Genomic DNA, 54,702 nt, shown 5'->3' with positions numbered 1-54,702 from the left:
CAATATTCAGAGGAGACAGCCTTACTCCGGAAGATCCCGGATATTTCATTCAGGCCGCTAAAATCAGAGATGAATTTGGTGCTTTTATGCCTGATGAATGGATGGAGCGCTTGGCACAAGAATTTTACACCGTTACAAGATACGGCGCTCAGGAAGAGGCTAGTTATAAGGCCACTCAAACAGTACCTTCACTTGCATTGTTTAAAGTAATCCGGGAATATTCAATTGTAATATTTCCTTATTTCTATCTGGTTGATGCGGAGTTTGGTATTTTTTTAACAGAAGAGATAGAACGCCACCCTGTGATACAGCGTGTTCGATCCCTATGGTCTAGAATTATTGCCTGGCAGAATGATATCCAGGGATTGAAAAAAGAACTAAGCAAGGATACGGAAGTTATGAATATCGTTATCGTCTTACAAAGAAACTATAACTTGTCATTAGAAGATGCTTTGTCTGAAGCCATGAAAATTCATGACGATGATCTTGCAGAACTTATTGCTTTACAGGAAGACCTTCCTGATTTTGGGAAGTATCAGGAAGAGATAAAACAATTGTTCCTAGGCTGGGGCAGCCTGATACAAGGTCTGAATACTTTTTACCTGGTAGATACAAATCGTTATGATCCCAAATGCTTTGCATGGCCAGATAGGGAAACTCAAGATACATCACTTTAGATTATAATTGATCCATCACAAAAATTATAAACAACGATATCTTATCCTTGGCCGGATAAGATATTTTATATACTGATATTATGAAGAAGGATGCCCAAGATTGGTATGATATGCTTATGCTTTTTTGTCTGTGTAAGCAAGAGAAAAAATACAAATGTCAAACTCTCTAAGTTTCATTTATAATAACAAAACAACTGAAATATGGAATCTGAAATTAAATATTTTGAACAACCCTATCCACTCATTTTCAAATATCCCTGGCCGGATTTGGTAAATCCTCATTTTGACCAACTGAAGGAGGATCTGGAAGGATGGCTGGACACTGATTTTACCTTCTTATCCCCTGAAACCCGGGAAACCTATAAACAGATGGGGCTGCATGGAGCTACTGCAAGGATGCTTGCCATAGCGCCGACTTATGAGCACGCGAGAGCATGTAACCGCTTCATGATCTGGATCACCACCTTTGATGATTACTGTGGCCTTTGTACCGTTGATGAGCTGGATCAGGCACATAAACGCATTATTGGTATCCTCAAGGGTAATATGCCTGATATTAATGCACACCCACATGACAAAATAATGGCCATAATAAGGGATGAATATCTGGCCGTTACTTCACCTGAATGGCTCGAAGTATTTACCTATTTTATGGATCGATATATGGTGTATGGAATGCGGGCAGAAGCGCCTTATAAAACAACAGGAGTTTTTCCTCCACGTGCCTATTTCATGATATTTCGTGAATATTCAATAGCTATGTATGCTTATGAGCCCTGGGCTGAGCTGGGACTAGGTTTTGTTTTGCCAAAACACATTTCAGCCCACCCGGTTATACAGCGTATTCAGGCATTAACAGCCAGAATAATGTCCTGGCAAAATGATGTGTATTCCGTAAAAAAAGAAATCATGAGAAAAGGCGAGGTAATTAATCTTGTGCTTATAATACAGCATGAGCAAAATATTTCACTGGATGAGGCAATTCAGGAAGTAGTTCGCATTCATGATGCAGATGTGGCGGAATTTGTTGCTTTGCATGCCAGCCTGCCGGATTTCGGAGATTGGCATGAATCAGTTGACAAATATGTGCTTTATCAGGGAATGATGATACAGGGCTTAAATAGCTGGTATCTCAAAGATACACTGCGTTACCACAGCAATGATCAATATGCTGAGAAGGAATATGTGAGGCCAAGAGGCGACTCGTAACTTTGTATTGATAAAATCGGTAGAAAATAGAAATGCATGAATTAATTGATCCGCTCACTGATCTGGAAGGCAGAAAAATTGTAAAAGAATAAAAATTTAATAATAAAAAACAACTATGAAAACAGTATATGTCCCTATTCCCAGTTATCCATGGCCGAGAGTTTTAAGCCCTTTCGTAGAGTTCCCCGAAGAGGAAAAATGGCTTAGTGAAGATTATAATTTTTTGGATGAAGAAACAATAAACAGATATAGAAAGCAGCGGTTATATGATTTTGTTTTTAACATGTGGCCCGTTACAAATAATCCTAAAATGATGCGTCCCATATTGCGGTGTGGTTACTATCATACCATAATGGATGATTACGTAGGCATTATGCCGTTGGATGAGCTGAAAGCCTTCACGGATCGTACTTATGAGGTTATGATGGAGCAGGATCCCCAGCCTAATGAAATTGGCATTTTCCATCAGATGGCAGCTGCCCGCAAAGAGTGGATCGCAAATGGGATGCCGTTATTCTGGATAGAACGTATGGCAAGGGAGTTCCGAGAATATTTTACCTACGGTGTGATGGAAGAAACGCCATTTAAATTAAGCAATACCTACCCCTCGGTGGGCCGTTATTTACTGATCCGAATGTACTCTATCGGTCAGAAGGTTTTTGTAAACTTAACAGAGGCAGCAATGGGTCAAGCCCTACCCGTGCACATTCACGAGCATCCTGTCATGAACCGGCTAAGAGAACTTCAATCAATGATCATTGCTATTCAGAATGATTTTGCATCAATAAGAAAAGAATTGGCAACTGATAATGAAACACTGAATATTATTCTGGTTGTAATGCATGAGTATAAAACTTCATTGCAAGAAGCCATCGTAGAATCGCTCAGAATACATGATGAGATGGTTAGGGAAATAGATTCTATCACGAGCTGCTTACCAGATTTTGGATTTTATCAGAAAATGGTAGAAGACTATATATATCATGTAAAGATAATGATCCATGGCCTCAATGCCTTTTATTATGAATCGGGAACTAAACGGTATACTCAAGAAGGTTTTGCCATCCCAAAATATGGTACGGCAAATGAACAGTCTCTTGATTTAGAGATAAAACATATTGAACATGAATATTGGCTTAAGAATTTGAAAAACAACAATAAGGTTACTGAAGTTAATAAACATCTTAAATAAATAAGTAAGAAAAAACAAAACCATGAAAGAAGAATTAATAGTGCCAAAGTGTTATTACCCCTGGCCAACTATCGACAGTCCTATTGCTAATGCTTTTGATGATGAAGAAAAGGATTGGTATGATAATGATTATACGTTTATTTCTCAAGAAGGAATAAAAAGATGTAAATCTCAATTCCTATCGCGGGTCGCCACCTATATGAATCCAACATGTGACAGTATAGAGCGCATGCGCCCTTGCGCCAGACTGATGATTTATATTACCCTTTTTGATGATTATTTTGGTATGACACCCGCAAAAGAGTTGAAAGCCATAGCAGATAGGGTATATGAGGTAATGATGGGTGAAGATCCGCGTCCCGATGAGATTGGCATTCTGCGACAGATGGCGCAGGCAAGAAAAGAATGGGTAGAAAATGGAATGCCCCGTTTTTGGATAGAGCGTGTTTCCATCAACTTTTATGAATTCATACTATATGGTATGATGGAGGAAATACCTTTTAAACAGGCTGAAACTACAATCTACCCAACACTTGCTCATTATCTTAGTTTCCGAAAATATTCAATTGGGATGTGGCCTTATGGTGATCTTATAGATCCATGTACTAATTTTGCTTTGCCTGTACATATTTACAATCATCCTATTGTACAGCGATGTAGAGAACTATTGTCACTGATTATTGTAATTCAGAATGACTTTGCTTCTCTGAAAAAAGAAATTGAAATAGAAGGTGAAAGCCTTAATATCATCTTTATTTTAAGAAATCAATATAATCTTTCTTATCAGGAAGCCTGTTTAGAAGCAATGAGATTACATGATGCCTATGGACAGGAATTGAATGATCTGCATGAATCTCTCCGTTTTCTGGATTTAGGAGCTTTTCAGGAAGATACCTATAATCATATTTATCACATTAAATTGCAGATAAGCGGCTGCGCAAATTGGTACTATAGCTCCGGAACCAATCGGTATGAGCCCAAAGGATTTATTGTTCCCAAATATGGAAGAGAGGGAGATGACATCGTTATTCCACACAGTATCTTTGTAAAAAAATAGCTGAAATTTATATGTAAAAATCCTTCAACGTTTCCAGCGTGACAAAATAATGTCAAATTGAATCGTTGAAGGATTATTTTATTTCCAACAAGCTTAGTTTAGTCTTGTTTTCCTTCAAGTTTATGCACTTTCTTCGTTCCCTCATACATCTCATACTGCAAAAATCTCGTCTCCAGCTTACCATTGAAAAGCTTAATTTTTCTTGACGGGCGCAATCCGATTTTCTTCACCGCTTCCAAATCAGAAGAGATTAACCAAGCCAGAGTATTCGGGTAGCTTGTTTTGAAAGTATCCCCTATTTTCTTGTAAAAATCATCATCGTTGATCGAAATTCTCTCATCATAAGGTGGATTGAGGACCATTAACAATGGGAAAAGCTCTTTCTTAGATTCAAAGAAATCCTGTTTTTTCACCTCGATAACATCTTCCATTTCAGCTGCTTCAATATTCGTTCTTGCGGCGTTCAGCATTCTCGCATCGATATCGTAACCAACTATTTTTCCGGTAAATTCCTTTATTCTTCCGATTCTGACTTCTTTAATTTTTGAAAATAAATCAGCATCGTAATTTTTCCAGTTCTGAAAAGCAAATCTTTTTCTGAAAATCTGTGCCGGAAGATCCAGAGCGATCATCGCTGCTTCAATTAAAAGAGTTCCGGAACCACACATCGGATCAAGGAAATTCCCTTTTCCGTCCCAGCCTGCCAATTGAAGCATTCCGCTTGCCAGAACTTCGTTGATCGGCGCTTCACCCTGCTCTTTTCTGTATCCTCTTTTAAATAAAGGATCACCTGAAGAATCCAAAGAAATGGTGACCAATTCCCTGTCGATATGAAGATGAAACTTGATATCCGGGCTTTTAGGTTCTACGTTTGGACGTCTCTTGAATTTCTCCTGAAAATAATCCACAATAGCATCTTTCATCTTCAAAGTCACGAATTGCGAATGCTTGAAAGTTTCAGAATTCACGGTAGAATCAATCGCAAAAGACTGGTCAACATCCATAAATTCTTCCCAGTTGAATTTGAAAAGCCTGTCATAAAACTGATGTTGATTGAAAGCCTTAAACTCATGAATCGGAACTAAAATTTTTAAAGCCGTTCTGGAAGAATAGTTAATTTTATACAAAAAACCTAAATCGCCCTCACAATTGACTGCGCGATTTTTAACCTCAACCTCTCTTCCCCCTAATTTTTTGATTTCCTCTGCTAAAATTTGTTCTAATCCAAAGAAAGTTTTTATTTGAATTTTTATATTTTCTGTGTTCATAAATAATAAATAAAAGATTTAATGATTTAAAAACTAAAAGATTGTGAGCTCAATTATCAAATTAATTGATCTTTTCAATGCTTTAATCTTAAAATACTTTTCCTTTTACCTCGCAAATTTAGTTATTTTTTACGTAACTCTTTAAGTAATTAATTTAAAGGTGTTTACGAATTAAATATAAAACTTATAGTAAAAAGTAGTAAATTTATTAAAATATTTAAATCATGAAAAAAATAGAAGTTAGAATATTTTCATCACAAAATTTAAATGAAAAATGGTATGTCTATCTCTACTTAAATGGTAAAATTATAAAAAAAATATATAAAGGCCTTAATTCTGAAAAAACATTTGAAGATAGAATGTTCAAAGCTGAGGTACTTAAGGCGTCCATTGAGAGAGATATACTAAAAGGCTGGGATCCGAAAGCAAAGAAAACGGAAAGATATTCTTTTTCTGAGGCGCTTGATTTTGGACTTGAAAAGAAAAGAAATTCTCTTAGTGATGGTTCATACAAGGAATATACAATTGCCGTTAATATAATAAAAGAATACAATAAGAAAGCAGGATATGAAAAGTTAAGCGTTCTTGAATATGACCGTCAACACATTAAAACAATTCTGGATTTAGCCAAGAATGACAGGTCATGGTCTGGCAGGAACTACAATAAAATATTACGTAATTTAAATTCAATATTCTCGGAGCTGGTGGAGTGGGAAATAATAAGAACCTCGCCTACTAAAGAAATTAAGGCAGTAAAGGAAGTTAATATTGGCGGATATGAAATTATGAGTGATAAAGAACAGCAAATAGTATTTTCTAAGTTGAAAGGCCTTCATATAAATTACTATATATTTTGTTCAATCGTCTATTATATGGGAATAAGACCCGGTGAATTACTTAAGGTAAAATGCAAGGATGTTCTTTTTGATCAGGGCGTTATTATTATTAGTTCAGAAAACTCTAAAACCAATAAAACAAGATTTGTTCCGTTGATTGGAACTATTAAGGAACATCTTTTAAAATTTGATTTTTCTAATTCTGATTATTACCTATTTGGAGCGAACACGCCAAACAGAACACCTGGATTAGTAGAAAATTATTACTGTCCTAATCCTTACCAGATAAAAAGAAAATATCCTACTGATTTATGGAGGAAAATAGTTATTCAGGGTTTAAAAATAAATAAGAAATTGTACTCTCTTAAACATAAGGGAGGGAATGATAAATTAAAAGCCGGAATTGATTTAAAAACAGTAAGTACAATATTTGGTCACTCAAAGGAAAAAATGACAGAGATTTATGCAAATTATATTAATAACATCAGATTTGAAGAAGCGAAGAAAATAAAACTTGATGAATATTAATAATCCGGCGTAGCTAATCCCCACGCCTTTTTTACGTCAAGTTTTGTCGCATTAAAATAATTGATTTGCATCATAAACTTAATTTTACCTTTATTTTAATTTTGTAAATTTAATTATGGAACTTTCGGGAACAGTTTTAAAAGTATTCGATGAAACACAAGTAGGGAAATTCAAGGAGAGAATTATTCGGATTGTCTCTGTTGATCGGTTCCAGATTTTGGATGTTTATACTTACAAAAATTTAGCTTTCCGATGTGGGTTTTTAAAGAAACATGAAGATGTTACTTTTTCAATTCTTTTAACAGGAACGCCGGAAGGAGAAAAACAAGAGACTAAAATCATTGCAAGAAAAATATTAAAGCCAACATTAGAGCTTACAAAAGAATCATCCTTTTATTGATGAAGACTGGATTAGAAAAGATTCACACACGCCAAAGTAAAACCACTTCTACGACAGAACTTGACGTATTAAAAAGTTTTCCACAAAATTTATATATTAGCGAAAAAAACTTCCATGGAAACACCTACTAAATTTATGATAAGACTGGCAAAAAAATACGCTGATCAATCTGAGTCTTTTATTAATATGTTACAAGATTTTAAATACGAATTTGTAACGTCTGAAAAAGAGTTTATTAAGAATATTTATATAGATGCTTTAAAAGATGTCGATTTACCACAAGAAGAAAAAGACCGTAAAGCTGAAGAATACTATGTAAACAACTTTAAAAATATAGATTAATAAAATTCCCCACCTAAAAGTGGGGATTGTTTATTATGATTGGTTTTCTGTTGGATTGCTACTTGTATGCGAGGATTGAAAATGTCCCCTTAAAACGATAAATGATAAACCTAATACATTTATCGTTGTGGTTCCCAGAAGTGTAACCAGAACAGTATCAGATAAGCCAATGTTTAATATTTTATTTAATATAAGAATAGCAATTACCAATAGTAGCCACAATGAAACTATTGCCGCGGTCCATATCGCAAGCCATTTTCTATCAATAGTGTCAGAAGCATATCGTTGTTGTTCAAGCTGCTTGAGCTTTATCTGAACCTTAAGATCATCTGAATCAATATCTAAATCATTGTTTACCAGACTTGATGTATCTTGTCCTGCACTTTGAACAATGTCCTCTAATCTCATTATACTTCTAAATTAGAAAAATAATCTTTAATATATTCGCTAGGAATATAGTCACCCCATTTAAATTGGGGTTGTTTTGTGGTTTTATCCCACGGGCCAGCTTCCATGTGTGACCAATTTGACAAATGAGATGCAGAAAATCGTGCATACTTATCAATCACACTATTAAACTTTTCAACAATATCCTTTTCTTTTATGATATTTTCTAGTTCAGTGTCTGATGTTTTATAAACCTTGCTATAATCTACATTTTTTCTTGTTCTTGGAAATACTGGACCGTAAGGCCAAGCTTTAGGAGTTTCAGTAAATATTTCATAGCCATGTTTTGCTAAAAAATATGAATATATAATATAAAGCATCTTCTGCACTTTAGTAGTGTTCAGTACAATACCCTTTTGATGGGCTAAAGCCAGTAAGAGCTTAGCTCCTACTATGCTATCATATTGATTTTTAGTTTTAAAGGCAGTATTCATAAAACAAATATATGTAATTATTGAATAATAATTCAATAAAAGTTTGCAAAAATATGGTGGTAAAAATTAAAATCCAAATCTTATACCAACTTATTATCCACAAATATAATACCTAACAGCGACAAAACTTGACGTGTTATTTAGAAAGCAAAAGTATTTTTTCAAATTGCACAGCATATTTAGCGATCAGATCCATTCTATCGGTTCCGTTAATACATCGGCGGGCGTTTCGATAATCTTTCTTTTTTTCGTTGATGTAATCCGAAATCTTTTTTCCGGTGAATACACCATTTTTAAAGCCATCGATAAGGATAAACCATGCATATTCAGGTTTCATAGCTAAATCCGGATTTCCTACAAGATCAACACCTATTTTTTTAGAATAAAGCGAATAATTTCTTTCCCAGGTGATCTGAACATATCCACGGCCGTAATACGGGAAATACCGGAAGTTTCTTTTTCTCCATTCTTCAGATAATCTTGGCGCTTCTCTCAGCGGTAAAAATGTTGCTCCGGTTTCATGCAAAACTGTTGCAAATACATAAGCCCATTGTGGCAAAGTAAAGGTTAACTTATCCCTTTCATAGAAATTAAGAAATAAATCAATTGCCTCTACTTCTTTTTGATCAAGCTTATGATCTGGATCTAAATTCTTTCTATATTCGTCAAAGAAAATCTTTCTGTTCATTTTATAAGATATTTAATTTTTAATTTTTTTTAGCGAAATAACTTTCATCTTATTTTTTTCTTAAAAACATCAAATTCGATGTGATTAAATAGCTATAATATCATTTTTCATTTTTCAAGATAATTATCAATTAAAATTTTTAAACATATCCCGGAACCAACGCCGAGCAAGTAGTATGTAAAAGCCAATAAGACCTTTAGCATTGTTTCTGTCATTTTCGTTTAAAATAAAAGTAAATTCCTATTGCGACAATCGCAACAACACCAAGCAAAGCCCAGACAATCCAAGCTCCCGCTTGAAAACCCCTTGATGTAATCTCATTTGTTTTCGTTGTAACTACCTCCGCGACTTCTTTTATGGTTTCCTTCGATACCAGATCCCGCGCTGTCTGTTGAATAACATTCAAACTTTCTTCTTTTCCGGATTCTGTTTTATTCTGCTCTGATTTTTGGAAATGGTTATTTATAATATAATCAGCATTGCCTTTAATCGAAATACTTTGAAGCGTGTCACCGTTGACGATGTTATGAAATTGTAATGGGTTTAATGAATCGCTTTTACCTTTGATAATTATATCACCCGAAAAATAATCTTTTTTTTGTTGAACCGAATTATCAATTATTTTTTTGGTTTCATGCTTTACATTTTCCTCTTTAACAGAATCAAATTTAACACGTTCAATTTCGGTTTTTCCCTGCTTTGTAAACGAGACAGCCTTTTGCTTCGTCCGACAGCCTAAAATTAGACTACTCAGGATTATTAGAATCAATATCTTTTTCATCTTTATTATTTTTTAGGTTAAGATCTTCTATATTTAAAGTTTTATTGAATTTTTCAATTCTGGAAAGCAGTGCTAAAGGTGGTATTTTTCCGTTCGATATAATTCCCATATTTACCAAAGCGTTTCCGGCTAAATAAAAGAACATAATTAATTTGAGAGGTACTTTGACATATACGCTATCAAGATCTGCATCTGCTATTATTTGAATTAAGGCTTCACTGATGAAGTAGAAAAGTATTAAAAGGCCCACTTTTTCCATGAATCCTTTTATCATTCGCTTAAAAGAAAATGTGTGTAATTTCCAATGTTTCCAGACTCCAAGAATTAAATCTACAAACAACATCCCCACCAAAATGATTATGAATATCTGGCTGTCAATATACCAACCAATAAGCTTTTCCGTAATAGTCACACCCACCGCCGGAATTGCCGCAAGCTGGATAGAACTCCAAATCTTACCTCCCAATCCACCAGAGTGAATGGAAATAAGATTTTTAATTATAAATTGTTTAATCATCTTGTTATTAATTTAATTGGTTTATCCAACCAGAGTTTTCAAGAATCCAGCGAACCTTTGTGCGAAAATTGCGTTTCCTTCTTTTGTTGGGTGTACACCATCTGTAATTAATGGATTATACATGTCGGTATAGCCCGTTTCCGTCCCTTGCAGTGTTCTAAATTCTTCTGGAGTTAAGCCACTTAAATTGTAAGCGTCAAAACATGGAACCGCATAATATGCACAAACCTCTTTCATAGCCGCAACATAATCTGTCATTTTAAGGGTGTTATGGGTTGAATTTGGGTAAATTTTAATTGGGGTAACACCAACAATTAAAATATCCTTTGAAAGCGTTAAATTTTGTGAGTAAACATATTTATTTAATAGTCCCTGAATTAAAAGATGTAATGCTCCGTAAAATGTAGTCTTATCTCTACTGGTCATTGTTCCTAAATTAGAGATATTCCTAAGGTCATTAGTACCACCCATAAAAGTAATAACCTTCGCATCAGACGCCATTGAAGAAAATCTATCTACCATTGGATCCCGTGTAACCGTATCACCAGCAGTTACTTCCCCTACTGTACTTCCAGAGATACCCATATTCTCCCATTTCATACCTAACAAAGTCGCAGCTTGTTTTGCGTAACTATCTAATTGCCCGGGATAACCTGTATAGTTGCGGGGAATGAAACCATAAGTAATAGAATCACCAATACTTGACATTTTTTTGTTTGTAAACCATGAAGTAACTTTAGAAGCATTCTTTTTTATGATATTTTGCTGTTGCTCAAACTTACTTACAGTTTTATTTTGAAGCGTAAATTTAAAAGCGTCTACTTCAGCCTGTGTAATAACTGTTGAAGCATTGGTTTTCGACCAAACAAGGCGAATTTGGTTAACTGTCGATGTATTAATTGTGAAATCAGGCAATGTCCCGTATGATCCTGTATAAACACCATCTTTGTAATAAACTACTCTCGAAATAACATAACCGGAATCTTGAGTTAAAGAATAAATTCCATCTAAAACATTAATTTTCTCTGTTCGGATTCTAATATTATTACTTGCGTCACTACCGTTAGTTACGTCAATTCCTCCTAATTCTTTATAAACACCATCGCCTAAGTTAATTATGAAAGCTCCATAATCCGTAGATACCTTGACGGAGTTAGTTGAATTTTCAACTACTGTTTTCATTGTTGTATCTTGTGCTGAATAGCAATTTATAATTAACGCATTTAATTCAGATTGAGTAACAGTCTGAGTATTGGTTGTGTGATATAAAGAAAATTTAAACTTTACTGCATTTCCCGGAATTGTTGGAGTGAAAGTTTTACCATTAATTACTTGAGTAGAAATAAAAGCATTGTTTAAATCATAATAGAAAATATTTTGAAACAACATGTTTCCTATCAATTCCAATTGAGAGGCATAAGAAATATCTAAAAATGAAACCGTTCTACCTCTTGTGGTTGAACCTGTTACAGCTCCATTATTAAGAGCCAGAGCGCCGACTTCTAAAGTAGGGTTTAAATAGTTCTTGAAAGTACTATTTAGGGTTAATCCTAAAGAAATCCATTTACTGTTTACGTCCGTAGATGGGACATCGGAGATAGTTACCGTTTGACCCGATTTTACTTCCCATATTGAATCCCCATAAGTCGCTTGCGTTCCTTCGGTTACGGGGAATGGCAAATCTTCAAAAGGAGGGATACTTGTTACATTTTCTGGCTTTTCTGATAAAACTTTTTGAGAAACTCCATTTGTAACCCATATCTGAACAAAGTTTTCTTTTAGATCATCAGTAGTTACTACAACGGGGTTTCCTGGAGATATTAAAAAGTTCGTATAAGTTCCTGCTGTTTTAATATCCCACTTCTCGAACAAATCAGGGTCTCCAGAATTCCAAGGGGTTGGCGAACTAGATGGTGTCGCTTCACCTGCAATTCCTGTCATAATTTGTGTTCTGAAGGAGTCGATAGGTGTAAATGTTATTTTCCCCTCGTTGTTGTAATTAACAATATGTCCCATTAGAGGGTTTTGTGTGATTGGAATTTCAGTTGTGGGAACCGCCTTTACAAATGGCGCAAATATTATTTTATCCGGCATTGTCTGTTGGTATTATATAGTTTTCATTATACACGTAAATAGCTGTCTTTTCCCCGTTGCCTAAAACTGATTTAAAGGCATCAGAGAATATCGTATCTTCATCTAAAGTTATATTGAGTCCGTTTTCATCTTTGACGTTTACAAACTTGAATGTTCCCAGTGCTGCGAATTCGTCAACATCCGGTTTTTCTTTGATTGTTCGTTTAGTTCCGTCAATGTAAAAAGTGTCGTTAAGGACATGTGTTATTAGGAAAGAGAAAATGTTTGAATCTCCATTTCCTATGAATTGGTAAGAAACGACTTCATCAGCGAAAGAATCGGCTATTTCAAGACCGTTATTATTTCCTGTTCGCTGCGTTTCAAACTCTGAATCTATTGTAAATTGTCCTAAGCAATGAGCTGGAAGATTAGTTACCACCCAATCAAATTGGCTGTTCTGAAAGGCAAAAAGGCTTTTATTATAATAGTGCCTTGTAGCAACACGAATGAATTTCCTCCCATCTGGTTCGGTGCTATCTCTAAATTCAACACAGTTTGAATAGAAAAGGGTTTCACCTTCTGAATTCCGGATCTCAAAGTTTCCCTGTTTCCATTGATCGAAAATAAATGTAACTCGGTAAAGTTTCCCACCATTTATACCAAACTCACATGGTATTCGATACTCATTATCACCAACCAACCATAATTCCAATTCTTCCGTCTCAATTTCGTTTTGGTAATCAGGAATTAAGAAACGATGATATTCGTTGATTTCTAACGGATAAGGATTTTTGTTCCCAAAGAACTGTGTATTTTGGGGATTTGTCATATCTGACAATTCCACCTTTGTTTTATAAAAACGTACGGGACTATGGTACCAAAACTTCTGCATAATTCTTCTTTCATAACAAAATCAGCCTTGCAAGATTGGTCTTGTCGCCAAACAAGGCTAAATTATTGTTACTCACAAATTTATATCCATATATTTATGGTGTAAGAGGGTGAACTATGGAATACTATTTCCTCGGTATCTTTTTTCGGTTTCCGCGCTCAAAACCCAATAATTAATATCCCCAGTCGCTAAATCAGTAATTTCAAAATTCAAAGTGGCATCAACGGGATATATAACATTTCCAAACGTACAACTCAGTGTAATTCCACCCGCTGTCTTGTTTGAGTTTTTAACCATTACTGAAAACTGCTTTGTCTCATTAGTCATTGAAAGCGTGGTTGTCTGATCTCCAGGATAAGGCGGAGCAAAAGAAACTACCGTTGAATTATCGGAAAGGTCAGTTACATAAGATTCTCCACCTGATACGGAAGTAAAGAAACTCCAAAATATTTCAAAATTACCCGTTCCTTTTATCTCGAAAGTCAAATAACTGTACCCGCAATTCACATTTTCAGTTCTTGAAATCTCTTTTATCGCCCAATCATTGAACTGCCAGATCGCCCATAATGAATTTGAAACTTTGTTATAAAAATCTGCCGTTGTTACGCACACTCTAAAATAAACGGTTTCCCCGGTCATTATACCATTGAAAATATTATTAGAAAAAGTAGCAGTCTTAACATTGGAAACCGTGTGGATAGTTTCCCAATTAGAACCGTCCAATGAATATTGTATCTTAATAACCGGATTTACGTAATCAATAACATAATCCCAATTTAATGTAACCGTATTTCGATCAACCTGAATAACGCTTAATAGGATCGGGTTTTCAACCGATCGTCCTTTTACTTTGCCTTTTATGTTTAAGGTGTTTTTCGCCTTGCTATGGGAAAATGCTCCAGGCCCGAAAGGATAAATATCGTAAATACCATAAGGTGTATTACAAGAAATAAATCCCCTGCTCATGGCTCGATTGTTGTTTTCTCCAAACTTCCAATTATTATAAATGTCAAAGAATTCCTCGAAAGTGATTTTATCATAACTGATCTCAATTTTTTCACCCGTAAAGAACGTTGCCTTATAGTCCCTCATTCTGGATAGTGTTTCATCTTCTCCCACTACAACAGGTCCCTGAAGTTCGTTTGACATATCGGAAGTAACAATTTCCATTTTAGCCTCAGAATTGTTTTTGTAATTAGTTACTTTTAATAACTCAGAATTTAATTTTTTCCTTAATCCACTTCCAAATAATGGCCACCATCTGGCTAATTGATATTTCGGGTTGTGCCGAATATTCGTCGCTGTTTCAGGGCTGAAAATTGTAGGTTGATCATTTAAAGAGTATATGTTGAAACCTTCATTTGTCCTGTTTTTAACTAATGCAGTGATTTTATACTTGATAGGGGTATCTACAATCCCCGATTGGATTCCCGAAGTCTTGTCAAGTTTCATTTTAGCTCCTGAAATTTCTAGTACAGTCCATGTGCCTTTGTTATAACCGTCTACTATTTCTATCAAATTTCCCACTTCTATTAGTGTTGTATCAAACGGAGGACTAACACAGTTAAGAAGTAAATTACCTCCATCCTCTGTATGGGAACAGTTTTGAAATACACCCTGATCCCATACATCATTGACTTGAACCATATCGATCAAAACTTTGTCATCATCATTATCGTTTGTTGCAGAACTTTTATCTTCAATTAATTCCTGAATTTTAAAAGAATCAATAATTAATTCAGTCTGTTTATCAAACTTATTTTTGTTGGTTTTAATTGGTGTACTGAGTTCTGCTGAAGTGTTAAAATTTTTAATGTCAAACTTTACCTCTGTTGAGTACTTTTTAGAGCCAAAAAGTAAATTATTGTAAGATATGTCGTTGTCGTGTTCAAGCTTAAACCCTTCCCTTACATATTGTTTTTCTGATAAATCATAACATTTTAAGTCTTTGAAAAAATATCCAATATCTTCCACGATTAGTTTATTATCCATAACATCATATCCTAATGCCAAAAGCTTAGCGGCTCCTTCATGTAGAATACTTTTTAGTGATGTTTTCATTTTTTGGGATAAATAAATTTCAGGCAATCCACGTAAATACATGCCTGTTGAAATGCTAGTATTGTAAAATGATCCCCCTGATCCCAAAATAAAACTATCAGCTGTAATTTCGCCTGATGTGTAGTTTTTAGCAATTTGATTCAAAGCTTCAAGAAGTCGAATTCCCTTTGTTCTCACTAAGGGGCTTTCAATATTTGTCGTTAATTCAATTGAAGTATTATCTCCCAGTGGAAATCCTTTTAAATTTTCCGAAACATTACTAATAATCTCAAAAGTTAAATTTTCACCCGGATTTAAATTGCCTAGTTCATATATGGCATTATCAATTTTTATTTCACCATATGTACCTCCTGCTGGAATTGGTACAGAAACTGTTTGCTTTAAAAAAACTCTCCTCACCTCTGTGTCTCCGACGCGAATTATAGCAAAAAGAGAAGCGTCCGCAAAGTTTTCACCCGCAATGTCTTTTTCAACCAAAATATTCATATTGCTTATTTCGGCTTTTAAATTTGGCAAGTTTATATTGGTTTCAACAAACGGTCCCTGGTAATTTCTTGCACCAAGCCGTGTATCGCTGTTTCGCCAACTGGAATATTTATTTGTATTTATTCCAAATCCGGAATCATCAGCTCTTACAAAGGAATAAAAGAAACTTTTTACACCTCCATTTACTCCAAAATAAAATTGAGAAATATCAAACGTGTAAAAGTTAGATAGAACTTTATCTCCTTTTTTATATCCTATAGGAAAAGTTGCAACTGGATTAATGTCATTCTCATCCAGATCTTTCGTATCGAATAAATCTACTGTTATATCTTCCCGAGTGTAAATTTTATTTTGCGACTCACTTTTAATCAACTCAATTTCCGTGGCCATCATTGTTTTTTCAAATGATTCCATTTTTTTATTGAAATTAATTTCAAAGTTTTCTGAAAGCAAATCGTATTCAATGCCGTCCTTTACTGCAATCCATTTAAAAATTATTCTTCCATCACCTCCTTTTTCATTATAAACATTGCGTATCAAATTAAAAGATTCGGGATCTGAGAATTGAGTGAATTTTATTTTTGTCGAACTTCCGATGATAAAATCTTCGATATTGAAGAATTCTTCATTAATATTTACAATAGAGTCTATATCATTCCACCCATCAGGTTTTTTGATGCTATATTCGCCTTCATAGTTTCCATCTGGAACAACTAATTTAAACCGTTCCGAAACGCCTGATTCATTTAAAATATGTTTTATTGGTACCATACTTCTTCACCTGTTTTTGGATCATATTTCCCGCGGATAACTGGATTATTCGACCCGTGATATTGAATAATTTTTCCATTGATATATTGAATTTCCGGATTAGAATTTCTTTTAATTATGGATTCAAACTTCTGAGCTAAACCGTCAATTATTTTTTTAGAATAGTCTTCTTGTTTGTTCTGAATTATAACCGGAGCCTGAATATTCTGCAAAGCAGCTTTTCGGTAAACGTTTTGCCCTAATTTTGGTAAAGAACCCATATCTTTTAAGATAGTTGCCGTTTCTTTTGCAGTATAAACTTTGTCACCTTTATTAAGCCATGTTTTCTTAGCACCTCTTGAACTACCTAAACTTAAAACATTATCGTTTTTATCGGTGATTAGCTCTCGTCCTCGTTCTTGGGTTAAAGCCCATTCTGCTGGCCCGTCTTTTCTTCCTACAAAGTATTGAGGAACCGGATTCTTTGAGCTGATTGCAATAGATTGGGCAATACCAAAGGCTAAAGCTAAAGCTGCTGGAATTGCGCCAGCAACGAATCCCATTTGAGCCAATGTCATAGTTGCCGCTAATGCTCCGTTGATTAATGCCTGCTGTGCTGCGGCTTTTTGTTCAGCCTTGGCTTTTTGGGTCTCAATTAACTTTTCTCTCTGTAACTGTTGTTCTTTATAAGTTCTGGCTTCATCTTCCAAGCGATTACGTTCGGTCATTTGCTCTTTCGATAATTCGTCTAAGCCATTTAGATATTCAAGGCGCTGATTGATAAACCCAATTTCCTGCTCTGTAGTTTCTTGGGAATGTTTAAGTTGTTCGTTTAATGCTGAGATAGAATTCTCTTTTTGCTTATTGATAAACATTTGGGAGAAATCTGAAATAACTGCCGTTGCAGCTTGGAAGATCTCTTTGTTTGATAATGAAAATTCTTTCCCTTCTGCAAGTACTTTATCATACATTACTGAAAATTGATCGGCAATTTGATTCAATCCCAAATCTTTTAAACTATTACCAACAAGATCAACCAAAGGTCTCAACCCTTGAGCAATTTTATCAAAGGTCAGTAAATTTAAATCCTTATTGTTTTGGTCGTTCTCAGTCGTTAATCTCTCCTTAGCCGCTTCAAGTTCTTTTAATTTTTGCTCATCTTCCGGGCTTAATATTGGTGGTAATCCGTTTAATTGGTTAATCGCTCTTTTTAAAACTAATTGCCCCTTCAAGGTATCTAACCTTTCAATTTCCTGATTATTTATATTAATCTGATTTTGCTTATCAAGGACTGATAATTGAAACGATTTATCTTCTGTACTTAATCGTTTGTTTGATAAAATTGCTCTTTTTTGCTGTTCATAAGTTATTTCACCTTGTAATTTTAAAGCTTCTGCATCTGCGTTGACTTGATTAACCATAGCTTCAGGAAGAGATCTCATTTTTTTCATTCTATCATCCTGAATTTTACCTATTTCTTCATCGCGTTTGTTTTCCCATTCTAAGACTGATTTTCCGGCTTTTTTTGCTAAATCAATTTGATCATCGTAGAATGTAGTTAATTCATTTATAATTTCAGTATCAATAGCAATTTGCTTGTTAAGTCGATCATAGTCAGTCAAATAATCTGATTCTGCAATTTGTGATGCACTTCTTTCAAGCTCATTTACCTTCATTTTATTAGTTTCTTCTAAATTTTTCTTCTCATAATCGTAAATTTCCTCATTAGCTTTTTCTAATTCGTCAATTGCTCTTTTTCTTGCAGAAGCTTCAACCTGTCTTTCTTTAGAATTTGATCCTCTAAGATATGCAGCAACCCTATCACGATAATCCTTAACAATCTTAATATAGTTTTCCCAATAAGTTTTCTCGTCAATCTCCATATTCATCCATTTTTCTTTCTGGATTGCAAGGGCATTGTCTTTTTCAGCTTGAAGGTTGTTTAAATAATCTTTTTGAGCTGCCGTTAATTGTGCGCTGGAAGGTTTTTTGGGTCTTTCATCTTTTCCATTTTTATCACCTTCATAATTAAGAACATCCTTTTTGTTTTCAAGTTTGTATTGTTCATCCATAAGGAACTTATTCTCCTCATAGTACTTTTTATTAAGTTTTCTTTTTTTATCTAAGGTGATATTTATATCATTCAACGTTCTCTTGTAAACAATACTATTGTCAATATCTTTCTTGATTAAGCCGCCTTGTCCGTCTCTAACAAATTCAGATGTAGAGCCATTGATGTCTTTTCTGAGCTTTAGGGCCTCTTGAACTTGTTCATTTTGAAGTTTATTTAGTTTTTCTTCATCTTCAAGCTTTTTCTGTTGCCTTTGTTCTAATATATTCCCAATAGCCTTCGCTCTCGCACTATCTAAAATAGCCCCTCTTAGTCTTAAATAGGCATCTTTCGCCTTTCCAACCATAATTGTTTCGTCAGAAAGATTCTTAAAAAAAGAAGGATATAATGATTGAAGCTTATTAACCGCTCGTATTCTCGATTCTCTTGATGCGTTTTCGCTTGTGGAAACCCTGTAAAGTTTTTCAAGCGTATTAACTTCGCTTGCTGCTGATTTTATAGCTTCTTTTCTAGCCTGATTTAATGCTTTTGTACTTCGTTCGAGAATTCCAACCGCACCATTTGCTTGAAATAAACTTTTAACCCACTCACCGATTTCTTTACCATAAACAGTCATTAAAGTAATGGCTATGGAAAGAATAGTATTAAAACCAAGAACCGCCAATCCCACCTGTTTCCATACTGGAACAGTGGTTTTCCCTTCATTTCTTAAAGCTTTATTCTGGGCAATCGCAGCCCTTACAGAATCCATGAATATTGGAATATTATTCGAAAGAGCCATAAATCCCGTCTGAACTGAATATGTGAAAGCGGGCATTTCTCTTGCCAACTGAGCAACAGACATATTTAATCCATTATAACCACTCGCATAATTACCAACATTTCTTTGATGTCTTCCCATAGACGCATCAACAGCTTTAAGGGCCTGATCATAACGCTTTATTCTTGCTTCCAAATATTCCATTCTTTGGATTTCTTTATCCGTCAGAGTGATACCTAATTGTTTAGCTATTGCCAGGTTTTTATATTCAAATTGTAGTTTATTTAACTTTTGTTGAACGGCGCCATACAACATCACTGTATTACCTAATCTTTGACGTTCTCTATCTGAAAGAGCTTCAATTCGCAGTTGTTCCCTCGCGTATTCCCGATTAGCTGCCGTTAATTGACGGACGCGTTCTGATTGTTGAGCAATAGTCCCAGAGAGTGCCGAGCTTTGAACAGTCATGTTTCTGTTTATTGTAACAAGGCGCCTTTGGGCTTCAGAAAGCTCATTGGTTATACGAATATTACCACTCATAACTTCACCACCTACACGGAATGCTGCCGTTACTTCTCTGGGTGTTGCACGGGAAAAACCCTGTGATGCTCTTTCAGTCATGTTTACTAACTCCATAAACTTTCGAATAGAAACATCAACCTCTTTGTTTACATCTTGAAGGTCTTTTACCGTTTTTTCCTTGTCATATATGGCTAATTTCTCACTCATTTTCGATTAATTTTATCGATTTGTTCAATCTTTCTTACTAAAGCCTTTATGTATATTTGGTATTGATATAATGATGTTTTTCTTTCATCAAAATCAACCTCCAAACCTATTTTCACATTTATTATTTGTTCGTCTATATCGAACTCTTCTGGGTTTTCTTTAGGTTTTTTAACCTTACTTAATACCTCTTCCAAGTCGTTTTCATATTTGGTGATTTTTTGTTTAACGATTTCCGACTGCTCTGAAAGATTTTCTTTTTTAGGGATTTTAAATTTTGACAACATTTCTTCGATGATTGTCCTGTCAAAGTCAATTTCAAGCTTATCACAAAGATTCTTTTCCTGGATTTTTAACTTTATCACTTCATCCAAGACCAAAAACATTGATAATTCTAACTTCAATCTTTCAAGTTTGCCATATAAAGCGAAATCTGCATTCTTCTCATTAAGGGAAATAATAGATTCTTGTTCTATTTCATGAAATTTTACCTTTAATTCATCAATATTCAATTCGACAGAATCCCCTGATTCATATCCTTTTACCATATAAAAAAAATCCTCAGTCTGTACTATTCTTTTATAATTCCAGAGCGGGATTTCTTTACTGTCTTGATATATTTTGTAGTTATTCATTTAAACATGGGTGTTCTGATACGTGATACCATTCTGGATTTCCATTTTCATCTAAAAAACCGCGTTCAATTGCCATTTGATTAGGATTTTTATCAGGCGGAACAAATGCCACCTTTAGTCCTTTATCATCAAAAATGTGATAGATAAATGTTCTGTTTAGTGGGTCATTTACATATTTCCGCAGCCTTTGGCATTCACTTTCCGTTATTTGTTTACTGCAATTACACATTTAAGCTGATGTAATAATTCTTTCTATTTTCTTTTTTATTTCCGGTGCTTTTTCGATGAGAATTTCATCCATTTCTGTCTGAGGAATACCGAGTGAAATCCTATTTGCTCTTTCCATTGCCCTTGCTATCCACATTGCCTTTGCATTTCGAACTCTTTGCTTGAAAAGAACCTGATTCCTTTTTATTTCCGTGTAAATTCCACGATGATACTCTCCGGTATTTCTTAAATCCCATCTCCCTCTATTTTTGGGATTACGTCTCATTTTTTCAAAGCCGTATTCCGAATTAGGAGAATAGAAGGGCATATCATTGCCCTCGCTATCCTTACCTTGTAATAAGTTATCTCGGTTAATATCTTCGAGATTACTTTCTTTTATCGTTTCATCAATCAGCTTTGGGACTTGCTGAATTGCCTTCTGAATCCCTCTTTTTAGTGCTATTGGGTTCATCCTTCTGCTTTTTGATTAATGGCTTTACGTATGGCTTAACCTCATCTTTAGTCAGGTCCGGAAAAGACTTTATAACAAAGTCAATGGCTTCTTTTTCGGTATTGAAACCCTCCAAAACTGAAACTGTGTATTTTCCAATCTTTGCCTCCATTATACTACTTCTACTACATTAGACTTTCCGGCATAATAGTTTGTATCTAAAACATAAACCGGATAACCTGTAACGTTGATTTCAAATGAGATTTCGTCACCCGCCACTAAGGCTGCGTGTGTAAATGTGTAATTTTCATTTCCAGAATTAACAACCGCTGTTACCGCTTCCAGCACATCATTTCTTCTCATTTTCCAATTCGCTACTGTCGTAAGTCCTGCGACTGGCGCGCCTGAGCATAATGTTTTAATCGAAACGGCTGTAGTAGTTGCTGCAGCCGTTAAAATAGGCACCGTAATGGTTAATCCAGTAGTTGGAGTTAGTTCATTGAATCTGAAATCAGACCCGATGTAATTATAAGCAGCACCTTGCCAGTAAGACATTGCACTTGGTGTGATGTAAACTCTCAATGTAGAACCAGCCACATCCGCAGATGTTTGGTATTTTTTAACTCCGGTAAATAGGTTAGCATCGAATCCTTTGATTCTTCCATCCGCCGTTTCCGCCCAAAGAGCTGAACCATCATCAAATACCGGGATAAATTCATAGCTTTTACTTCCGTGAAGTAATTGAATTTGATTCTGGAAACAACTACCATTATTGAAAATGAAGTTATAGCCTTTTGTTCCTGGCATCGTTTCAATCATTTCGTTTCTGCTTGATGTTGCAGTTCCGGCATCCTGATCGTTGTCTTCAACTGTAAAGAATTCGATCATTCCAATAATCTTATCCTCCTTATATAGAAGGTCTAAGGCTTCCTTATCAAAAGTTGCAGGATCAATTGTAAATCCTCTTTTCTTAAGAATGAAACCTACTATTTGTTTTTCTCCGCAGAAAAGATCACCTAATCGTGGTGTCATTTCGGCCGTATTACAATTTAATTTTGTAAGCATATTTTTGTTTTTTATTTAACTGTAAATTCAGGGAAACATCCCCCGTTAATTGTAATTCCTATATTTAAATACACCGCATCCCAGATGTCGGATATAGTGGTTTTCTGAGGCAACCGTTTTGAATTAGATTCTTTTGCGCTTAATTCAGAAATATCATTGAAAGGAAAGGTTATGTAATCATATTCATTTGAGAGCGAAATTCCTTTTGTTTCGGAAATCCCTTTCTTAAACTTTTCTAACAATGGATATAAAATAAATTTATATGTGTCAGAGTATCGTTTTGAATTGAAATCGTGAGCATCACCTTTTGTAATTAGGTAGAAACTACAATTAAGCATTTCTTTGGTCTTATTACCAGGCAATATACTTTCCCTAACTCTATAACCGCTTTGAAGCCATATTAAAGGATATTTAGTTTGTTTTTTATTCAAAACCTCCCACACTTGAAAAATATCCCCTTCAATAAAATTATTGGTGAATGTTTTACCATTATAAACAACGGTAAACTTCTTATCTAAGACGCTTTCAAGTATTTCGTTATGATTAACCATTACAATCCAAATTCATTTTTAATAGGCATTCCAAACTTTTTTATTTCCGTGTCAAGCAATGGATATGAATCTTTATTATCCAATAAAAACCTCATAAGCGAAACATCACCATAAGTGTCCCAAACTCCATAATAATCAACCCCTCCATTAATAAACCAATATAGGTTTCCTTCCATCGTATATCCATTAGGAAACGACTTCACGCCACCATTGAATTTTTTAACGAATTGATTATAAGCCTTTGTTACTTTTGGAGTTATACTCGCTTTATTTCCCACTTTACCATCAACTGCCGCCTCGCCAAATTCGGTGGTCATAGTCGCGTTATGTACTTTATATGTGTAGTAGACAAAATCAGCTAATAGTGACGATTTAGGCGATGTTTCCAGCAAACCTTTCCAATAACAATCTTTAGATTCCCCATTGATTACTTTTTGATAGGTTTTCCCATCAACTATATCTTTATAGTTTTGGGGAGCTGAATTACTCAATCCTCCTTCGGCATTAATAAACTGTTTGAAATCTTCCCACATTTTCCACCCAAAAGCATAAGACAAAACATCCTTTTCAACCTGCTCAATAGTAGAGTCCAGATCCTCCGAAGTTCGGTTGTTAGGATCTGGTTCATTTACATTTGGAATCAAATTCCATTGTTCAAAATATGTTTTGTCTATCAGGCTCATGGTTTTTTATTTTTCTTCTTTTGTTGGCTTTCCTTTAGCGATTACTCCTAAATTTTCCCAAGCCTCAATCACTGTCTTATCTTTAATTTCAAGCTCAGTGTCTTTCGGATAGCCTCCAACTTGTTTTAATAATTTAACTTTCATTATACAACAGGTTTAGTAATTGCAGTTTTAATAGTGGCAATATCATCATACAAGAAGGCCGCTTTATCTAATTCTTTCACAAATAAGTGGAATCTTGATTCTCCTAGCAATACAAATTGGTTTTTGATAAAGTCATCATTTACCCATCCAATTTTCACAGTGTAAGGCATATAATTTGAAAGCATTACCTTTTTAAGGTCGGCGATCAAAATTTTTCCAACTGGAATTTCAAATCTTTGTTTTACAATAGTATTTCCGATAACCACTACTCCTAATTGAGCTGTCGGATATAACGGTCGACCTTCTTTGTCTTTAGCAGCGGTAAACTCTTTGAAGAAATCAATTGGGTTTACATAAGCTACATTAGGATTAAATCTAGGAGCACCTGGATAATTAGTTCTGGTTCTCACTGAAAGAATTCCGGCAGAAATAATATCTGTGAAATTTGGATCAGTTACTGAAGCAGCTAATGATCCTGCAACAAACGGAGTAGCAGTTCCGACAATTCCGTCAATATCAAAAGTCGCATCTCCAAAAACAATTGCTAAAGCCTTATCATAATCGTGTCGATCCTTTAAATAGCCTCTAGCGACTGAAAGCAACCCTTTTACGTCTTGTACTGCCTGTTCGGTTAATTTTTCCCACGCAGCAAAGGTTTTAACATTGGAACTTCCATTTTTCCACGTGAAATCAATTTGTTCCTTAACTTCTCCTTCTGCCTGAAATTCAAACTTTCCATCTTTTGGCAGGGCGTATGTATAGGTATAAATAGGATCTGATGTGGCAAATGTTGTAACTTCGCTTTCAATATCCATTACATCCAATTCAATTCTTTGTAAAGGATTTAATTGAGTAGCCAACAACGCATCCATTCCTGTGATTGTCCCGCTTGTTGTTGTTAATGTCCCAACTGCTTTATTTACATCTGGAACGACCATGATTTCAATTGTTCCGGTCCCTGCTTTATAGATGCTTTTTATTTCTTCCTGCTTTGCTGCAATTGTTTCAAGTAGCTTTTCTTCATCTACTACAATTCCCCCAAATCCAGACTTCATACTTTCTTGGATTGAAGCAATATCATCTGCAATTTCTTTGATCTGACCATCTGAAAGCTTCTTTAGCTCATCTTTAATAGCCTGGTTCATTTCTTCTTTGGTTGCCGCTTTTCCTACCTGAGACTCAATTTCCCCCAAATATTCATTCTGCAACTCCATTTGTTTTTCAGCTTCTAACTCATTGAACTTGTCAACCGTATAGCCTTTTTTCTCTAAAAACTTTTTAAACATTTGTTAGATTTTAATAAATACATTTAATTTTTTTGGTACACTTGTAGGAGTGGCCTCGGCCGGGTCCTCTTTTGTTGAAGTGTCTACGACGGGTTCAACGGATGTTGTTGGTGTTGCAGGATTACTTCCTCGGGGTACTGCTGAAACTTCAATAATTTTCTGTTCCAGAATTGCCCAGAAATAACCGCGTTCATCAACATCATCTTTATTTACAATTGATGGATAATATTTATCCCAATTTTCTTTTTCTTCTTTCGCCCAATCTGCGTTATTGTTTACACATAGTTCCATTTTAACATATCGCAATCCTGCTGAATGCTGTTTTACTTTACCCTGAATGTATTTTTTAAACATATATGGGTTATCTTCCTTATCTGCTATTGAGTATTGCACCAGGCATTCTGTAGATCCTTCATATTCATAACCTATCTCTTTCCATGCTTTTATTTCAACGGCATACTTAACATCTGGTCCCTCAGCTATTATATGGTCAAACTGACATTTGTGTTCTTGGAGATGTAAGCCCTCCTTTGTATTTTTGGAAGTTCTATTCCATGAGCCATTTATTGATACATCGCCATGAGAATCATAATAATTACAGGTATTACCAATAGCCACTATTTTTATTTGATTTACTGAAGAAATATCAATAGATGAATCCGCCTTAAACGTTTCTCCTTTTTCATTACTAAGATTTCCATAAAAAGAAATCCCATCACACCTTTTTGTTACACTGCTTTTATTAGCAATGACAATTTTTTTATTTTCAATCAGAAACTTTAAAGCCTCGTCGTTTGATGAAAATGTTTTATTTGATATTTCTTTTAGTGTAATCATTTCTTCACTGTTTTATCTTTTGACAAAATTTCTTTTTTCTTTTCCAATTGTACTTTTAAATTCCCCGGAATCTCCTTTTCCTTCAAAAGCTTATCTATTTTATTGGCTATATTTTTCATGACTGTATCATTAAGTGTTCGTTAAACTGATTTACTCTTACAAATTCATCCCACGTTAATTCAGGCTTTACTACAACCATGCGATCATAAACATCCATAAGCTTTAATAAAGCTGTTGCTTTAGCTAAAAAGCCCTCATTTTCGAGCTTAGTTTTAGTTTCGGCAATACTTGGAATATGATTATAAGACCCTACTAGCTTTGTTTGTCTGGATTGGAAATAAAGTGGTGTTTTAGCCATTAACTCATTCAGCCAATTATCTGTTATCGTTTTAACTTGCCCCAGGATAAACCGGGCTTCCGACATCTGTTTATTTTCATAGGTAGATTCACCAAAGAAGTCTTTCGGGATTAAAAAACAGTTACGAACGTTTTCCTTTGCGTTTTCCTGCTGTTCGATAAGCTGCATTTTACGATGGTCTCTTGTCAGATCTAACAAGTCAAGGCTTTCATTAGTTGCTATTGCATCGCCAACCTTTCCGGATCTAGCTCCATACTTTCCCCTTCCGTTTATCTTTCTCTCAATATCATCTTTCTGATCACCGGATAATGGAGCAACAGCCCCAGATGCTAATGGCTTTTTACTAAGTACTTTATTTACATTATTCCCGGAAGTATATGCCATTGAACTCTGGCTATTCGTTAAAGTGTCAATGGATGATAAGATTGAAAATAAACGAGACATTGGTTTAAAGAATCCCTCAGCATCGTATCTGTCCTTTCCATATCCGTTATTTGGAATAGTATCGTAGAAATAAGCTAATTCATACATTTTAAGATCCCTTACCTTAGAATCCGCTAAATGTTCTTTAATTTCCAGTTCGCTTATATCTTTACGACTTAATGCGTATCGGTTTTTAACTGTAGGAAAAGAAAGGTTATTGAAATCAAGATTGAATAATTGTGAAGACATTCTCAAATTGCCATTCTTGAAGAAGTTGCCATATTGGAATACGGCCCCATAAGTAAGGTTATTAACCACCATTTCCTTAATAAAGTCGGTTTTATTCTGGAAAGCATTTGGTTGTTGTAATAGCTTTAGATATTCCGATTCTTCGATTTCATTACCTTTTGAATCTACTTCAATGATTCTCACTTGTGAAGCAAAATCAGCGTATAAATTGATGCAATCTTGAAGAAATAATGTGTGTTTGTAGTAGTATTTTAGATTATCAACCGCTCTGTTGAATTCAGATCCAAAACCTAAAAGCCCTAATAACCCGAATCGAGTGGTTTCAAAATTGTAAGAATGTGTGCCATCTTCAAGCCTTGCATAATACGGTGGAACCTCAGCACTGTTAAAAGCTGATTTAAACGCATCCACTCCATTTCCTAACTTAGTAAAAATGTTCACACTAACTATTTGAAAACAAATGTAGTGCAGTTGTTTTATGGTGTAAGAGGGTGAAAATAAATTATTAAAACGCCAATCCTAAATACTCTTTAATTCCCCAAATACAATATTCCATTGCGTTCATGTAGTGGTCATTTTTCTTTATCGGCCGCTCGGTTGGAATATGATTGATGTATTCATATTCGTACTCATCATACTCCATTTCAAAATTATTATCCTGAACATAAAAGATATTTGCCCTTGTAATAAATTCAAATCTGGACTTGTAGGTCGGTTTGTTTGTCGGAACAGCATTCAGATTATAGTTAGTCCGCAAATCATTTGTTATCGAAATATCACTACCAGGTTCTTTATCTGATGAGTCAGCCCAAATAAAGGTGACGTTACCCGATGGCACACCTGCAGATGTTAGAACTTCACCAAGTGGCGTCTCTCCCATACTATTCATAGGTTTGTATAATAACGGCCTGATATAAAACGAACGATCACCATCGTATTTAACCTCAACACACGCAGTAGGATTAACAAAGCCATAATCCAACCCAAAATATCCCCTAAGATCTTTTTTCTTATATTCTTCAAGGGTAATCGGAACCCAATTTTTATAAATTTTATTCGGTTTTTCCGACTTTTTACCAAGACCGTAAACGAGCCAGTGATATTCTGATTCTGATTTGGTTTTCTCGTTATAGATACACCGTTTTAATTCTTTAAGCTGCCTTACAGTTAATCCTTTCGGGTTTACTTCGAGATCATAATTTAAAGCCTCCGTCTCACTTAATAGCTTCGATTCAACAGCGTCACAAAATTTAATAGGTTGATATGATAGAATTTGATTTTTGCTTTCTGGGTTTATAAATGGGTTATCTCTAAATGTTGAGTAGTTGATAAAAGTACTTTCTTTTAACTTCTCTTTCTCAATCCAATGGTTTTGTTTCGGGTTCCAGTCAAATATTATTAATTTCGATCTTTGGGCTAACTGCTTATAAACTTCATGACTAAAGTTGTAAGGCTCATTAATCCAACAAATGGTTTGAGTCATACCCATAGCATCATCTTCATCGTCAAGACCAGTAAACCTCAGCATATTTCCATTATGTTTAAAAGTCCAAGTATGGTTGGTTTTATTCTCGATGAAGTATTGAGCAAGGTTTTCCTTTTTCAGATAAGAGTCTAGCTCTTCAACAGTAATTTCACCTTTGTCAAATTGCTTTTTCCGAACCATCGGATCTTTTAACCATTCTTTCCAGTCTTTCTCTACAATATCCCGGCAAGACTTTTGAGTGTCTCGTAAAACGGTAGCTGATGAAATAGGATTTTCATACAAATACAAAAATAAAACCTGAAAATTACTCCAGGTCTTTGTACTTCTTGAACTTCCCTCTTCAAGTATTAATTTGTAAATATGTTCAAACTGACCTAATTCGTTAACCTTTCTAAGGTTTACAGCTTCCCATATCTTATGAAAGACTATTGAGGCTTTAAAATTAATATTATTCATCTGTAGGGGCTATAATATCTACTGTTATTTTTGACGGTCCTGATTCTATCTTTTCGCCTTTAGAGGTAACATCCTTGCTGTCTGTCAATCCTAAATCTCTTGCAATTATATTTGGATTTAAGAACCCAGATGCTGCTCCAGTGAACTTTTGTGTATAAATAGTTTCCTCTATACGCGTAATGACCGTGTTAAAATCTTCATAGTTTTCATCATTTTTATTTAATTGAGCCTTAAAAGTTTTCAAATATTGGACGTTACAATCTAAATATAAACAGAGACCAGTGATAGTATAAGGTCTCATCTTTGGTATTTCCACCCTGTCAGCATCTTTCCCTTTATAATCAATTTCAATTAGTGGATTTTCATCACACCATTCAAAATATTCAGTTGATGCTTCCCATAGGAGCTGTGAAGACTCAAATAATTTATCTCTACCGTGTTTACTTCTTAGTTTCCAAAATTGATTTCCTTTAGGTGCTGCCATCTTTCTTTATTAAAAATATTCCATTATTGCTCATTTCTTGTAATTGTTCGCAAATAGCTTTTGCAGATAATTCATTTAGTTTAAACCATTCCCTTCTGATTAACCCTCCCTTTAAATTATCATGAATCATTTCTTCCATTTCGTATACATTTTTAAAATAGAATCTTCCAATCTCTTTAACTGGAATTGGCGAACACGCATCAATATCTTTTATCCTTCGGTCTGGACTAGAACTAACTCCAAATTTGAAAATATTATTTCTCCCATATTGTAAAACATAAATATATCCATCTGGTTTTTTACTCTTATTCACCAAAGTTGCATTATCAGCCATCTTCTTTGAATGTTGTAAACTTTTATACTTTAAACCGTTTTCCATTTTTTCCTTGTGATGATATTGTGAATACAACCTATGGAGACTTTATATTCATCTTTCAATTGATTGTAAGTATTTCCATTGTTTCTTTTCTTCCGGATTTCTATAACCTGATTAGTGGTTAATATTGCCATTCCGTTTCTTTCTCCACTTATAGACATTCTATTCCTTCGTGGTGATGCTCTAAGGCATTCAGATCTTGTACTGAAATAGATGTTTGAGAGAATGTCATTTAAAACGTTTTCGTCTCTATATCTTACTACCTCATCTGAATTTGGTTCTCTAATGAATGTTTTAGCAACTAATCTACCACATCCAATGCTTGTTATTCTTCCTCTTTTATTAACTAAAGTCACTTTGTATTTTCCGGATGAAATACTTTTCTTAATGATTCTCGGATTCCTGTTTATGATGCTTTTTACCCTTGCATAGTTTGAAACCATATAACGATCTTCATAACCTGGTATCTCTTCCCAAACCTCATTCGGAAAACTTTCTAAACTTAAACTTAACAACTTCATTAATCCCTCTGCCATGTTTGAATTATTTAGACTTTAGCAATTACTTTAGTTTTCGCCGCTTCCAAAGATTTAAATTTAATCTCTGGGGTTTTATAGATGAGCTCATCTGTTTTGGTCCAATTGGCTTTTATTTGTTCGAGGGTCATAATTATTCTATATTTATTTTCTTGTTTTTCTGACGATCTCTATCTCTGTATTTTTCAGATCTACAGATTCCGCAGCTACAAGGCGAACCATGAGATTTTAAAGCAGTCCATTCACCATTCTTTAAACCGTAAATCTTCAAACGCTTTTTATATTTCAAATTGGTTATTTCAGTTCTTCTGCCTTTGTTCATGTCCTTTATTGTTTAAGCCACTCAATTACTTACTTGCTATGTCTAATAATCCCTCGTAAACCACATTTGGATATTTCTTTATATCTTCAAGGGCTTTCTTTGCTTCCTCAAGCGTTAAATACCAAGCCTCACATAGTTCAATCGGTACAACACCAATTAAAAGCCCTGAATAAGGTCGTTTCCCTTTCTTATCTACCTGTTTCCAAATCTTAATTGGAACTCTTATCGTCCATATAGCAATTCCAAGAAATCGGATTACTTTATATTCGTAGGAATCATATTCTTTCTCGATTATGAACCTGTTTTCTGATTCCTGAACTATTCTAAAATTTCCTTCCATAATTGTTTATTCAAAAAATCCACCCCAGTCCAAGAGTAAAAAAGTTATTACTGCCGAAGTAAGGGTATGCCAGAAATTATGGTTACCTTCTTTTGGTTTTCCATGATCATGGGCTTGTAGTAATAAAGATGCTCCGTAAAGCACTAATAAAATAATTTGCGGTGTTCCCATTGTTTTCTTGTTTTAAATTAAAAATCCCACTACCTAAGCAGCGGGACTCCAAATCACAAAATATTAATATGAAAAAAAATACCCCTGCATTAAATCAATCTTGTGGACAACTTAGGACTCGAACCTAAACCATGAGGCTTATTACCACGCTCTAACCAATTAAGCTAATTGCCCGTTTGCTTTTTTAACCTGACCACGTGGAAAGCTAACCACTATTTAAATAGAACTTCTAGTCTTATAAAACCAAGCACCCGACCTCATCGTCCATCTCACAACCCCCTTCTTCTACTTCATGTGTGCTTAGTAAATTTAAATACCATCAAATCATATCTATAACTTTGAAAACATTAATTCATTTTCAAAATCAATCTCTTCTTTAGTTCTGCTTCTTTTATAAGCCCCACACCTAATGGGTGTGTCAATTGCTTTCTGAGGCTCCCAACCACGTTTAATTCTTCTTAAAATTGCCTCGTAGTGTTGTCTCATCTTTTTCTCAGTAACAATAAGCTTTAATGCTTTTAACTCTCCATAATAAGCAACCATAATTGTATTGTCTTTATTTGAAGAATTTACTAGTTGACTTATCCATCTACAGTTATCAGGGTCATATCCTTTGGAATTATTTTTTCTATCAATTACTAACCCTTCAGCATATCCATTTTTGATAGACCATTCCTCAAAGCTTTTATAGCTACTTCTCCAAATTTCACTCACTCGTATTCCTTTATCGTAGTATAAGTGTTTTTGAAAATAATCAGGCCTGCACCTGCTGTTCATTTGCCTCCAAACTTTAAGCAATTTATTAGTTCCTTTGCCTCCTCTTGTTTTCTTCAGACATCCACAACTTCTAATTCTGTTATTTGAAAGATGAACTTTTCTAACAATCTTTTCTTCCCCACAGTCACATCTACATAAGAATGCTCTGTTAGCTTGTCCAGACGGCAGAATCAACTTATCAACCTCTTTAACTACAATTAACCTACCTACCCTTTGACCTATCATTATTTACTATTTTAATCTAGTCTTGTAATATTGAATTAATAATTTCAATTCATTAACACTTAACTTGTTTGGAATATTTTTCTTTGATAATAATGTATTAAAAGCATCGACTCCAATTCTGTGAGGTAGTCTTGTGGAATATTCAGCAAGATTTCCATGTTTATGCAGATTACATTCAATGCAACTTACATGAACATTATCTTCATTGAACCTTAAGTTTGGATGAGATCCCACTGAAAAAAAATGTGAAGCATGGCCACTACCTTCTACTTTACACCCACAACTCACACATGGCTTTCCTTTGTCTCTTGTTCTGATATAGGCATTAAAAACCTTTTGGAGATCTTGTAACCAATCTTTATGAGTCTTAAGCTTCTCCTTTATAATCTTCTTCTCTTTCTGCCAAGCTTTAGCGTTTTGTTTTTGAATATTTGACTTACCGAATGAAATTGCGCAGGCCATGCCGCATACCCTTTGAGTTGTTTTATTTGGACTAAATTCCTCACCACATACCGCGCAATTTTTCGGCTTTATCTCCTTCATTCTCAACCGCTTTATAGTAAAGTTACGGTGGTGTTTTTTAAAAAGCAAATGTTTTTTCAACTATTTTTAGAAAAATCTAACTTTTTTATTCACTCAATCTAATAATAATTGTTAGATAAAATATTTTACGGAAATCCGTAACAAAAAAGTCTCTGTTTTACGGTTTCCCGTAAGGAATTGCAGAACATCGTTTGTATCTTTACTATGTCAAAATAACAAGACAGTTTAATAATTAAAACCGAACCCCGATGTTGATAATGGTGGGAAAATTAAAATGAAAAATTTCATTAAACTTCAAAATGAAAGACCTGAATTAGCGAAAATGCTAACTGAAATGTCTAAAGAAGAACTTTTAAATCACTATGCTATAGAAGTATTTGAAAAGGATGAGCTTGAAGATTTCAAAAATGCTTATGATGATTATCAGAAAAACTTAGAATGTATAGTTAATTCAGCAAAATGGTGGCTTGAAGAAAATAAAAAAACCAAACACCATTTGTACATTAGTACTGAAGAAATTAAATTAATTTATTCAAATGTAGAAACTGAATGGATATAATTAAAAAGCCCTCTTACCGGAGGGCTAATTTTTGTCAAAATATTTCAGCTGTAATAACTAAAACGTTTCAAAGTTACAAAATTAACCCAGGATTTCGTTTTTGTTGTTTTGTGTTGTGGGTTTCCGTAATTAAAATGGAAAAGTTTTTGGTTTATACTTTTCAACTCTACTTCTAAACTCTTCATCTCCGTAAATTCTTGATCTAGGATTGTAAAAAATATCGAAAGTCTGGTTTCTTCCAAGAAAGTAAGCAAGATCATTATGAACCTCTTTTTTCCTCATATCAAAACGTTTTGGAATTCTATATTGTTCATTAGCAGAAATTGATTTAAAACTAATTACATTGTCTTCTAGTTGATCATAATTAAAGGCTATAATATCTTCAAGAAGTCTTCCAAACCCATAAGTATTACAATTACCGTCAACATGCTTGAATAACTTTAATTTTCCATCCACATACTTGAAAATACCTACATAGCTACCGTTTCTAATAATAAAATAATCTGAAAATTCTTTCTTTTTCATTTCCCTTCGTTTATTTTATTCATTCTTACTAACTCACAAAATATGAAGTTTAAAAACAATATAATTGCATTTATTCCCATGTATATTTTTTCTATCCCTATTGCTTCTAAAAATACTAGCCATAGAATAATACAGATTGTGTTAATATAATATCTATTCATTGTCTTCGTTTATAGTTAGTTCTTCACCTGTTAGGGCGAAATATAAGTTTTGTAATTGATGAACAAAACTTATTTTATTTAACACTGCAGAGTGACTACTAATTGAAAGGTCACAAATATCATGATATGGGTCAAAATAAATACGAGTCCAATCATTTATTATTTCCAAAAAATAAAAGTTGGTAACTTCATGTTGTTTAAACTTAAACTTATAAAGCCACTCTTCGGTTATATCTAAGGGCTTTAGTCCTGCAGCGTTTATTGGAACCAAATCTGACTTACTTAATCTAATCCAATCGGAATCGATTACGGACTCTACTTGTTCTATTTTACTAAGAAATTTCAAATAATTTCCTATTCTTAATTCTTTTGCTTCCATGCTGAGTATATTTTTAATAATTCTTCTTTAGTCATTGTTTTTCTTTTTTAGGGTTAAAAGAGGGCCGAAGCCCTCAATGTTTAATTAGCAATTACATCTTGGTTGTAAAGTTGTATGCCAATTATAAATATAATTCCCATAATCATCATAGTTGATTATTGATTGTCCTCCACCTGGAGAATAGGTATGAGCATCCCATGAAACATTGAATGTGTAGCCCATATTTGAAACACATGCGTGCCCCATAACTGTATTCCATGGCGTATGGCATAAGATGATCGCTCTTCCGGTGGTTTCACCTCTAACCATGGCTTCTTTTACCGCATCCAATGCTTCCACCATAGCAATCTGTTCTTCTTTGGTCATTTCTTCCCCTTCTCTAGCCATTGTTTTATCCGCAACCTTCTGAGTTCCAACAGGAGTTGTTACGAATTCATCATTTGAGTTTTGACATGCTGTCAGTGAGGCAAGCATTACAATGCTCGCAATTAATAGTTTTTTCATTGTAAAAAAAATTGTTTTGATTTGCCGACAAAGAAACGGTGCCGACTTCCGTGTTTTATAGTTTACCTAGGATTTAGTAATCTGACTTTCGTAAAATCTAGCTTTTTTAATTTCTCCTTCCCAAAAATATTCTACATCGATAAAATTATCAGGTAAAGAAGTTGGATTGCTAACAGATTGTTCTTTTTTAGTAATTACCTCGCTTACGGTCATATCGCAACTTCCAGATTTTAATTTAACAGTATCACCTCTTTTTAATGTTGTTTCAGCCATTGTTATTGTTTGTTAAGTAGTCGTTTTATTTCTAATAGTTGTTTACTAAGTGGAGAATAGGTTTTCATATCAACTATACTTTTTGCTAAATCATTATGAAATTCATTTAACAGTAGTTCAACACGCTCTAACACTTTCTTCATTTCATCCTCTCTGTCGGGGATTTCTTCAAGCCAATATTCGACTCTGTGAATTGTATCTTTTGGTAAATGCCAATTTCCATTAAAAAGACTTGTTATACTTTCGCCAAAATCATCACGAAATGTAAAATAATAACCTTCCTTATATGGCAGTCTTTCCGCCGTTGGTACTTTAATGTATTTTGTTTTCATGATTATTCAATTTTAACACAAGGACTATAAGACCTCCCATTTTCGTCCAATTTATATTGGGTTTCTTTTAAAAATATTTTTAGCTCTTCAATAGAATTTCCACCGTCCAAGCTTTCGTTATCCCAAAATTCCTTAACAGAATATGAACCATCGTTATACATTGTGAAAGCAATACTCATATTATTTCGCTTTTCAAATTCATTCATAAGTTTCAATATTTCTTCCATTATTCAAGTATTTCAAAAATTAAGTTTACTTTTACACATTTCCAACCTAGCTTTTTTGCATTTTCCCAAGTGATGATTTCTCCAAAATGTTTTGATATACAATTTTTTCGTGTGCCATGCATTGACGTAGGAAATATCTCGCCATTAGGATGCTGTATTACATAATAGTTTTTAAATGTAGTTTTCATAAAAGTTCAAAAATTAAAGTGTTTTCTAAATTGAAGGTGCGGAATTCAGCTTCTTGGAATGTAGTCATATCTTTTTTGTATTGGTATTTATTAAGATCATCGAAACCATTATTATCGTAACTCCCATCCATAAAATCAGGATTATCAATTGGATTATCTCCCCAGTAATAATTTTGTTTTTCGATCGATGAAACAAATGATTCTAAAGCTGATTTTGCCCAGTAATTATCTTTAATACTATGGTAATAGCCAACATCAGGATTATTGTCAGTTCCAAAATTCTCACTATGCGCCAATCCTCTCGCTATATCCTCATTAAACTCTGAGCCTTTGCAGATTAATTTACAAATACCATTTATGTTATTGAATTTTTGGGGATGAACTTTACAATATTCAAATATTTCATCAATTTGCTCTACTTCGTATTCCACAATAAGAAGTCTTTTCTGTAAACGTAGTTCTAGCTGCTTCATGATTACCACATTATTTCGTTAACAATAAACTCTTTTTCACATTTTGGGCATTTAACCTCAATTCCGGCATCTTTACAACCCCATTCATCCTGAAAGGCTGCAATCATAATGTCACTTCTTTCAACTTCAAGATCTAATCTATCATCCAATAGGTCAAAGAAATTTCCACAATGAGGGCAATCAACATAAATTTCGACGCATATTCCGGCACTTGATTCTAATTTTTTATCCATGATATTTGATTTTTATAATTTCGTAGTTGACACTAATTAATTGTCTCACTTTTCCCCAATGACTTTCGGGCTTGTTGTCTGAATTTTTAAATTCATCAACTTGCGTTTGCAATTCTGCAGATTTTCTTTTTAATTCTTCCATGGTATTTAATTTTAATTATTAAGCATAACTATTATCTTCTTGAATAGCTTGTTTTGGGGAAAGTCCTTCCATAAAATAACCAAGCCATGCATCTGTATCTAATTGTTTGTATGCTGTATTAATATCTTTGTCTTTTAAATCTAATTCTAGACATATTTTCCAAAGCCAATCTCTGTATCCATGAGGATATTGTTTTCCGTTTAAATAATTTCTATTTTCCATGATACTTTAGTTTTCACTGTAATTCAATCAATTTGCGTAATTCGAGCCAGTAACTTTCAGGCTTTTCTTTCTCACTCTTATAGCGGTCTACATGAGACTGGGCTATGGTAATTAGTCTTTCTAGTGAATTCATGATTCTAGTTGCTTTAAATCAGTGATTCCAGCAGATATTTTTTTATACTGATCTTTATTAACACAGAAAAGCACAGGAATGTATTTTTCATTCATTAAGCCTAATAAAGTAGATTGATCAGCTCCCATTGTTAAGTGAGATCCAATTTTTACTTTTTCCCCCGAAACAAACGTATCAAATCTTCTTATATCAAGATTGTTGTCTGCCATAAATTGCATAATTTCAAATAATTTCATAATATTTTGCTTTTAATTGTTTAGTGAGAAAGACAGGACTCGAACCTGCACAGGTTATAGCAAATGTTAGTTCACACCATCAAATGGGATAAGTCTTAATATTTTCATTTACCTTAAAGGCTTGTATCATTGTCGGGCTATTTACTGAACTTCTATTAAAAATGATGTTATTGCACAAGCCTACCTTTATCGACTATTTAGCGTCTACCAATTCCGCCACTTTCTCTTTTAAAAACCCCGACCCGTAAGCCGGGGGAAACTAATAACCATGTGACAGTAAGATGTCAGCTTAATTCTGTTGCGGATTTGATAAGTTGATCTATTTCATAAGGTGTTTGAAAATCAACTTCTTCTCCGTGTTCAGAAAGCTTTTTAATACAAAATGTTAATTCATTTTTTGTGGCTTCTAACATCTCAAGCATTTCAGGAGCTTTGGAGATTAAAAGAGTATTAGCCTTAACCTCAATTTCTTCTGTGTCATTGTGATAATCTAAATAAACTTCAGCTAAACACTGATCTCCATTGTCGTGAGTAATCCTATACGAATTTTGAGTTGAAAGCCTGTTTTCATAACCCCATTTTCCCTTTAGTTCCTTTAAATTCCATATTCCTAATTTTTAATTGATTTTAGTATAAGATTACTCAGCTAATTTTTTTTATTAGGATTTTCGTGAATGCTTTTTAAAATCCTAATTTCTCGCTCAACCATTTTATTATATAAGTCCGATTTATCATCAATGTTTTTATAAATCCTATACAAACTCCAGTTTCTTTCTTTGATTTTATTTTCCCATTTTAAAAAACATAAAATAAAATCAACACTATCAAATATATTATGCCTTAAATGATACATATATGAACTGTGAGGATGCTCGTTTACATCAGGTAAAACATATTTATTCAACAATTCTAACAATTCATTTTCTAGTGTATTTTCCATATTATCTTTTTCTGTTTTTAATCTATATAGTGCCAACTTTGAACATTATAATAGCCATATTTATCATTAACCATTTGTTCTATATCCATACATAACATCCCCCAACACTTATGATATTTTACTTCGCCTGATTTAAGAATAACTTTTATTTTTTCCATATTAAAAAGCCTTTTAATGACTTGCTTAGGTCGCTTTAACTATTAACCGTTACTTAAAGAAAATTGAAGCCTTTCTTTTATTATTTTTGAATCTTTTACGGAATTGAAAATTTTTGTTGCTGTTTCAATATCTCCACAAACTATGTTAAAAGGAATGTCGAAACAATGCCATTTTCCGGATTGTACATCACTTGCATTTGGTTGGTGAGAGTTTTTCATAAACTCACGTATTTCTTCAGGGAAATTTACCCCTATTCTTTGCTCTATTTGACTTACGGATAAGTCACCTAACATGATACTCATAATTTATTTTGTTTTTAAATATTAAATGATTAAAATATCCTTGCGAGAATCCAAATTGTTATACTTACCAAGGCCGCCACGCTAAACGCTAAAAATAATTTGTCTTTTACTGTAATTCTGTTGTTTTAAATTTTTCATGATGTTAAGTTTAAATTTTAATTTTATTTTGGTTCCTTAAAAACCGTCCAGTGAGTAACAGTTTCGCCTTCGTAGCTCATAAACCAATCCCATTCTTTTTCACCAACCATCATTTTCAACCGCTTATTATCTGAAACCGTTCCCTTATCTGTCAAAACAATCAATTTTTTTGTCATTACTGGGATTAAGTTGTTTTTTGGGTCTAAAACTAATTCTGAACATTCTTCAGGAGGTTTTTCTTTCACACTTGTCCAGTTCATGTTTTCTATTTTTTGTGATTTACCTTTCAAAAACAATTCTGCATCTGATTTCTCCATAAACCCCGCTATTATAGTCCCATTCTTTTTTACGAAGTAATTACCGTTTGCATTTGAATGACTAATAACAAGGTTGTTTTTTAATCCAGCCATTTGTCAATTTGCTTTTTAGCTAACTCTAGCGTTTTAAAATGCTTAGTTAGATTAGATGAATAATTTGAATAGAAAGCTTGAAATGTACCGTTGGTAGTTTCGATGATTTGTCTGTTTCTGTATGTGAATTCGTTTTTCATGACTTTAATATTTATCGTTTCGTTTTTGATAGTTCAAATATAAGCACTTATTTTGGAACAAACAAATATTATTTCTATTTTAAGTACTTATTTCGTACATTTGTTTTATGAACGATAGAATTTCAAAACTTTTTTCCTGTTGCTTAAATAATCGAGTGGTTATTATAGATACCAATTTTAAAGGGTTTCATGCTACTTTAAAAAAGATGGAACCTACTTGTAATTCAGATAGATGGTACATTGAAAAATTTAAAGAAGGACCTGAATTTTCTCAAATTATTAATGGAAAAGAATATTATTTTCAAAGATTAGTTTAATCACTTCTTTAATATCGACTAAATAGACCTCAATCTTTTTGCGATTTCTTCAACTACTTTAACCGTTACAGCGTTTCCGAGCATCTTATATCGTTGGGTTTTCGGAATTTCTTGAACATCCTGAATGATTTTGAAAGTGCCTTCTTTTTTGTTTGTCCAAACCTGTTTTTCGTAAACTCCGTACTTTGTAAAATTATCCGGAAATCCCTGCAACCTTTCACATTCTATTTCAGTAAGACGGCGAATGTTTTTTTCAAATAAAAACTTTGGCACTAAATTCCCACCGGTTCCCATTGAAGATCCTAAACACGGCGCTACCCCTTTAGTATGATAAACTCTTTCCCTATCAGGTGTTGATCCTTTCCATTTTTTGCTGTTGTTTATTTGAATTACTACATTATCTTTTTGAACTGATGTTAAAGAATTTGAAATACTTTCTTTATTAATTTCAAGGTTCTGTTCAATTTTTCCCTGTTGGTTATCCCTTCCACGAATTGCAGCCATTTGAACCAATGTCTTTGAAGAATGTAAACCTCCAGAATTCCCCCCGGCTGTTAATGTTCGAATACTTCGGGTTTCGATTGACCCTTCATTAATCCCGCAATTGTCTTCTGAGATAGGAAATACGTTTCCGAAACTTCGTTCTGACCCTGTAAGATGTCCGACAAGGTAAATCCGCTCTCTATTTTGGGGTAAAAACCACTTTGTGTTAAGCAATTGCCATTCAAGTCGATAACCCCCAATGTTGGCAAAGGCTTGGAGAATGCCCCAAAAGTCCGCGCCAGAGTTTGAGGAGAAAGCTCCTTTAACATTTTCCCAGATAAAAACAGGTGGTCTGAGCTCAGTAACCAATCTAATTGCTTCGAGGATAAGAACACTTCTTTTACCGTCCATCCCTTCTCTTTTTCCAGCAAGACTGAAATCTTGGCAAGGCGATCCGAATGTGATAATGTCAATTCCTTTAAAGTTTCTTCCGGAAATATCTGTAACTGAACCGATGTGTTTTGCATTTGGAAAATTGTGTTTATAGTTAGCTATTGCGTGTTTGTCTATTTCTGAGAAATAATGATTTTCAATTTTAAACCCCGCATTCTCAAATCCTTTTGAAAATCCTCCGATCCCAGAAAACAACTCTAATATGTTTATGTTCATTTTGTTTTGTTAAATTGCTTTATATGATAAGCTACTGTACTGTGATCTTTTAATCCTAGCATTTCAGCTATTTCGCGGTATTTTTTACCTTCTTTAGACTTCTCAAAGCAAAATCTTTGAATCTCTTTAGCTTCGTTATAATATTTTTTTCCAGGGGATTTCAGTGTGAAATTATAGCCCTGATATGATTGTGTTTGCATTTCTCTATTTTTTTGATAAATTATTTTAAAAGATGCCATTGTTTCAGCCCTTTCCAGAGACTTGTTGTTTAACCCATTCATAAACTTTATCGTTTTTAACCTGAGTAATAGCTAAAGCTTGAAGTCTATCAAAGGAATAAGCTATTTCGTCGGTCATTGGTTTTTTGTTGTCCTCGAAATAATCAGAAAGCTTTTTTAATTCATAAGTGTTAAATAAGATTGATCTAGGCTTTAACTTTTCTTTTGCGAGTATTTGTACCATTTTATCTTTTATAGCGATTTTTTGTACGTTTTCATCGTTCACAAAGCTTTCCAATCCACCTTTCTTAATTGCCAGTTCGTAAAAAAGAAATGCATGTTCACAATTTTGACCTTTCTTTACGGCTTCAACCAATGAATCCCAATTCCTTTTTCTTTCAGCCTTTTTTTCTTCTTCTGTTGGTTCTGGTGGAGGATTTAAAATCAGCTTTAGTCTTTCCCTTCCTTCTTGCAATTGCTGATCGTTTTGCTTGTATCTTTCGTAAGCTTTAAGGATTTTCCCTGTTGTATTCGTTGAGAGCATGGGTAAACATTCAATTTCGTTTCCGTTTTGATCTAAAAGATTCCTTTGTATTGCCATTTTATGAGCGTGATAAATCTCGGTTGCTGTCAATTTAAAATCCATTAGAAATAGTAACCAAGTATCTTTCATACTTTCTTTTTCTCCGTTACGGTCACGAACCTGAAAAAGCGTCAAAACATCATTTACCAGCTTTTCTTTAGTTTCAGGAGGTGAAAATCTAATACACTCCCGGTATATTTCCCTTTGCAAAATCTTCGGCAAGCCTTCCAGCTGCTTCCTGGATATTGAAAGTTGCTTGTTTTGGAGGTGGATTACTTCCTGATGTTCCTGAGTTGTAATTTGATTTTCCATAAATCGGTTTTAAGTGAGGTATAACATTTCTTAATTTATTTTTCCAAGCTTGAATAGGTTTTTTATGACCATCCTTCCAATCCGAATCTACCCAACTGCCATACTTTGCCCGTACAGCGAATTCATACAGCGAAAAATCGAGTTTTAATTCATTTTGGTATATTTCCCTAGCAAACGTAACGAACGTGTCTAAATCGGGCGGTTCTGCCTTTTCTTTTTTTTGCGCAACTTTTTTTCTTTTTTCTTCTTCAGGATTTTTAACTGTTACTAATCCTGTTTCTTCATTTGAGAAAAATTCTGTTTCAAAATTTTCTTTTATAATATTTTCTTCTTTTGTTTCTTTTTCTAAAAGAATATCACTTACAGTAACATTATCATTAACACTTACATTATCACTATCATTATCAGCGACGTTTGCGATACTTTTATCGCACTGCGATGATTTGCGATTTTTTGCGACAATTTCAGCTTCTTCCAATGAGATTAATTCATCTTCATAATCTTTGTAAATATCTGGATGCCACTTTTTTAAATTGCCGATTCTGCCGGATTCGGATTTTTTCTCTATTTTAGTTTTATACTTTTTTAAATCTCTTTTTAAGTGTTGCTTAACTGGTTCGAAAGCAAGCTCAATTATAAAATCATCCGTTTCGGGGTTTTCATCATTGACATAGCTTAATATGTGCATGAATAGCTCTCCGGCTTTTTCTTTGGGTAATTTTCTAACTGAATGTATAAGATCTTTGTATAGTAAAAAACCATTCTTATCTTCAGCCATATCTTTGTTTATTGTAAATTCAAAGCTTTTCACCAGACCTATGTCTGTATTTCGTCCCGGATTTAAATACCACTTCACTTCCGGGTTAATTTCTAATCTATTAAATAAAGCGGGCCGTATTTCCTTTCAAACTCTTGGAGTTCTTTTTTAGAGAAATGTATTTTACCTCTTAATTGAACTGAATTGATTTTGCCTTCTTTTTTAAACCTTCCGAGTTTGACCTCAGATATTCCAAGTCGATTTGCTGATTCTTTTCTGTCTAAGAATCCATCTAAGTCTGTGACTTTAGCATCTTGTCTTTCACGGGTAAACTCACACTCTGCAGAGTAAGCCTTTCGGACGGGTCTGTTTTGCCCTTTTGCGAACTGCAATACTGCTTCCGCTTCGATGAGGTGGGCTCTTTTATAGAGTCGACTATTTGGAATCATTGCTCCGGGAAGCAGAGATTCTTTTATCTTTTCAATTTTTGTTTTTAAGCTTGGTGGATTTTTCATTGCTTTGTTTTTATAGATTGGGAATTATTTCTGATTTCACTATGGCAACCTTTTGCCTTTTTTCTTCATCATCAAAGACTCCTTTATGTGGACGATAATTGACGACCTCCGTTACGATATGAAGTTTACCTTTGTGATCTCTAAAATCATCACCTATGTTTATTTCTCCGGTCTTATCAAGCACAATTGAACTTGTGCCATCTGGATAATCAAACATTCTGAAATAAAATGATTTATACATCCCCTTTCTCTTCTTTTCTTCTTCAGTTAATCGCATATAAGCGTTTATTTTATCATTTAGTTGAAGTGTTACATTTTCCATTGTTTGTTGATTTTTTATTTTTAATTTCTGATTCTTCGATGTAGATTAATTCTTTCTCATTCCATTTAAATACTCCTTTGGAATCGCGTCCGATGTAATATTTTGAATCGTGTTTCATTAGTTAATCTTTTCAATCCTCCATCCTACTATGGAATTGAAATATTTTGTTTCACCCTGTGGGCTAACCCACTCTCTACCCTGAATATTGATTCCAACTTTTACCGACTCACCTTCTTTTAAATTATTCAGTAAATCAACTTTATCTGAAATGAATTCTACATTGATAGGCTGAGGGTATTGCTCCTGAGTAAGTATTACCATTTCTCTTTTTTGAAATCCGCTTGAAAACGTTTGGATTTCGCCGATTCTTTTTATTGTTCCTTGTAATTCCATAAAATTTAATTTGAATATTGATTTTGTCTTAGTTCTTCTTTTTGCTTACTTAATACAGACCGACACCAGTCTAATTGATGGGTAACTGTCCTGTTTATCCTGTCGGCCCAATTCACTAAGTAATTTTCTTCTTTACATAATGAATCAATATATTTATTTGCCGTTGTTGCCGAAAGCTTTAGAATTTCTTTCAGGTTGTCAAAAACAGAATCTTTTAATTTTTCATCCCGATGATATTTTGCATCTGCTAATAGTTTTCCGGATCTTGCCATATAAGCATTAAGTTCATTTCCTCTAATTTCAACAGCAGTAATTTCTTCTTCCGAAATATTTAACTCAATGAAATCCTGAATTGCTTTAAGTTCAAATTTTATTGATTCTTTATCAGCTACTAATTCTTTCATTATCTTAGTTTTTCGGCTTTTATAAAGGAAGAAACTTTAATTTCCGGTAGAGGTATTTCTTCACCCGTTTCGGCATCTACATTAGGAAGTCCGTTTTGAACCATTTTCCAGGCTAATTTTGCTTTTGCCTCAATTGCCTTCTTTTGATTTTCAGCTTGATTCCATGCAGCAATGTGCTTGAATGATGAGGTTTCACGGTATTGCTTTGTGAAAACAAAACCTCTGAATCCATTTTTTCCATATTGTTCAGCTTCATTCGTAATTTCGTCTACATTTTCATTGAGCCACGTTTTCCGATCTTCAGCTAATTGGCTTAAATAATCCATTTCTTCTTTAAACTGTACGGCTGCAACTAATGGGGAAATTTCTCCTTCTTCAACTTGTTGACATCTTTCAATGAACTCCTGTTGATATTCTTCGTATAATTGTCCTGTTAAACTCATAACATACTATTTTGTGTTAATTTTTGTAATACATCACGATATGTTTTTTTCATTCCATAAATTTTACCTTCACGTTCAGTTTTATTATCATAATATTCCAAAGTCTGTTGGGCTAAATCGGATGTAGTTTTTGCTTTTTCAAAATTTTTATCTGATAACCAAAAATCAATTTTTACATCATTAGATTTATTTTGAGGAGGCTTAGAAACTGTTTTGTTTGCATCATCATCATCTACTTTTAAATCAAAAATGTTGATTAAATTATATCTACGATAGTACGTTAACTGGCTACCTACTTTTTGTGGATCATTAAGGTTTGCAATATCAATAGAGCTATCAATCTTATCATCGGAATCAAGGTCAAAAACTGTAGTTATTAAATGATTATCAATAACTTGATGAATACAGACTAGTGATTGTTCAAATAATAGAGGTTTTAAAGTGTCTTGTATATTTGATAGATCTGCATAATTGCTATTATAAAAGGTATTGTGAGCATTTTTGCTGATTGTATCAATACTGTTTTGTATTACACTTATTTTTTTAAGAATATTTTTCATAATTAATTTAGTTTTCGATAAACCGCGAATCGCGATCTTCCAATTTTTTTTGTTGTGATTTGAATTATTTTATGATTTGCTTTTAGCTCTGAGAACCTTCCAGATATTTGGTGTAGAAATACACCCATATCGTTCGCTATTTCAATAGTGGATTTTAAACCGTCTACATTGCTCAAAACTCGCATCCGTTGATTTTCCACTTTACCTTTTATCAGGCCAAAAGAATGTTGAGAATTCTCATTGTTCCTTCCTCGGCTGTAATCTGTTGGTTCCATGATTACTGATTTTTAAATTTATCTATCACTTTTTCCATATCTTCATTCTCGATCATTCCTCCCATTTTAGCAAACCACTCTTGAAACTCAGAAGCTTCAACAATAGTGTCATTGATGTTTCTCTGTTTGGATATTGTATTTTGACGATTATCGATAACCATTTTTTTCCAAGATCTCTTTTTATGTATTTTTTTCATGGTTATTGTTTTTTCATTAATGCTTCAATTAAACACACGTATTGGTAAACAAACCAAACTTTAATATTAAATACCACCGTTTTCATGATGCCGAATAATAATGGTTAAATGAAATTCTTCCGTTTTGAATCTGCTTGATTCTTTGATTGTACTGTCCCTGCTGACAAGCTTCTCGCATTGTTGAATTAGCGTAAGATGCAATACCATTCTTTCTGTAAGTAGAGAACCATCTGGCAATTAATCTTTTAATCTCTTTATAAGCTGATGAGGTTTTTAATATCACTCCCTCTTTCTTACCATCTGGATTCATTGTGAAAAACTTCCCGTTTTCAACTCTGATTCTCAAACCTTCCAGCCAAATAAATCCGTTTACGATTTTTCTATTTAATACCGGATATTGCATTTTGTAGAATTGATAACTTTTGATTGTTCTGCCTAAAATCTTTTTTTGTAATTTTGTTTCCATGATAATTCGATATTTCGAGTTTTAAACTTTGGCGTCTATTGCGAGTAGATGCCATTTATTTTGATATTCCGTACTTCTTTTTGAAGTCTTGAAATGATTTTGATTTTTTTAGAAACTGAGAATATTCAGTGTCAAGTTCTTTCTTTGTCTTTTTCCTTTCCTGCAATCCTTTTAAAAAAAACTTACAAAGACTTTCCCGTTCTGCCTCTGGCAACTTTAGCATGTAATCTTTTGCTATTTGATAATCTAGGTTCATATACAGTCAAGAATTTGTTTTACTTGCCGCTTCCCCTCTTTAGCTTCTTTAATTTTAAAATCAGCATTTTGATCGGCTTTTTTCATTAATTTGATAATCGCTTTCTTATTTTCCTCAGAAATATTATTTCTTCTTAATCTCACATCTCTAATTGTAGATATGCTAACATTTGTTTCGGTGCTTACATCCGCCATATCTTTTGGACTAGTGAACTTTCTCAAAAATTCTGATAGCTTTTCACTTATTGGTTTTCCATTTATCAACTCTGCCATATTTATTTATCTTTAATTAAACTACCGTATTTTCACTATTTTTTACTGACACAATTTTTAACTACATTTGCATTGTGTTGTATTGTTGATACAAATATATATCTAATTTTAGATATAAAGCAAATAAATATATCTAATTTTATATTGATTTTATCTATTAATAGAATTATATAATCTATTATTATGAAAAATACTATTGGAAAAAGGCTTGAAGAGATTATGCTTGACAAGGGTTATAATAAGAATTCTTTAGCAAGAGAGGCAAAAATGCATCCTACTACACTAAAGAATTGGATTGATGATAAAACAAAACCAGATGATCTAAAATTAGACATCTTATTAAAAATCCTTAAGGCAAATCGAGATTATATTTTCACAGGAAATGGAGATAAGTATAACCTTAAAGAGAACGAAACTGTTGAGTATAAAAAAATAGGAGTTCCTTATGTGGAACTTCCTATTGATTCAAAACTAAATTTATTATACGATTTGGTTATAAGTCAAAATAAAAAAATAGATGATTTAGCAAGGGAAAATGCCGAACTAAAAGAGCAAAACGAAGACATTAAAGAAAGAATAAAAGATAATTTATTTGTTTTACAGTCTGAAATCGAAGCAATCATGGATGAGTTTAACGTACAATTAGATGATAAAATAAAAAAAGACATAAACAAAATAGTTGAACAGAATTAGTTGGAACACATTTTAATTATTGTTATAAGAGCCCTAAATCTTATTATATCTGTTGAAAGTTCCAACTTCTTCCTTAAGGACTTAACTTGTGATTCGGTTAAAAAAATCTCATTACTAATCAGAGACATTAAAACCCTATGATTAGTGCGATATTCGTCAGGTGAGATTCTTTTCCTATGATAAAAACCTTTATTGCAGTTTTCCAAGTTCTTTATTATCTGTCTTCTTGAGTTATAATCTCTCATGGCTATGAATTTAAAAAATTAAACAAATGGTGATAAAATTAATAAATATTTATATTTATCGAATAATAATTATTAAATATATTATATAATGCATAAAAATATCATAATACAAACATATAATCACGAAACGACAAAAGTTGTCGCAAGTAATTTTTTAACCATTTAATATTTGAAAAATGAAAAACCTTACCTTTTTATTATTTTTTCTATTGCTGCTTTCTTCTTGTAGTAATGATGAAAGCGTTGACACACCTACATATGTTGGACAATATTTTCTTATAAAGAACTATGCAGTGATTGATGGTGTTAAAGGGTCTGAAAACATACATGAGGGTTCATGTAGCGGGAAATCATTTTATAGTATAAATTCTGATAATAATGTTTCTGTTGAGGTTTGGGCTGCTCAGTCTGGTAAATGCTCAAAGGTGGGTGCTTATACATACACTTACGATCAAAATTCTCAGAAAATAAACGGTGAAAATGTTAAGATTGAAGGAAATTATTTGATTATAACTAACATGTCAACCGGCACCCACACCATAGAAAACGTATACTACTATCGAAAATAACATTATAAATTCAAAAAACAAAACCAGACCATGTATAGCTTGATTGAAATTCCAAATTTCACACACAGTGAAGACATTTCTATCTTTTCAAATTATACTGAAATATCAACCATGACAGATGATTTTGAAGACAAGAAAACTATTCTATTTACAAAGGCCGGGATAAGAAATTTTTACAATCTTAAATTAGGATATTTCTTTTTATATTCATTAACGGAATTTGGAGCTTCAGAATATGAATATTTAGGCTTAACATTCATAAATCATAATGGATATAGTTATCTCCAGATTTATACTAATTCACAACAGTTAAATTTAGCAAAAGGAGACAGATTAATAATTTTGTTTAGTGATAAGCATAAAATAGAAATGGATTTTAAAACAATAGGCAGCAACTCTTCATATTCAAAAATAAATACAATTCCACTTATTCCCAGCGACCTAGAAGCCCTTTTAAACAAAGACATTGACAGGATTAAATTAATTTCCACTAGAAAAAACATATTCAATATTTATGGATTAAACGATGGGTCAACTTCTAAAGTTGGCAATTTTCAATATACAACAAAAGAGGAAGGAACTTTTTTGTTGAAATATATGACCTATATGTTTATTTCTTATAATTTAAAAAACCCTATTTAATTTTTATAGTAAAAAAATAGTAAAAAACATAGTAAAAAACCTTATAAAACAATCATACGCAAAATGTTAACTTATTGATTACCAGTTTATTTCGTTTACTGATAAAATTTAGTTATTTTTGCATTATGGAATGGTTTGAATCTTGGTTTGATACCCCTTATTATCATTTACTTTATAGCAACAGAGACTATACTGAAGCCGAAAACTTCATCACAAAACTGACTGCAGACCTGCAACTGGCGCCAAATTCTAAAATCATAGACTTAGCATGCGGTAAGGGAAGACACTCGGTTTTTCTTAATAAATTAGGATATGATGTTTTAGGGCTTGATCTTTCGAGACAGAGTATAGAATTTGATAAGCAGTTTGAAAATCAGACCTTGTTATTCGACGTTCACGACATGAGAAACCCGATTGATGCTGATCCTATGGATGCGGTTTTCAATCTTTTTACAAGCTTCGGGTATTTCGATAATGAAAATGATGACAAAAAAGTGTTCCAGTCGGTTTATAATGTTTTAAAACCTGGAGGATTTTTTGTACTGGATTATTTGAATGAGGAATATGTGAGAAAAGTCATCGTTCCGGAATCTGTGGTAAAACGCGGCGATATTGAATTTAAGATTTGTAAAAAAATCGAAGGAAGGCATATCGTGAAGGATATCCAGTTTGAAGCGGACGGAAAGTCTTTCCATTTCTTTGAAAAAGTAAAACTTCATACACTCGAAGCTATTAATTCTTATGCTACAGAATGCGGTTTTGAAAGAATCAAAATATGGGGAGATTATCAATTAAATGAATTTAATAAAGAAACTTCACCACGTTGCATTAATTTATTTAAGAAAAACTAATGATAACAGTTCTTTTACTGATTTTAAGTGTTATTACCGGGGTATTTTTTGGAAAACATTTCGGTAAAAAAGAAAAACTGGCGAAAAATTTACTTATTCTAAGTGCCGGTTTTCTCATTACCATTTGTCTGAATGAAGTTTTTCCGCAGGTTTATACCTCCGAAACAGCCAGTAATCTGGGTATTTTTGTGATTGCAGGGGTCTTGCTGCAAATGATCCTGGAAGCTCTTACTAAAGGTTTCGAACACGGACATGTTCATCATCATAGCGAACATAATATTCTTCCTGTTGCCCTGATGGTGGGACTTTTTGTCCATGCATTCATTGAAGGAATTCCTTTGGCAAATGAAGAACATGAGTTGTCACCTTATCTGTTGGGAATTGTATTCCACAACCTTCCTATTTCGTTTATTTTGGGTGCGTTTTTGTTTAACAGAAAAGATGAGTCTAAGGCTTATCCATCCTATCCATCATTATTAATTGTTGCTTTATTTGCTTTGGCTTCGCCGATGGGAATGCTATTGGGAAATTATTTTAATCCGGACCTGCAGCCTTATTTTCTAGCCATTGTAGGGGGGATTTTCCTACATATTTCTTCTGTGATTATTTTTGAAAGCAATAAAAACCACAATATCGACTGGGTGAAGATAGGACTGGTCATTGTGGGTGTTTCGCTGGCCCTGATTATTCACCTTTTCCACGATCATTCGCACGTGGAGCATATTCATTAATTTTTTAAATTTAATTAAAAAAATAAAGCTCCGAATTACCTCGGAGCTTCAATTTTATCAATCATTAGGAAATTAGAATTTCCATCCGAATGTAAGGAAGAAGTTATTTCTTGTATTTTTCACGTCTGATACTGCATAAGCTTCGCTTGAGATCAGTCTGTTTGGTGAATAATAACCTGCTTCATAATTACCGTCAATTACTCCATACAATAACGGGTTGCTGTATTTTGAAGTTATATTTTGATAAGATGCATCAATATAGAAAGATTTGAAATCATATCCGATACCAAATGATAAGGCATTTCTGTCATTCAAAATCAAGTCGTTGTAGGACTTATCTGCCATACCATCCCCGCTGTCATTATATCTGCTCACCGTCAAAGCATCGAAAGGACTTGATGTATAAGCATAACCACCTCTCAATCTGAACTGTTTCACTCTATATTCCGCTCCGATTTTTAATTCTGATAAATTTTTATATTCATCATTAAAGAAATCGTTTAATTCTGTTTCTGCCGGTCCGTATACTTTATACTTTGGCTTTGTTAATCCAAGTGTATAATCTACGTTTAAGGCAAAACTTTTACTTGCAATGAAAGCAGCACTTACAGTCGCTTTAAGCGGTGAAGTGAGTTTTCTGTTTTCTACAGCGTAATCGTCTCCGTATATAGCATCATTATAGAAATTGTAGCTTCTGTCGATATTCCAGAACGTAGGAGTTTCCAATGCTGCACCAATTCTGAAGTTCGGGCTTAGTTTTCCGATTACCCCCAATGATGCAGAAAAGCCGTTTCCTCTTTCAATGAAAGGTGTGTTTTGTTTGCTGAAATATTCTGACGAGCCATCATCCAAAGAATTGAAAATAGCTGTATCAGACTGATCGATTGACGAATTGAAGAAATTCAATCCGGCACCTAAGTATAGGTTATTGTTGTAGTTTGCACCTACCCCTACACTTGTTTTAGACAAATATCCATATCTGTCATAAGCATGTCTGCCGAAAGAAGAACTTCCACCATCCGGAAAATCATAAACTAAATTACTATTTCCGGGAGTTTCAATATAATTTTCAATAGACTGGTTGGAATAGTTTACCCCAACATTAATGAATTTCCATGCACTTTCAGTCATCAGCTGGAACGTCATTACTGCTCCTACATTTCCAAGATCTCCTTTATTAACGGTATATCCGTAAGATGATCCGGCATAAGAAGATGTATTTTTATTACTCATGATAGACAATGTTCCTGAGATTTCCCCTGAAATTGCCACCCCTAAACCCGCCGGGTTTGTAAGTAATGAATTGGCATCACCTCCTAACGCTCCGTTTGAGCCTGCCATCGCATTAAATTTAGCAGAACCAATATTCGGAGAGCTGGAATACACATCTACGGTATTTCTAATCACAGAAACATCCTGAGCCTGCGCAAAAAATGCTGCAGAAATACTCATTATGGCTAAAGATTTTTTTAACATTATTTTTTGAATAGTTATTAATTTGAATGAAATTATCTACCACCTCGGAAACCACCGCCTCCGCCGCCGGATCTGAATCCGCCGCCACCGCTGTTTCCTCCACCGAAGCCACCGCCTCCTGATCTGAAGCCGCCTCCGCTGTTCGAGTTATTGTAGTTGTTATTTCTGAATCCGCCATCATTTCTATATCCACCGTCGTTCCTTCTTGGTGGGGCAGATTGGTTGTTATAATTTGGTCTTGTCTGAGTCCCCGAATTACGGAAACCACCTTGATTTCTTACTCCATTTTGGTTTCTGAAACCTCCGTTTGTATTTCCTTGTCTGAAGCCTCCGTTAGTTCCGTTAGAATTTCGGAAACCTCCAGTTGTACCGTTGCTGTTTCTGAAACCGCCGGTATTGGAATTGTTTCTTCTGAAACCTCCTGAATTTACACCATACTTACTGCCAAAACTACCATTATAGGTATTGAAACCTCTGCCAACAGATCCGCTTCTTCTGTAAGGTGCGTAATAGCCACCACCCCAGTATCCGCCGTATCCGTAAGGGTATCCGTATCCGTAATATCCACCCCAGAACGGGTCATAGTAGCCCCATGGTGAGTATCCCCAACCCATATTCCAGCTATTCCATCCGCCCCAACCCCAAGAGCCACCCCAGCCCCATGAAAGACCAAGGCCCCAGCCTCTGTTCCAGCCCCAATATGGGCTGTAACCACCGTACCAACCACCCCAACCCCATGAGTTGTCGTAGTAATTAGTTTCAGCTCCTGCATACATTCCCCAGTCAGAATCCGTTGCAGTTGAGTTGGTATTCCAATTATTCCAGGAATCATATCTGTTTTCTCTGGAATTTATTTCAGCATTTTGAACAAGGTTGGAATCGTCCTCATAATAGTTGTAGTCTTCACCTACTCTGTTTCCTCTCTCATCAATAATCACTCCTTCAGGTAAGGTATCTTTATTAGGGTCATAGTAAACCCCGTCTGTCTCGCTGTAACCACCCATCTGGGCACCACAGGATACAAGTAGTAATCCGCCTGATATTGCTAAAATCCCTTTTGATTTTAACATACCAAACAAATTTTTATGTATATTTTTTTTCATGATAACGTAAAGATTTTTAATTTAAATTATATTTGCAATCTGTACCAAAAATGTACCAAAACACGTGGTAAAAAATCTATCAAAAATAGATTTTTATTTTTAGATAACAATAATAGTAAAAAGTTAAAAAAATTTTAAAAAATAATGGCAAAATTAACCTCAAGAAGCGAAGATTACAGCAAATGGTATAATGAGTTGGTGGTAAAAGCCGACTTAGCTGAAAACTCAGGAGTAAGAGGATGCATGGTTATCAAACCATATGGCTATGCAATCTGGGAGAAAATGCGTGACGAAATGGATAAAAAATTCAAAGAAACAGGTCACGTGAATGCTTATTTCCCGCTTTTTGTGCCCAAGAGCTTATTTGAGGCTGAGGAAAAAAATGCAGAAGGTTTTGCTAAAGAATGTGCAGTTGTAACGCATTACAGATTAAAAAACGATCCGGATAATCCTGGAAAACTTATTGTAGATCCGGATGCAAAGCTGGAAGAAGAGCTTATTGTTCGCCCTACTTCGGAAGCGATTATCTGGAGCACTTACAAAAACTGGATTCAGTCTTATAGAGATTTACCGATATTAATCAACCAATGGGCAAATGTTGTCCGTTGGGAAATGAGAACACGTCTTTTCCTCAGAACTGCAGAGTTCTTATGGCAGGAAGGTCACACGGCTCACGCAACAAAGGAGGAAGCAATCGAAGAAGCAGAAAAAATGAATCAAGTATATGCAGATTTTGCAGAAAACTTTATGGCAATGCCGGTGATTCAAGGATTAAAAACTCCTTCTGAAAGATTTGCGGGAGCTGATGAAACGTATTGTATCGAGGCATTAATGCAGGATGGAAAAGCCTTACAGGCAGGGACTTCTCACTTTTTAGGACAGAATTTCGCAAAAGCATTTGATGTAAAATTCACCAACAAAGAAGGGAAAATCGAACACGCATGGGCAACATCATGGGGAACTTCAACCCGTTTGATGGGAGCTTTAATTATGACACACTCAGATGATTTAGGATTGGTATTACCTCCGACACTGGCGCCGATTCAGGTGGTAATTGTTCCTATTTTTAAAGGCGATGAACAGTTGGAGCAGATCAGTGAAGTGGCTTTAGATATCCAAGCTAAATTGAGAGCTAAAGGGATTTCTGTGAAGTTTGATAACGACACTCATAACAAACCGGGCTGGAAATTCGCTGAGTATGAACTGAAAGGTGTTCCTGTAAGAATTGCAATGGGACCAAGAGATTTAGAAAACAAATCTGTGGAAATTGCAAGAAGGGATAATTTAACAAAAGAAGTACGTTCTATCGACGGTTTAGATTCTTATATTGAGGATTTATTAAAAACAATTCAACAGGATATTTACAATAAAGCTGCTGAATTCAGAAAAAATAATATCACAAAAGTGGATACTTACGAAGAATTCAAAAAGGTTCTTGAAGAAAAAGGAGGATTCATCTACGCACATTGGGACG

Annotated in this window: 77 protein-coding genes, 1 tRNA gene and 1 pseudogene (2 of these 79 only partly in view); 15 read left to right on the top strand and 64 right to left on the bottom strand. The window is 34.0% G+C overall.

Annotated features, from left to right (window positions below):
* The 4 genes from ATE47_RS04280 to ATE47_RS04265 form a co-directional block, all read left to right on the top strand.
* Positions 1–677, top strand: partial view of a terpene synthase family protein gene (locus tag ATE47_RS04280; RefSeq protein WP_062160794.1) — the 3' portion only. 322 nt of this gene lie to the left of the window's left edge; 677 of the gene's 999 nt are visible here — the last part of the coding sequence; its start codon lies off the left edge, out of view; it ends in the stop codon at positions 675–677.
* A 201-nt stretch (positions 678–878) separates the two neighbouring features.
* A complete protein-coding gene (locus tag ATE47_RS04275; RefSeq protein ID WP_062160793.1) occupies positions 879–1,886 on the top strand; it encodes a terpene synthase family protein in 1,008 nt (335 codons plus the stop codon).
* Between the two features lie 115 nt (positions 1,887–2,001).
* Positions 2,002–3,078 (top strand): terpene synthase family protein, encoded by a 1,077-nt coding sequence (locus tag ATE47_RS04270; protein WP_062160792.1) that lies wholly within the window; start codon positions 2,002–2,004, stop codon positions 3,076–3,078.
* Positions 3,079–3,118: 40 nt separating this feature from the next.
* Positions 3,119–4,135 (top strand): terpene synthase family protein, encoded by a 1,017-nt coding sequence (locus ATE47_RS04265; protein WP_150114787.1) that lies wholly within the window; start codon positions 3,119–3,121, stop codon positions 4,133–4,135.
* A gap of 98 nt (positions 4,136–4,233) precedes the next feature.
* Here ATE47_RS04265 and ATE47_RS04260 read toward each other — a convergent pair whose 3' ends face one another.
* Positions 4,234–5,403 carry a THUMP domain-containing class I SAM-dependent RNA methyltransferase gene (locus ATE47_RS04260; RefSeq protein ID WP_062160790.1) on the bottom strand — a complete coding sequence of 390 codons (1,170 nt, stop codon included), beginning with the start codon at positions 5,401–5,403 and terminating at the stop codon, positions 4,234–4,236.
* A 224-nt stretch (positions 5,404–5,627) separates the two neighbouring features.
* Between ATE47_RS04260 and ATE47_RS04255 the strand changes: the two genes are divergently transcribed.
* The 3 genes from ATE47_RS04255 to ATE47_RS04245 all read left to right on the top strand — a co-directional run bounded on the left by ATE47_RS04255 (position 5,628) and on the right by ATE47_RS04245 (position 7,509).
* A complete protein-coding gene (locus ATE47_RS04255) occupies positions 5,628–6,767 on the top strand; it encodes a tyrosine-type recombinase/integrase (RefSeq protein WP_062160789.1) in 1,140 nt (379 codons plus the stop codon).
* Between the two features lie 115 nt (positions 6,768–6,882).
* Positions 6,883–7,167: a hypothetical protein gene (locus ATE47_RS04250; protein ID WP_062160788.1), complete on the top strand. Its 285-nt coding sequence runs from the start codon at positions 6,883–6,885 to the stop codon at positions 7,165–7,167.
* Between the two features lie 114 nt (positions 7,168–7,281).
* Positions 7,282–7,509, top strand: coding sequence for a hypothetical protein (locus ATE47_RS04245; RefSeq protein ID WP_062160787.1), 228 nt, complete (start codon positions 7,282–7,284; stop codon positions 7,507–7,509).
* A gap of 33 nt (positions 7,510–7,542) precedes the next feature.
* On the opposite strand, the gene ATE47_RS04240 is transcribed toward ATE47_RS04245, so the two are convergent.
* The 29 genes from ATE47_RS04240 to ATE47_RS04110 form a co-directional block, all read right to left on the bottom strand.
* Positions 7,543–7,917 carry a hypothetical protein gene (locus tag ATE47_RS04240; protein ID WP_062160786.1) on the bottom strand — a complete coding sequence of 125 codons (375 nt, stop codon included), beginning with the start codon at positions 7,915–7,917 and terminating at the stop codon, positions 7,543–7,545.
* Positions 7,917–8,390 carry a Panacea domain-containing protein gene (locus ATE47_RS04235; RefSeq protein ID WP_062160785.1) on the bottom strand — a complete coding sequence of 158 codons (474 nt, stop codon included), beginning with the start codon at positions 8,388–8,390 and terminating at the stop codon, positions 7,917–7,919. The genes ATE47_RS04240 and ATE47_RS04235 overlap by 1 nt, the downstream gene beginning before the upstream one ends.
* Positions 8,391–8,526: 136 nt before the next feature.
* Positions 8,527–9,078, bottom strand: coding sequence for a glycoside hydrolase family 19 protein (locus tag ATE47_RS04230; RefSeq protein WP_062160784.1), 552 nt, complete (start codon positions 9,076–9,078; stop codon positions 8,527–8,529).
* A 211-nt stretch (positions 9,079–9,289) separates the two neighbouring features.
* Positions 9,290–9,859 carry a hypothetical protein gene (locus ATE47_RS04225; RefSeq protein ID WP_062160783.1) on the bottom strand — a complete coding sequence of 190 codons (570 nt, stop codon included), beginning with the start codon at positions 9,857–9,859 and terminating at the stop codon, positions 9,290–9,292.
* Positions 9,825–10,376 carry a phage holin family protein gene (locus ATE47_RS04220; RefSeq protein ID WP_062160782.1) on the bottom strand — a complete coding sequence of 184 codons (552 nt, stop codon included), beginning with the start codon at positions 10,374–10,376 and terminating at the stop codon, positions 9,825–9,827. Before ATE47_RS04220 ends, ATE47_RS04225 begins: the two co-directional genes overlap by 35 nt.
* Positions 10,377–10,397: 21 nt before the next feature.
* The gene (locus ATE47_RS04215; RefSeq protein ID WP_062160781.1) at positions 10,398–12,470 is read right to left on the bottom strand and encodes an SGNH/GDSL hydrolase family protein; all 2,073 of its coding nucleotides are present in this window, start codon (positions 12,468–12,470) and stop codon (positions 10,398–10,400) included.
* Positions 12,460–13,341, bottom strand: coding sequence for a hypothetical protein (locus ATE47_RS04210; RefSeq protein ID WP_150114786.1), 882 nt, complete (start codon positions 13,339–13,341; stop codon positions 12,460–12,462). The genes ATE47_RS04215 and ATE47_RS04210 overlap by 11 nt, the downstream gene beginning before the upstream one ends.
* A gap of 114 nt (positions 13,342–13,455) precedes the next feature.
* Positions 13,456–16,659, bottom strand: a complete 3,204-nt coding sequence (locus ATE47_RS04205; protein WP_062160779.1) for a fibronectin type III domain-containing protein — start codon at positions 16,657–16,659, stop codon at positions 13,456–13,458.
* A complete protein-coding gene (locus tag ATE47_RS04200) occupies positions 16,647–20,198 on the bottom strand; it encodes a hypothetical protein (RefSeq protein WP_062160778.1) in 3,552 nt (1,183 codons plus the stop codon). Before ATE47_RS04200 ends, ATE47_RS04205 begins: the two co-directional genes overlap by 13 nt.
* Positions 20,195–20,830 (bottom strand): hypothetical protein, encoded by a 636-nt coding sequence (locus tag ATE47_RS04195; RefSeq protein WP_062160777.1) that lies wholly within the window; start codon positions 20,828–20,830, stop codon positions 20,195–20,197. Before ATE47_RS04195 ends, ATE47_RS04200 begins: the two co-directional genes overlap by 4 nt.
* Positions 20,831–21,059: 229 nt before the next feature.
* On the bottom strand, positions 21,060–21,509 hold the full coding sequence (locus ATE47_RS04185; RefSeq protein WP_150114785.1) for a hypothetical protein: 450 nt from the start codon (positions 21,507–21,509) through the stop codon (positions 21,060–21,062).
* A 150-nt stretch (positions 21,510–21,659) separates the two neighbouring features.
* On the bottom strand, positions 21,660–22,553 hold the full coding sequence (locus ATE47_RS04175; protein WP_062160773.1) for a hypothetical protein: 894 nt from the start codon (positions 22,551–22,553) through the stop codon (positions 21,660–21,662).
* Positions 22,554–22,564: 11 nt separating this feature from the next.
* Positions 22,565–23,104 (bottom strand): hypothetical protein, encoded by a 540-nt coding sequence (locus ATE47_RS04170; protein WP_062160772.1) that lies wholly within the window; start codon positions 23,102–23,104, stop codon positions 22,565–22,567.
* Positions 23,104–23,787 carry a hypothetical protein gene (locus ATE47_RS04165; protein ID WP_150114784.1) on the bottom strand — a complete coding sequence of 228 codons (684 nt, stop codon included), beginning with the start codon at positions 23,785–23,787 and terminating at the stop codon, positions 23,104–23,106. The genes ATE47_RS04170 and ATE47_RS04165 overlap by 1 nt, the downstream gene beginning before the upstream one ends.
* Before the next feature lie 6 nt (positions 23,788–23,793).
* Positions 23,794–23,931: a hypothetical protein gene (locus ATE47_RS19190; RefSeq protein WP_185097130.1), complete on the bottom strand. Its 138-nt coding sequence runs from the start codon at positions 23,929–23,931 to the stop codon at positions 23,794–23,796.
* Positions 23,931–25,217 carry a hypothetical protein gene (locus ATE47_RS04160; protein WP_062160770.1) on the bottom strand — a complete coding sequence of 429 codons (1,287 nt, stop codon included), beginning with the start codon at positions 25,215–25,217 and terminating at the stop codon, positions 23,931–23,933. The genes ATE47_RS19190 and ATE47_RS04160 overlap by 1 nt, the downstream gene beginning before the upstream one ends.
* Positions 25,218–25,220: 3 nt before the next feature.
* On the bottom strand, positions 25,221–26,054 hold the full coding sequence (locus ATE47_RS04155; RefSeq protein WP_062160769.1) for a hypothetical protein: 834 nt from the start codon (positions 26,052–26,054) through the stop codon (positions 25,221–25,223).
* The gene (locus tag ATE47_RS19440; RefSeq protein WP_257721521.1) at positions 26,051–26,173 is read right to left on the bottom strand and encodes a hypothetical protein; all 123 of its coding nucleotides are present in this window, start codon (positions 26,171–26,173) and stop codon (positions 26,051–26,053) included. Before ATE47_RS19440 ends, ATE47_RS04155 begins: the two co-directional genes overlap by 4 nt.
* The gene (locus ATE47_RS04150) at positions 26,170–27,525 is read right to left on the bottom strand and encodes a phage portal protein (RefSeq protein WP_062160768.1); all 1,356 of its coding nucleotides are present in this window, start codon (positions 27,523–27,525) and stop codon (positions 26,170–26,172) included. The genes ATE47_RS19440 and ATE47_RS04150 overlap by 4 nt, the downstream gene beginning before the upstream one ends.
* Positions 27,526–27,589: 64 nt before the next feature.
* Entirely contained in the window at positions 27,590–29,026 is a 1,437-nt protein-coding gene (locus ATE47_RS04145) for a phage terminase large subunit (protein ID WP_062160767.1), read from the bottom strand.
* Positions 29,019–29,510, bottom strand: coding sequence for a DNA-packaging protein (locus tag ATE47_RS04140; protein ID WP_062160766.1), 492 nt, complete (start codon positions 29,508–29,510; stop codon positions 29,019–29,021). The genes ATE47_RS04145 and ATE47_RS04140 overlap by 8 nt, the downstream gene beginning before the upstream one ends.
* Positions 29,497–29,889 (bottom strand): GIY-YIG nuclease family protein, encoded by a 393-nt coding sequence (locus ATE47_RS04135; protein WP_062160765.1) that lies wholly within the window; start codon positions 29,887–29,889, stop codon positions 29,497–29,499. Before ATE47_RS04135 ends, ATE47_RS04140 begins: the two co-directional genes overlap by 14 nt.
* Positions 29,874–30,422: an NUMOD4 domain-containing protein gene (locus tag ATE47_RS04130; RefSeq protein WP_062160764.1), complete on the bottom strand. Its 549-nt coding sequence runs from the start codon at positions 30,420–30,422 to the stop codon at positions 29,874–29,876. The genes ATE47_RS04135 and ATE47_RS04130 overlap by 16 nt, the downstream gene beginning before the upstream one ends.
* A gap of 133 nt (positions 30,423–30,555) precedes the next feature.
* Positions 30,556–30,744 (bottom strand): hypothetical protein, encoded by a 189-nt coding sequence (locus ATE47_RS19035; RefSeq protein WP_150114783.1) that lies wholly within the window; start codon positions 30,742–30,744, stop codon positions 30,556–30,558.
* Between the two features lie 25 nt (positions 30,745–30,769).
* Positions 30,770–31,084 (bottom strand): hypothetical protein, encoded by a 315-nt coding sequence (locus tag ATE47_RS04125; protein WP_062160763.1) that lies wholly within the window; start codon positions 31,082–31,084, stop codon positions 30,770–30,772.
* Positions 31,085–31,090: 6 nt separating this feature from the next.
* Positions 31,091–31,255, bottom strand: a complete 165-nt coding sequence (locus tag ATE47_RS19185) for a hypothetical protein (RefSeq protein ID WP_185097129.1) — start codon at positions 31,253–31,255, stop codon at positions 31,091–31,093.
* 103 nt (positions 31,256–31,358) lie between these two features.
* Positions 31,359–31,429: transfer RNA gene (locus tag ATE47_RS04120), tRNA-OTHER, on the bottom strand.
* A gap of 156 nt (positions 31,430–31,585) precedes the next feature.
* Positions 31,586–32,257: a hypothetical protein gene (locus tag ATE47_RS04115; protein WP_062160762.1), complete on the bottom strand. Its 672-nt coding sequence runs from the start codon at positions 32,255–32,257 to the stop codon at positions 31,586–31,588.
* Positions 32,258–32,263: 6 nt separating this feature from the next.
* Positions 32,264–32,800: a recombination protein NinG gene (locus tag ATE47_RS04110; protein WP_062160761.1), complete on the bottom strand. Its 537-nt coding sequence runs from the start codon at positions 32,798–32,800 to the stop codon at positions 32,264–32,266.
* A 274-nt stretch (positions 32,801–33,074) separates the two neighbouring features.
* On the opposite strand from ATE47_RS04110, the gene ATE47_RS04105 reads away from it, so the two are divergent.
* Entirely contained in the window at positions 33,075–33,359 is a 285-nt protein-coding gene (locus ATE47_RS04105; protein ID WP_062160760.1) for a hypothetical protein, read from the top strand.
* 129 nt (positions 33,360–33,488) lie between these two features.
* Here ATE47_RS04105 and ATE47_RS04100 read toward each other — a convergent pair whose 3' ends face one another.
* From ATE47_RS04100 to ATE47_RS19170, 16 genes are all read right to left on the bottom strand, one after another.
* The gene (locus ATE47_RS04100) at positions 33,489–33,884 is read right to left on the bottom strand and encodes a hypothetical protein (protein ID WP_062160759.1); all 396 of its coding nucleotides are present in this window, start codon (positions 33,882–33,884) and stop codon (positions 33,489–33,491) included.
* A gap of 153 nt (positions 33,885–34,037) precedes the next feature.
* Positions 34,038–34,424 (bottom strand): hypothetical protein, encoded by a 387-nt coding sequence (locus tag ATE47_RS04095; RefSeq protein WP_062160758.1) that lies wholly within the window; start codon positions 34,422–34,424, stop codon positions 34,038–34,040.
* A gap of 84 nt (positions 34,425–34,508) precedes the next feature.
* Positions 34,509–34,928: a hypothetical protein gene (locus ATE47_RS04090; RefSeq protein WP_062160757.1), complete on the bottom strand. Its 420-nt coding sequence runs from the start codon at positions 34,926–34,928 to the stop codon at positions 34,509–34,511.
* A gap of 66 nt (positions 34,929–34,994) precedes the next feature.
* Positions 34,995–35,201 carry a hypothetical protein gene (locus ATE47_RS04085; protein WP_062160756.1) on the bottom strand — a complete coding sequence of 69 codons (207 nt, stop codon included), beginning with the start codon at positions 35,199–35,201 and terminating at the stop codon, positions 34,995–34,997.
* A gap of 2 nt (positions 35,202–35,203) precedes the next feature.
* Entirely contained in the window at positions 35,204–35,533 is a 330-nt protein-coding gene (locus ATE47_RS04080; RefSeq protein ID WP_062160755.1) for a hypothetical protein, read from the bottom strand.
* Between the two features lie 2 nt (positions 35,534–35,535).
* Positions 35,536–35,760, bottom strand: coding sequence for a hypothetical protein (locus tag ATE47_RS04075; protein ID WP_062160754.1), 225 nt, complete (start codon positions 35,758–35,760; stop codon positions 35,536–35,538).
* 184 nt (positions 35,761–35,944) lie between these two features.
* Positions 35,945–36,421 (bottom strand): hypothetical protein, encoded by a 477-nt coding sequence (locus ATE47_RS04065; protein ID WP_062160752.1) that lies wholly within the window; start codon positions 36,419–36,421, stop codon positions 35,945–35,947.
* A gap of 2 nt (positions 36,422–36,423) precedes the next feature.
* Positions 36,424–36,654 carry a hypothetical protein gene (locus tag ATE47_RS04060; protein ID WP_062160751.1) on the bottom strand — a complete coding sequence of 77 codons (231 nt, stop codon included), beginning with the start codon at positions 36,652–36,654 and terminating at the stop codon, positions 36,424–36,426.
* Positions 36,647–36,796, bottom strand: coding sequence for a hypothetical protein (locus ATE47_RS19180; RefSeq protein WP_185097128.1), 150 nt, complete (start codon positions 36,794–36,796; stop codon positions 36,647–36,649). The genes ATE47_RS04060 and ATE47_RS19180 overlap by 8 nt, the downstream gene beginning before the upstream one ends.
* A gap of 18 nt (positions 36,797–36,814) precedes the next feature.
* Positions 36,815–37,018, bottom strand: coding sequence for a hypothetical protein (locus tag ATE47_RS04055; protein WP_062160750.1), 204 nt, complete (start codon positions 37,016–37,018; stop codon positions 36,815–36,817).
* A 129-nt stretch (positions 37,019–37,147) separates the two neighbouring features.
* Entirely contained in the window at positions 37,148–37,387 is a 240-nt protein-coding gene (locus tag ATE47_RS04050) for a hypothetical protein (protein ID WP_150114782.1), read from the bottom strand.
* A 646-nt stretch (positions 37,388–38,033) separates the two neighbouring features.
* Positions 38,034–38,327: a hypothetical protein gene (locus tag ATE47_RS04045; RefSeq protein WP_062160748.1), complete on the bottom strand. Its 294-nt coding sequence runs from the start codon at positions 38,325–38,327 to the stop codon at positions 38,034–38,036.
* Positions 38,328–38,344: 17 nt separating this feature from the next.
* A complete protein-coding gene (locus ATE47_RS19175) occupies positions 38,345–38,485 on the bottom strand; it encodes a hypothetical protein (RefSeq protein WP_185097127.1) in 141 nt (46 codons plus the stop codon).
* A 42-nt stretch (positions 38,486–38,527) separates the two neighbouring features.
* Complete coding sequence (locus ATE47_RS04040) at positions 38,528–38,788, bottom strand: hypothetical protein (RefSeq protein WP_150114781.1); 261 nt, start codon at positions 38,786–38,788, stop codon at positions 38,528–38,530.
* Positions 38,789–38,949: 161 nt separating this feature from the next.
* Positions 38,950–39,243: a hypothetical protein gene (locus ATE47_RS04035; protein WP_150114780.1), complete on the bottom strand. Its 294-nt coding sequence runs from the start codon at positions 39,241–39,243 to the stop codon at positions 38,950–38,952.
* 80 nt (positions 39,244–39,323) lie between these two features.
* Positions 39,324–39,476: a hypothetical protein gene (locus tag ATE47_RS19170; RefSeq protein ID WP_185097126.1), complete on the bottom strand. Its 153-nt coding sequence runs from the start codon at positions 39,474–39,476 to the stop codon at positions 39,324–39,326.
* A 107-nt stretch (positions 39,477–39,583) separates the two neighbouring features.
* Here ATE47_RS19170 and ATE47_RS04030 point away from each other — a divergent pair, with 107 nt between their 5' ends.
* Positions 39,584–39,793: a hypothetical protein gene (locus ATE47_RS04030; protein WP_062160745.1), complete on the top strand. Its 210-nt coding sequence runs from the start codon at positions 39,584–39,586 to the stop codon at positions 39,791–39,793.
* An 18-nt stretch (positions 39,794–39,811) separates the two neighbouring features.
* Here ATE47_RS04030 and ATE47_RS04025 read toward each other — a convergent pair whose 3' ends face one another.
* The 16 genes and pseudogenes from ATE47_RS04025 to ATE47_RS03955 form a co-directional block, all read right to left on the bottom strand.
* Entirely contained in the window at positions 39,812–40,939 is a 1,128-nt protein-coding gene (locus tag ATE47_RS04025; RefSeq protein WP_062163442.1) for a DNA cytosine methyltransferase, read from the bottom strand.
* Positions 40,940–40,941: 2 nt separating this feature from the next.
* Positions 40,942–41,226: a helix-turn-helix domain-containing protein gene (locus ATE47_RS04020; protein WP_185097125.1), complete on the bottom strand. Its 285-nt coding sequence runs from the start codon at positions 41,224–41,226 to the stop codon at positions 40,942–40,944.
* Entirely contained in the window at positions 41,189–41,956 is a 768-nt protein-coding gene (locus ATE47_RS04015) for a hypothetical protein (protein WP_150114777.1), read from the bottom strand. Before ATE47_RS04015 ends, ATE47_RS04020 begins: the two co-directional genes overlap by 38 nt.
* Positions 41,925–42,914, bottom strand: coding sequence for a DUF6291 domain-containing protein (locus ATE47_RS04010; protein WP_150114776.1), 990 nt, complete (start codon positions 42,912–42,914; stop codon positions 41,925–41,927). The genes ATE47_RS04015 and ATE47_RS04010 overlap by 32 nt, the downstream gene beginning before the upstream one ends.
* Before the next feature lie 14 nt (positions 42,915–42,928).
* Positions 42,929–43,330, bottom strand: coding sequence for a DNA-binding protein (locus tag ATE47_RS04005; protein ID WP_062160741.1), 402 nt, complete (start codon positions 43,328–43,330; stop codon positions 42,929–42,931).
* Positions 43,331–43,340: 10 nt separating this feature from the next.
* Positions 43,341–43,652 carry a hypothetical protein gene (locus ATE47_RS04000; protein WP_062160740.1) on the bottom strand — a complete coding sequence of 104 codons (312 nt, stop codon included), beginning with the start codon at positions 43,650–43,652 and terminating at the stop codon, positions 43,341–43,343.
* On the bottom strand, positions 43,624–43,770 hold the full coding sequence (locus ATE47_RS19165) for a hypothetical protein (RefSeq protein WP_185097124.1): 147 nt from the start codon (positions 43,768–43,770) through the stop codon (positions 43,624–43,626). The genes ATE47_RS04000 and ATE47_RS19165 overlap by 29 nt, the downstream gene beginning before the upstream one ends.
* A 5-nt stretch (positions 43,771–43,775) precedes the next feature.
* Positions 43,776–44,045: pseudogene (locus ATE47_RS03995) on the bottom strand (DUF3127 domain-containing protein); the annotation flags it as partial.
* A 5-nt stretch (positions 44,046–44,050) separates the two neighbouring features.
* The gene (locus ATE47_RS03990; RefSeq protein WP_062160739.1) at positions 44,051–44,449 is read right to left on the bottom strand and encodes a hypothetical protein; all 399 of its coding nucleotides are present in this window, start codon (positions 44,447–44,449) and stop codon (positions 44,051–44,053) included.
* Complete coding sequence (locus tag ATE47_RS03985; RefSeq protein WP_062160738.1) at positions 44,449–44,892, bottom strand: hypothetical protein; 444 nt, start codon at positions 44,890–44,892, stop codon at positions 44,449–44,451. Before ATE47_RS03985 ends, ATE47_RS03990 begins: the two co-directional genes overlap by 1 nt.
* The gene (locus ATE47_RS03980; RefSeq protein WP_062160737.1) at positions 44,889–45,452 is read right to left on the bottom strand and encodes an ERF family protein; all 564 of its coding nucleotides are present in this window, start codon (positions 45,450–45,452) and stop codon (positions 44,889–44,891) included. The genes ATE47_RS03985 and ATE47_RS03980 overlap by 4 nt, the downstream gene beginning before the upstream one ends.
* Positions 45,453–45,454: 2 nt before the next feature.
* Positions 45,455–45,727: a hypothetical protein gene (locus tag ATE47_RS03975; protein ID WP_062160736.1), complete on the bottom strand. Its 273-nt coding sequence runs from the start codon at positions 45,725–45,727 to the stop codon at positions 45,455–45,457.
* A 2-nt stretch (positions 45,728–45,729) separates the two neighbouring features.
* Positions 45,730–45,924: a hypothetical protein gene (locus ATE47_RS03970; protein WP_062160735.1), complete on the bottom strand. Its 195-nt coding sequence runs from the start codon at positions 45,922–45,924 to the stop codon at positions 45,730–45,732.
* 82 nt (positions 45,925–46,006) lie between these two features.
* Positions 46,007–46,390: a hypothetical protein gene (locus ATE47_RS03965; protein WP_062160734.1), complete on the bottom strand. Its 384-nt coding sequence runs from the start codon at positions 46,388–46,390 to the stop codon at positions 46,007–46,009.
* 55 nt (positions 46,391–46,445) lie between these two features.
* Positions 46,446–46,646, bottom strand: a complete 201-nt coding sequence (locus tag ATE47_RS03960; protein WP_062160733.1) for a hypothetical protein — start codon at positions 46,644–46,646, stop codon at positions 46,446–46,448.
* Positions 46,643–46,918 carry a hypothetical protein gene (locus tag ATE47_RS03955; protein ID WP_062160732.1) on the bottom strand — a complete coding sequence of 92 codons (276 nt, stop codon included), beginning with the start codon at positions 46,916–46,918 and terminating at the stop codon, positions 46,643–46,645. Before ATE47_RS03955 ends, ATE47_RS03960 begins: the two co-directional genes overlap by 4 nt.
* A gap of 183 nt (positions 46,919–47,101) precedes the next feature.
* Between ATE47_RS03955 and ATE47_RS03950 the strand changes: the two genes are divergently transcribed.
* The 5 genes from ATE47_RS03950 (at position 47,102) to ATE47_RS03930 (ending at position 50,649) form a co-directional block, all read left to right on the top strand.
* Complete coding sequence (locus ATE47_RS03950) at positions 47,102–47,611, top strand: helix-turn-helix domain-containing protein (RefSeq protein ID WP_062160731.1); 510 nt, start codon at positions 47,102–47,104, stop codon at positions 47,609–47,611.
* Between the two features lie 421 nt (positions 47,612–48,032).
* A complete protein-coding gene (locus tag ATE47_RS03945; RefSeq protein ID WP_062160730.1) occupies positions 48,033–48,425 on the top strand; it encodes a hypothetical protein in 393 nt (130 codons plus the stop codon).
* 30 nt (positions 48,426–48,455) lie between these two features.
* A complete protein-coding gene (locus ATE47_RS03940) occupies positions 48,456–49,067 on the top strand; it encodes a hypothetical protein (RefSeq protein ID WP_062160729.1) in 612 nt (203 codons plus the stop codon).
* 125 nt (positions 49,068–49,192) lie between these two features.
* Positions 49,193–49,918, top strand: a complete 726-nt coding sequence (locus ATE47_RS03935; protein WP_062160728.1) for an SAM-dependent methyltransferase — start codon at positions 49,193–49,195, stop codon at positions 49,916–49,918.
* A gap of 2 nt (positions 49,919–49,920) precedes the next feature.
* A complete protein-coding gene (locus tag ATE47_RS03930) occupies positions 49,921–50,649 on the top strand; it encodes a ZIP family metal transporter (RefSeq protein WP_062163441.1) in 729 nt (242 codons plus the stop codon).
* A gap of 72 nt (positions 50,650–50,721) precedes the next feature.
* Here ATE47_RS03930 and ATE47_RS03925 read toward each other — a convergent pair whose 3' ends face one another.
* Together ATE47_RS03925 and ATE47_RS19160 are read right to left on the bottom strand one after the other, a co-directional pair.
* Entirely contained in the window at positions 50,722–52,125 is a 1,404-nt protein-coding gene (locus ATE47_RS03925) for an OmpP1/FadL family transporter (protein WP_062160727.1), read from the bottom strand.
* 32 nt (positions 52,126–52,157) lie between these two features.
* On the bottom strand, positions 52,158–53,228 hold the full coding sequence (locus ATE47_RS19160) for a hypothetical protein (RefSeq protein ID WP_062160726.1): 1,071 nt from the start codon (positions 53,226–53,228) through the stop codon (positions 52,158–52,160).
* Between the two features lie 144 nt (positions 53,229–53,372).
* Here ATE47_RS19160 and proS point away from each other — a divergent pair, with 144 nt between their 5' ends.
* On the top strand, positions 53,373–54,702 hold the 5' portion of the coding sequence (gene proS, locus ATE47_RS03915) for a proline--tRNA ligase (RefSeq protein WP_062160725.1). 146 nt of this gene lie beyond the right edge of the window; 1,330 of the gene's 1,476 nt are visible here — the first part of the coding sequence; it begins with the start codon at positions 53,373–53,375; its stop codon lies beyond the right edge, outside the window.

Origin of the sequence: Chryseobacterium sp. IHB B 17019, assembly GCF_001456155.1 — a bacterium.
Lineage (GTDB): Bacteria > Bacteroidota > Bacteroidia > Flavobacteriales > Weeksellaceae > Chryseobacterium.
Note: the sequence above shows the minus strand (reverse complement) of the source record. Positions and strands in the feature narration are given on the sequence as shown.

Coding starts and splice junctions, on each gene's coding strand:
- ATE47_RS04275 (WP_062160793.1), top strand. CDS start 879: ATGGAATCTGAAATTAAATATTTTGAACAACCCTATCCACTCATTTTC.
- ATE47_RS04270 (WP_062160792.1), top strand. CDS start 2,002: ATGAAAACAGTATATGTCCCTATTCCCAGTTATCCATGGCCGAGAGTT.
- ATE47_RS04260 (WP_062160790.1), bottom strand. CDS start 5,403: ATGAACACAGAAAATATAAAAATTCAAATAAAAACTTTCTTTGGATTA.
- ATE47_RS04255 (WP_062160789.1), top strand. CDS start 5,628: ATGAAAAAAATAGAAGTTAGAATATTTTCATCACAAAATTTAAATGAA.
- ATE47_RS04250 (WP_062160788.1), top strand. CDS start 6,883: ATGGAACTTTCGGGAACAGTTTTAAAAGTATTCGATGAAACACAAGTA.
- ATE47_RS04245 (WP_062160787.1), top strand. CDS start 7,282: ATGGAAACACCTACTAAATTTATGATAAGACTGGCAAAAAAATACGCT.
- ATE47_RS04240 (WP_062160786.1), bottom strand. CDS start 7,917: ATGAGATTAGAGGACATTGTTCAAAGTGCAGGACAAGATACATCAAGT.
- ATE47_RS04235 (WP_062160785.1), bottom strand. CDS start 8,390: ATGAATACTGCCTTTAAAACTAAAAATCAATATGATAGCATAGTAGGA.
- ATE47_RS04230 (WP_062160784.1), bottom strand. CDS start 9,078: ATGAACAGAAAGATTTTCTTTGACGAATATAGAAAGAATTTAGATCCA.
- ATE47_RS04225 (WP_062160783.1), bottom strand. CDS start 9,859: ATGAAAAAGATATTGATTCTAATAATCCTGAGTAGTCTAATTTTAGGC.
- ATE47_RS04220 (WP_062160782.1), bottom strand. CDS start 10,376: ATGATTAAACAATTTATAATTAAAAATCTTATTTCCATTCACTCTGGT.
- ATE47_RS04215 (WP_062160781.1), bottom strand. CDS start 12,470: ATGCCGGATAAAATAATATTTGCGCCATTTGTAAAGGCGGTTCCCACA.
- ATE47_RS04210 (WP_150114786.1), bottom strand. CDS start 13,341: ATGCAGAAGTTTTGGTACCATAGTCCCGTACGTTTTTATAAAACAAAG.
- ATE47_RS04205 (WP_062160779.1), bottom strand. CDS start 16,659: ATGGTACCAATAAAACATATTTTAAATGAATCAGGCGTTTCGGAACGG.
- ATE47_RS04200 (WP_062160778.1), bottom strand. CDS start 20,198: ATGAGTGAGAAATTAGCCATATATGACAAGGAAAAAACGGTAAAAGAC.
- ATE47_RS04195 (WP_062160777.1), bottom strand. CDS start 20,830: ATGAATAACTACAAAATATATCAAGACAGTAAAGAAATCCCGCTCTGG.
- ATE47_RS04185 (WP_150114785.1), bottom strand. CDS start 21,509: ATGAACCCAATAGCACTAAAAAGAGGGATTCAGAAGGCAATTCAGCAA.
- ATE47_RS04175 (WP_062160773.1), bottom strand. CDS start 22,553: ATGCTTACAAAATTAAATTGTAATACGGCCGAAATGACACCACGATTA.
- ATE47_RS04170 (WP_062160772.1), bottom strand. CDS start 23,104: ATGGTTAATCATAACGAAATACTTGAAAGCGTCTTAGATAAGAAGTTT.
- ATE47_RS04165 (WP_150114784.1), bottom strand. CDS start 23,787: ATGAGCCTGATAGACAAAACATATTTTGAACAATGGAATTTGATTCCA.
- ATE47_RS19190 (WP_185097130.1), bottom strand. CDS start 23,931: ATGAAAGTTAAATTATTAAAACAAGTTGGAGGCTATCCGAAAGACACT.
- ATE47_RS04160 (WP_062160770.1), bottom strand. CDS start 25,217: ATGTTTAAAAAGTTTTTAGAGAAAAAAGGCTATACGGTTGACAAGTTC.
- ATE47_RS04155 (WP_062160769.1), bottom strand. CDS start 26,054: ATGATTACACTAAAAGAAATATCAAATAAAACATTTTCATCAAACGAC.
- ATE47_RS19440 (WP_257721521.1), bottom strand. CDS start 26,173: ATGAAAAATATAGCCAATAAAATAGATAAGCTTTTGAAGGAAAAGGAG.
- ATE47_RS04145 (WP_062160767.1), bottom strand. CDS start 29,026: ATGAATAATATTAATTTTAAAGCCTCAATAGTCTTTCATAAGATATGG.
- ATE47_RS04140 (WP_062160766.1), bottom strand. CDS start 29,510: ATGGCAGCACCTAAAGGAAATCAATTTTGGAAACTAAGAAGTAAACAC.
- ATE47_RS04135 (WP_062160765.1), bottom strand. CDS start 29,889: ATGGAAAACGGTTTAAAGTATAAAAGTTTACAACATTCAAAGAAGATG.
- ATE47_RS04130 (WP_062160764.1), bottom strand. CDS start 30,422: ATGGCAGAGGGATTAATGAAGTTGTTAAGTTTAAGTTTAGAAAGTTTT.
- ATE47_RS19035 (WP_150114783.1), bottom strand. CDS start 30,744: ATGAACAAAGGCAGAAGAACTGAAATAACCAATTTGAAATATAAAAAG.
- ATE47_RS04125 (WP_062160763.1), bottom strand. CDS start 31,084: ATGGAAGGAAATTTTAGAATAGTTCAGGAATCAGAAAACAGGTTCATA.
- ATE47_RS19185 (WP_185097129.1), bottom strand. CDS start 31,255: ATGGGAACACCGCAAATTATTTTATTAGTGCTTTACGGAGCATCTTTA.
- ATE47_RS04115 (WP_062160762.1), bottom strand. CDS start 32,257: ATGATAGGTCAAAGGGTAGGTAGGTTAATTGTAGTTAAAGAGGTTGAT.
- ATE47_RS04110 (WP_062160761.1), bottom strand. CDS start 32,800: ATGAAGGAGATAAAGCCGAAAAATTGCGCGGTATGTGGTGAGGAATTT.
- ATE47_RS04105 (WP_062160760.1), top strand. CDS start 33,075: ATGAAAAATTTCATTAAACTTCAAAATGAAAGACCTGAATTAGCGAAA.
- ATE47_RS04100 (WP_062160759.1), bottom strand. CDS start 33,884: ATGAAAAAGAAAGAATTTTCAGATTATTTTATTATTAGAAACGGTAGC.
- ATE47_RS04095 (WP_062160758.1), bottom strand. CDS start 34,424: ATGGAAGCAAAAGAATTAAGAATAGGAAATTATTTGAAATTTCTTAGT.
- ATE47_RS04090 (WP_062160757.1), bottom strand. CDS start 34,928: ATGAAAAAACTATTAATTGCGAGCATTGTAATGCTTGCCTCACTGACA.
- ATE47_RS04085 (WP_062160756.1), bottom strand. CDS start 35,201: ATGGCTGAAACAACATTAAAAAGAGGTGATACTGTTAAATTAAAATCT.
- ATE47_RS04080 (WP_062160755.1), bottom strand. CDS start 35,533: ATGAAAACAAAATACATTAAAGTACCAACGGCGGAAAGACTGCCATAT.
- ATE47_RS04075 (WP_062160754.1), bottom strand. CDS start 35,760: ATGGAAGAAATATTGAAACTTATGAATGAATTTGAAAAGCGAAATAAT.
- ATE47_RS04065 (WP_062160752.1), bottom strand. CDS start 36,421: ATGAAGCAGCTAGAACTACGTTTACAGAAAAGACTTCTTATTGTGGAA.
- ATE47_RS04060 (WP_062160751.1), bottom strand. CDS start 36,654: ATGGATAAAAAATTAGAATCAAGTGCCGGAATATGCGTCGAAATTTAT.
- ATE47_RS19180 (WP_185097128.1), bottom strand. CDS start 36,796: ATGGAAGAATTAAAAAGAAAATCTGCAGAATTGCAAACGCAAGTTGAT.
- ATE47_RS04055 (WP_062160750.1), bottom strand. CDS start 37,018: ATGGAAAATAGAAATTATTTAAACGGAAAACAATATCCTCATGGATAC.
- ATE47_RS04050 (WP_150114782.1), bottom strand. CDS start 37,387: ATGAAATTATTTGAAATTATGCAATTTATGGCAGACAACAATCTTGAT.
- ATE47_RS04045 (WP_062160748.1), bottom strand. CDS start 38,327: ATGGAAAATACACTAGAAAATGAATTGTTAGAATTGTTGAATAAATAT.
- ATE47_RS19175 (WP_185097127.1), bottom strand. CDS start 38,485: ATGGAAAAAATAAAAGTTATTCTTAAATCAGGCGAAGTAAAATATCAT.
- ATE47_RS04040 (WP_150114781.1), bottom strand. CDS start 38,788: ATGAGTATCATGTTAGGTGACTTATCCGTAAGTCAAATAGAGCAAAGA.
- ATE47_RS04035 (WP_150114780.1), bottom strand. CDS start 39,243: ATGGAGAAATCAGATGCAGAATTGTTTTTGAAAGGTAAATCACAAAAA.
- ATE47_RS19170 (WP_185097126.1), bottom strand. CDS start 39,476: ATGAAAAACGAATTCACATACAGAAACAGACAAATCATCGAAACTACC.
- ATE47_RS04030 (WP_062160745.1), top strand. CDS start 39,584: ATGAACGATAGAATTTCAAAACTTTTTTCCTGTTGCTTAAATAATCGA.
- ATE47_RS04020 (WP_185097125.1), bottom strand. CDS start 41,226: ATGAATGGGTTAAACAACAAGTCTCTGGAAAGGGCTGAAACAATGGCA.
- ATE47_RS04005 (WP_062160741.1), bottom strand. CDS start 43,330: ATGAAAAATCCACCAAGCTTAAAAACAAAAATTGAAAAGATAAAAGAA.
- ATE47_RS04000 (WP_062160740.1), bottom strand. CDS start 43,652: ATGGAAAATGTAACACTTCAACTAAATGATAAAATAAACGCTTATATG.
- ATE47_RS19165 (WP_185097124.1), bottom strand. CDS start 43,770: ATGAAACACGATTCAAAATATTACATCGGACGCGATTCCAAAGGAGTA.
- ATE47_RS03990 (WP_062160739.1), bottom strand. CDS start 44,449: ATGAAAGAATTAGTAGCTGATAAAGAATCAATAAAATTTGAACTTAAA.
- ATE47_RS03985 (WP_062160738.1), bottom strand. CDS start 44,892: ATGAGTTTAACAGGACAATTATACGAAGAATATCAACAGGAGTTCATT.
- ATE47_RS03980 (WP_062160737.1), bottom strand. CDS start 45,452: ATGAAAAATATTCTTAAAAAAATAAGTGTAATACAAAACAGTATTGAT.
- ATE47_RS03975 (WP_062160736.1), bottom strand. CDS start 45,727: ATGGAACCAACAGATTACAGCCGAGGAAGGAACAATGAGAATTCTCAA.
- ATE47_RS03970 (WP_062160735.1), bottom strand. CDS start 45,924: ATGAAAAAAATACATAAAAAGAGATCTTGGAAAAAAATGGTTATCGAT.
- ATE47_RS03965 (WP_062160734.1), bottom strand. CDS start 46,390: ATGGAAACAAAATTACAAAAAAAGATTTTAGGCAGAACAATCAAAAGT.
- ATE47_RS03960 (WP_062160733.1), bottom strand. CDS start 46,646: ATGAACCTAGATTATCAAATAGCAAAAGATTACATGCTAAAGTTGCCA.
- ATE47_RS03955 (WP_062160732.1), bottom strand. CDS start 46,918: ATGGCAGAGTTGATAAATGGAAAACCAATAAGTGAAAAGCTATCAGAA.
- ATE47_RS03950 (WP_062160731.1), top strand. CDS start 47,102: ATGAAAAATACTATTGGAAAAAGGCTTGAAGAGATTATGCTTGACAAG.
- ATE47_RS03945 (WP_062160730.1), top strand. CDS start 48,033: ATGAAAAACCTTACCTTTTTATTATTTTTTCTATTGCTGCTTTCTTCT.
- ATE47_RS03940 (WP_062160729.1), top strand. CDS start 48,456: ATGTATAGCTTGATTGAAATTCCAAATTTCACACACAGTGAAGACATT.
- ATE47_RS03935 (WP_062160728.1), top strand. CDS start 49,193: ATGGAATGGTTTGAATCTTGGTTTGATACCCCTTATTATCATTTACTT.
- ATE47_RS03925 (WP_062160727.1), bottom strand. CDS start 52,125: ATGTTAAAAAAATCTTTAGCCATAATGAGTATTTCTGCAGCATTTTTT.
- ATE47_RS19160 (WP_062160726.1), bottom strand. CDS start 53,228: ATGAAAAAAAATATACATAAAAATTTGTTTGGTATGTTAAAATCAAAA.